Consider the following 57119-nt stretch of genomic DNA (forward strand, 5'->3'; position numbering starts at 1 on the left):
ACACCCGCCCCCCGCCCAGGCCCCCGCGCGCCCGCGCCCCCCGGGGGCCGCGCCCCCCCCCCCCCGCCCCTCTGCGCCTCCGGCGGCCCCGCGTGCAGCAAGGACCCGCAAGAACGCGGCGGCCACCGGGATCACCGTGGATCTGCGCGCGTGGTTCGGGTACACCGCTGCCGGCGGATCCACCGACGACGGGCGCTTTCGCCTGCTCACCGTCCACCTGCCCGCCGCCTACGCCCAGCAGCTGCTCGACGCCCAAGGCCAGGGCGCGGGCGAGGCCGCGCTGCGCGGCATCGTCGCCGAGGGACTGCAAGAGGTGTACTTCAAGGACGGCGGCCACCGCGCCCACGGCCTGGAGGTCGATCTGACACCTGTCCCTCCATCCGGGTGCAACGGCCCTTACCGGGCTGCGGGCACTGATGTCCAGGTCTTCCGTCGATCGAGAGCAAATTCCCTGCTTCTGCGAATGATGATCACCCGATGGGGCAATATCCTCGAACATCCCTGCCTGACCCGGCGCCCGTGACCAGCTCGCGGTCCGTTCGGTGGGCAGGGGGATCACAGGCGTGGCTGCCATGTCTGGCGAGAGCCGCCGCTCCCCGCTCCGGCCAGAGAAGGAGGGGGCGGCGGCCGATCCCCCCGACGGGAAGTGATCTCGGCTACACCCACAGTGCGCAGTCCGTTGCCCGACGTCACTCATTCGAGTCCGTGCGGCCGCAGCCGGTGTTGACGTTCCGTCGCACCATCAACCGGTGATTAGCCCGTCAGTGAACCGATTTGCCCGATCTTGGACGGGGTGTCTCGGCACTATAAACGCAGACCCGAATCCTCCGGTTCCCAGGGCCAACACTGCGCAGGCACAGCGAAGTTGCCCGCGGTAGACGGGCCGTGCATTCTGACGCTCCCAGCACGGTGGCCTTCTGGCCGGAGCCCGCCGACCGCTGGGTCTGTCACTCGCCAGACACCCGTGCGGTGCCCCAGCACCGCCGGGCCAACCCCAGGAGACCATCCGTGTCGACCACCCTGCCCGCCACGCCGCCTCCCGACCCGTCCGCGCAGGACGCCGGCAACGACAGCCGCCACGCGGTCCACGTACGCGTCGGACGCCACTTCGAGCTCAAGCTCTACCTCTCCCCCACCGTTCTGGCCGCGCTGCTGGGCGGCGGCACCACCACCGCCGCCCTCGTCACCGTCCTCGCCCGGTAACCGCAAGGCACAGCGGGGGCTGAGCCGGCCAACGGCATCAGCCCCCGCTTTACGTTCGGCCCGCTCCGCTGGAGATTCCGAGTGGCCAAGGCCCGGACCAGCGGTGACGTGCTTCGCGAGTCACGTCAGAAAGACAGCCGCGAGAAAAGAGCGCAGGTCCTGTCTACGGTCGACAACATGAGGCCGAGGGCGACCCGATCACGATGCTCGGTGTTGCCCGCGCAGCTGGCGTCTCGAACTGGCTCGTCTATCAGCCAGAGATCAAGGAGTACATCGAGAATGCCCGCAAGGGCCAGACCCGTAAGGCTGCCCAGGGCGAGATCGGCAGACCACGGGCGAGCGCAGCCGGCCTGGCCGTCGACCTTGAACTCGCCCGCGGTGAGATCCGCACGCTCCGAGAGGAGCGCGACCACCTCAAAGGAGTCGTGCGGCGAAACCTCGGACAGCAGCTCGACCAGGCCGGCACAGGCGATCTGATCAAGCGGGTGAACGAACTCCTGGCTGCCAACCAGCGGCTCGAGGACCAGCCCGCCACAGTGACCGCCGTGCGGGACGAGCTGGGGCAGAGCCTCGAAGCTGCCATGGAGGAAGTGGCCACCGTTCGGATGGCCATGACGCAGATCATGCGAGACGCCAACCGCTGACAGCATCGTCGGGGGCCCTGGCCGACGAGGCGGCGGCCAGGGCCGGCGCATGCGTCAGAACGTGCGGTCGCTGCGCCAGGTGGACTGGCTGGACGGGTTGTTCAGGTCGACGGTGAGGCCGGAGAGCCGGCCGTCCGCGCCGCGCGTGCCGGTGTATCGGCCCCTGGGTCCATGGTTCCACTGGACGACGAAGTAGATGTCGTTCCCGGTGACGGCGCCCTCCTGCAGGGTCCCCACGGTGTTTCCGGACGATGTGGATCCGAAGAGGTTCCCGGCGGCGTCCTGCCTCAGATCCACCCGCACGGTGGCGTTGGTCTGGAAGATGGTCCAGACCCCACTGGCGTTGAACGCCGCCGCCCGGGCCTCCCGCACCGCACTCGGCGAGCTGGCGGGTGCGGCGTTCGCGGGGGCGGTGAGCGCCCCCGCGACGGAAAGGATCAGGGCGGCGGCGGACGTGGTGAGGAGCTTGCGCGTACGGCGTGACATGGACATCTGCCCTCCAGGGGCGGCCAGGACGATCGATTCCGTTGCGTGATGCACGGAACCTCGCGCCTGGACTACCCATGATCAACTGGGCCGAGTCCTTGATTCACTCGAACGAGAATCAGGCCGCGGCCAGGAGCGTTACGCCGCGCGACGTCGCGTCGTAGCGGCGCAGGAGCAGGCGGGCTGGCTCGGGCGCCGCGCCGAGGACGCCGGACACCAGATCCGCCCCGGCCGCTTCGGCGCCCGCGGCGATGCGGTCCGGGAGACGTCCGGGGACGATGACGTACGGGGCCATCACCACGCGCCCTCCGGCACCAGCCGCTCAACGACCCCCGCGCCCTGGTCGCGGTCTCCGCGGCTTCCAACCGGTCCAAGTCCGACCAGGACCCCTGCACCTGGCTGCCGCCGTACGCCGGCAACGGTGACCAGGCTGGTCGAACCGAACCGCCTGCCGACGTCCTCTCCAGCCGCGGTCGAAAGCCGCGCGCCGGATGGGGTAGCTGTCTAGGCTGACAACGTCTGTGATCTTTACCGGGGGGATGTGGTGGCATGGCGCGGGACCTGCGGATGGCTTTCGGCGCGGGGGACCGCACGGCGGAGGCCCAGGAGGCCTTCACGAACCGCCAGGTCCAGTGGCAGGTCGTCGTCGCGGCGCTCGCCGACCACCTCCAGCGGGTCGCCGCCCCCTCGTTCGACGTCGAGGACGTGACCAGCCCCCGTAACAACGTCATGGCGGCCCACGGCGTCGGCGGCATCGGCAAGTCGACGCTGTCGAGGAAGATCGAGGCCTCGCTCGCCCAGCCCGCGCTCCGTCCCGCCCAGTGGGGCGCGCCCGCATGGCCGACCGACCGGCTGCTGCCCGTGCGGATCGACCTCGCCCGCTCCGCCGGCACGGACTTCGAGCGGGTGGTGCTGTCGATCCGCCTGGCCGTCGCCTCTCTCGGCCAGCCGATGCCCGCCTTTGACCTGGCGCTGCGCCGGCACTGGGACCGCAACCACCCCGGGGAGCCGCTGGAGGAGTATCTGCGCCGCGGCGGCCTGCTCTCCCGGTTCAGCAACGCGGTCAACCTGCCCGGCCAGATGCAGTCCGCGCTCGCGGACGCCTCCCAGGCCCTCGCTCTGCCCGGCACCGTCGGCGGCGCCGTCGCCCAGGTCACCACCGCCCTCGTCGGTGCGCTGCGCGAACGCCGCCAGACCGTGCGCGCGCTGGCCGGCTGCGCCCGCCTGGCCGACGTCCTGGACGCCGAACCCGACCTGGACACGCTGTCCTTCGCCACTCACCTCCTCGCCTGGGACCTCCAGCAGGTTCCCGCCCAGCGCCGACTCACCCCGGTGATCCTCTTCGACAGCTTCGAGGAGGTCGGCGACCGCACCCACCGCGACTTCGAGCGGCTGCTCCAGCGCATCGTCTGGCTGATGCCCAACGCGTTCTTCGTGATCACCGGCCGCAACCGGCTCCAGTGGGCCGAGGAAGGCCTGAGCGGACAGCTCGACTGGACCGGACCGACCGCATGGCCCGGCCTCGCCGGCCACCTCCCCGGCGCCCGCGGCCACGGAGGGCCAGCCGCGCGGCAGATCCTGATCGGCGACCTGGCCCCGGAGGACTGCGACGACCACCTCGCCCGCCGTCTCGCCCAGAGCGGGCAGCCCCTCATCGGCGAGGACCTGCGCCGCGCCATCACCGCCCGCTCCCACGGCCTGCCCCTCTACCTGGACCTGGCCGTCCTGCGCTTCCTGGAGATCCGCCGCACCGGCCGCGCACCGGCCGCCGAAGACTTCGGTGACTTCCCCGCCCTCGTCTCCCGCACCCTCAGCGACCTCACCAGCGACGAACGCCACGTCCTGCGCTCCGTCTCCCTGCTGGACGCTTTCTCCGTCCCGCTGGCCACCGAGGCCGCCGGCCAGCCCACCGACGCCGCCGCCCTGCGCCTGTCCGAGCGGCCCTTCGTCCTCGAGGACCCGACCGGGCTGTGGCCCTTCCACCTCCACCAGGTCGTCCGCTCCGCGATCCGCAACGCGGACGACCACACCGACGACCGCTGGTCCGACCAGGACTGGCAGCGCGCCGCACACCGCGCCCTCGCCGCCCTCGGGCGGCAGTGGACCGGCGGCACCCGCCGCGACCGGACCATGCTCGTCGGAGTCCTGCGCCAGGGCCTGCGCCTGGCCCGCGACGCCGACGTCCACGACCTTGGCTGGCTCACCGACGCCACCTTCGCCTACATCGGCGACTCCATCTGGGAACCCCTCGCCCCGCCCGCCGCCGACCACACCGCCGCGGCGCCGCTGTCGACGCCCGCCGACGCGCTGGTGGAGACCCTCAGCGCCATCGTCCGCCGCCAGCACGAACACCGCGCCCGCACCGTCCAGCGGCTCACCGCCGTCATCGACTCACGGCTGCTGCCCACCGAGCTGCACGACCTGGCCGTCTACTACCGGGCCAAAGCCCAGCGCGACATCGACGCCTTCGACGCATCACGCCGCGGCTACCAGCACGTCGCCGACAACGGAGGCCGCCTTGCCCCGGCCGCCCGCCGGGGCCTCGCCCAGGCCGCCCGGCTCGCCGGCGACTTCCCCACCGCGCTCGCCGCCGCCCATCAGCTCGGCTGGGAAGGCCGCCAGCAGCGCGTCCTCGGGGACATCCACTGGCTCCAAGGCGAAGCCCAGCGCGCCGCCGGCCTCTACCTCGCCGGCCGCCTGGAAGCCGAAGAGCACGCCAAGGCAGGCGAGGCGGTGCACAATCAGTCCCTGCGCACTCTCGCCGTCGCCCTCACCGACCCCCGCCAGGCCGACGACGAAATCGACCTCTCCCGCCGGCTCCTAGCCGGCCTCGACCTGCGGGCCACCGCCGCCAAGACCGCCATCGCCACCCTCATCCGCGACGCCGGCGCCCCGGACGTCGACGACCGCGGCCGCACCCTGCGCACCGAACTTGAGACCGCAGGCCTCACCTCCACCATCCCCACCCTCGAACTCGCCGTCGCCTTCCACCAGGCCGTCCTCGACGACCAGGAAGCCCTGCGGGCCACCATCGACCGGCTCCGGGCACAAGTGCAGAGCGGCGGATACGCGTACTGCGTCGACATCGCCTGCTTCATGGCCGGCCTCCCCCTCCCCACTGGCCACACCCCACCGGCCTGGCTTGATGACGCAGAATCCACCCGCGGCCGCTGGCGGAACTTCGTCGTCATCCGCCGTCGGCTTTTGCACAGGCGCGGGTGACCGACAGGGCGTAGTGCCAGATCAAAGGCCCTCCTGACGTCGTAAAACCCGGCAGGGAAGCGGAGATTCGGGGCTAGCCTTGGTTCATGTCGACAGCCGACGAGACTTCCGCCCACGTGTGTGCACCGTGGAGCAGCCTCCTGATCCGCCAGGAGATGGAGGCGCTCGAAGCGGCGGAAGACCCTTGGCATGCTCCCTCGGATCGTCCGTCCGGACCGCGACAGCTGGACTTCCCCCCGATCCGCAACGGAATCGACTACCTCGCCAGCGTCGTCGAGCACCTGAACGAGACCGAGTCGGCAGTTGAGCCCCGGGATCTCAAGTACGCGGTGCTACACCTGCAGGCAGCCGCCGAGGTGCTGCTGAAGGCCCGTCTGCTCCGGGAGCACTGGAACCTCGTCTTCAAGGATCCCGGGAAGGCGACACGGAAGGCGTTCGAGAGCGGGGACTTCGAAAGCTGCGGGACTGACGCAACGGTGGAACGTCTGCGTGACATCGCGGGAGTCACCATCGACCGCAAGGACGTCGAGGCACTGAAGGACCTCGCGCGGGACCGCAACGCGCTGCAGCATTACGGTCTGACGCACAACGCTCATGCTGTCGAAGCCCGCGCCGGCCGGGTTCTCGACTTCCTCATGCGGTTCTTGGACACCCAACTCCTGCCGCTGCTGGAAGGAGACGAGCGCGAGAGAGCCAAGCACGACATGGGCCCGGTGGCTGTCGGAGTGAGGCACATCAGCTCCTACGTCAAACGGCGACTCGACCGGCTCCGCGGCGAGCTCGCCGGCTTGGAAGACCAGACCATCATGTGCCCCTACTGCGAGCAGATGACCCTCATCGTCGCCTCGGGCAGCGGAGACTGCCGCTTCTGCGGCGGATCCTGGGATTCGGCGGAGTTGCTCGCGTTCGACTATCTGGGCTGCCCTGACGGTAGGTTGGCTTTGACATTCATATGTCCGCAATGTGACTCCCCCGCCTTCGTAGAGGGGGCCCGTTTCGCGGACGGCAACCGGCGCTCCGACACGCTGCACTGCTTCGGCTGCGGCGCCCGCCATCAAGCGCGGAATCTCGCAACATGCGCCGGATGCAGTCGCCTGTGGCCGGCCGATGCCGACGCCGACCGCTTGGGCCACACGCTCTGCCCGGACTGTCGGGACCATACCGCGCGCGACGCCGCCTGACGGGGGGCCAGCTCGGTACCTCCGGTGTTGTCAGTGGCAGGAGGTACCGTCAGTCAGTTGGGCGCCCGGCAGCGTGGCAGGGCGCCGGCCGGAGGCGGATCTCGTCTCCAGTAAGGCTGGAGGTTGCATGGCCCTGGACAGACGCCGGGTGCAGAGCGCAGTGATCGGCCACGCCGATTCCGAGCTCCCTGTGGTCCTCCCGATGGAAGCCATAGGGCTCGATGACTTCCGGGCCCACCATGCCGGCCAGACCTACTGGTGCGGTGTCTGGCTGGGCGGGTGCGGGCACCAGCTCTTCACCAAGCTGTACACCGACCGCGCCTGCCACTTCGCTCACGGGCCGGATCCCGAGCACACCTCCACCTGCGCCCGGAAAGCGGCCGGGGTTTCCAGCGCGGACCACCTGTACATCAAGCAGGGGCTGCTGGCCTGGATGGCGGAGCAGGACGTCACCGCCACCGCCACCATCCCGCGCGAGGCCGACGGATCGATCGGCCGGGAGGTGCTCTTCACCCCCGCCGGTCACACCGGCCTGCGGGTCCTGCTCTCCGAGTCCGCCGGCTCACCCACACCGCTGGGAGAGGACTCCGCCCAGCTGGTGCTCGGGCCCGAGTTGGCGTCCGACCCGGACGTGCTGCTGCGGCAGGGATACGTCAACCGCATCCAGCTCATCCCGGACGGGACCCGCCGCCGGATCCAGGTCGGAACCGAACGCCATGGCGGCACCACCGAGTGGTTCGACCTGCACGAGGTGGAGTTCACCGACGCGGGACTGACCACCCCTGCGGTCGAAGAAGTCCGGCGGCTGCGGACCATGCGGCGGCCCATCGGCATGCAGGTGCCCAAGGCCCCGCCGCAGCAGCCCCGGCCGAACGTACGGGCGACCCGCGACGAGACGCACGACTTCCCCTCGCCGGACCGTGCGGACGTCATGGCGGCCCTCGAGCAGGCAGTCGGTGACGGGCGCAGCCGCACGGAGATCCGCCGCTGGCTGAACCGGGCGGAGGAGGTGACCCGCGGCGGGGCCACCGCCGAAGAGAACGGCCTGATCAGGGCAGCAGTAGACGCGCTGCTGAGGCTGGAACGAGCAGTCGGCCTGCCCACACCGCGCGAACCGACCTTTCAGGAGCGCAAGGCCCTGCAGAGAGTCCAGCGGCTGCTGGGCAACCTCGCGGAAGGGAAACGCCTCGGGTTTCCGATCATCACACCTCCCCAGCGCCGCCAGCTCGCCCAGGCCGCGGAACAGGCTTCCGCATGGCTCACCGACGCCCAGCGCGCCCAGGTCCAGGCATGGCAGACCGCTTCGGCGCAGTCGGCACCCGCACCGCGTGCGCCGCAGCCGCCGGTGCGGCCCCGGGCGCCGCGCATTCCTCCTGCGGCTGCCCGACCCTCGCGCTTTGACGGGGCCGGCCTTGCCGACGCGGTCCGGGACGTCCTGGAGCACGCGGCCCGGCTGGGGAAGACCGTGGCCTTCGCCGATCTGTGTGCCCAGGTCAAGGACCTGGGGGAGCTGTCGGAGTCTGATCAGGTGCAGGTGCTTCGTCGGGTCACGCCCACCGCTCGCCCCCGCAGTCCCAAACCCCAGCGCCCTGCTCTGCTCACCGCCCTGATCACCACCGAGGCGGGAACCATGCACCCGATCTACCGGCAGCTGGCCAACCATGCCGGCCACCACCTGCCCCAGCAGGCCGACTGCGCGTGGACCGACACCGTCAAGATCCTTCACGACCGCTACGACAACCCATAGCGGCACTGCCCGCAATGGACACCTGCTTCTTGTGCCGGTCCCACCCGGCGTGTCCCGACACGAAGGGCTACTGGCCCAGGTGGACGGCCCGGACGCCGGTGCCTTCATACGGGCCCGGACGGTGCATGACGGCATAGTCACGGCCGAACCGGTTGGCCTCCAAGGCGGATCCGGTCAGCCGGTGCAGCCAGAACCCGTACACCACCGACTCCATCTGCGCCCGCGTCAGACACAACCGCCACCGGCCCGCGCCCGGGTCGTACACCGCTGTACGGACCTGGTCGGCGAGCCCCGCCGCCGGAGGTGTCCTCAACTGCCCGGCCAGAGCGACAAACACCCTGAGCGCCGCCATCTGCGACGGCAGCAACTCCACCAGCCGCTCCCGCGGCCCGGGCCCGGACGGATCTGGCACCGGGCGCATCACCGCTGATCGAACTGTCGGCGTGGGAGGGGCGTGCGGTGCGCTGGGCGGTGCAGCCTCTCACCGCCCGTCCTCGCCTGGGCTAAAGTGGACGATCAGCCGGGCAGGCTCACTGGGGGCCGTCAAACCACTCGCCAACGAGGTCCCCTTCTGCCCGCCTGAGTGAAGGACTCAGGTCGGCGGGATGGTGCGACGAGCCAGGGGCAGGGCCGACCGTTTCGCAGCCCGTGAATGGCGCTCGGCCTATCGAGTTGGTTGATGAAACCCGCTGGAGACGGGACAGCGGGATCACGAGGTTTCCCCTTGAGCGTGGCGCAGCGCGCGCATCGAGTGGTGCAGGTCCGTCTCTTCGGTGATCTCGTCCAGGATGAGGGTCGAGACTCCGAGCGCCAGGTAGCGCGCAAGCAGTTTGCCGACCTGCTCGTAGGTGCCGACAAGGTATGGGCAGAAGGTCTTGTAGGCGCGGAACGGATAAAGCCAGTAGGTGTCCTTAGGCGAGGGTGACTGGAATGCGTCCCTGGAGAGGCTGAGGTGCCACTGCGATTCGACGGTCTCGGCGGCGATCTCGTGCACCTCCTCGCCCAGCGGGTCGGAGGGGAACCGCGCGTGGGCGACGGCCCAGGCCTCTTCGGCCGTGTCGCGGGCGATGATGCCGAGGCGGAAGCCGCCGTCGACGAGCGGCGTTCCGTCTCCGTACTCGCCGATCTCACGGGGGTAGGCCAACCGGGTGGCACCGAACCGCCGTTGGGCTGTGCGACAGGCGTCGGAGGTGCCGGAGACGAACACGCGGGGCTTCAGACCGGGTTTGAGCGGCGGAGTGACGGTTGCGTGATCCAGCCGGTAGAACTGGCCGTCGTAGGAGACCGGGCGGTCGCCGTCTAGGAGCTGTCGGACGATCTCCGCATACTCCGTGAGCCGGTCGTAGCGCCGGTCGTGGTCGAGTCCGCAGCCGAGCTCCCGCAGGTGCCGGGGGAACCCGCCGATGACGTAGTTCAGGTCGACCCGACGCTCCTGGAGGAAGCCGATGCTGCTGATCATCCGGGCCACGCTGAACGGGTGCATGTACGCCGGGTTGACGGCCACGAGCGGGACGAACCGCACGGTGTTCTCGATGAGGAGCTGCGCGGCGGCCCACGGGTCGAGAAGGGTGTTGTCGCTATAGACGAGCATGCCGCGGATGCCAGCCGCCTCGGCCCATTTGGCCTCCTGGATCAGGCGCTCTCTAAATTCCCACGAGGTGCGACCAGCCGCCGACGGGAAGGTCGTGTACAGGGTGACCACTGTTTCTGACTACCTCTTCTCCAAAGCACGGAATGACAGTCCGACTCGCATCAGATCGCACCGAGCCGGCGCAATTCCTTTGCCAGGGTGCGCGGCGTCGGGAAGTCGAACATCGCTGCGATGCTCAGGTCGATACCGAATTCGGCCCGCAGGTGCGACATCAGTTCCACGGCCGTGAGCGAGTTTCCGCCGAGCTCGAAGAAGTCGTCGTCCAAAGCGACGTTTCCGATGCCGAGCATGGCCGACCACACGGCGGCCACCCGGTCGTCGACGCTCGCTGTGCGAGCAGCGGTCGTGGTCGCGGAAGGAGCCACGGCAAGACCGGAGTCCGGGGCGGGCGCGGGAGTCTCGCCCCCGTTCGCCGTCGCCGCCGCGACCTGCTCGGCCACCGGCTCCGCAATCGCGTCCCCGAGGGGCAGAGGCTCCTCCTGCCGGAACGGCCGCACGGCCACCTGCCGCGGGGTGTGTCCACCCAGCAGTTCGAAGAGCAGGTCGAGGCCCGTCCGCGGGGGGATGCCCTCCGGGCGCAGACCGGCCGGTGCCGCCGCTCCCGCCGTGTCGGCGCCGCCCAGTACGTCCCCGGTGATCCTGCGCATCATGAACCCGGTGATCTCGGCCACGACCCGGCCGTCCGGCGCGATCAGTTCGATGTCCGCCGCGATAGTGTCCCGCGCCGAGTCCTTGCGGCGCACCTTGCTGAACAGCTTCGGCGGCAGCGCCTCGTGGACGGTCAGCTCGCGGTAGAGGAAGGGCAGGTGCGGGTCCTCGCGCTCGATGTCGCGGGCATAGGCGGTAGCGGCGTCCAGCAGCGTCGGGTGCACGGCGTGCTGCCCCGCCTCGGCCGCGAACTCCTCGGGCAAGGCCAGCGCGACCACGCGCAGCTCCCGGTCGGCGGAGGTGGTGCGGACCTCCTCGACGGTGTGCCAGCGGGGCCCCAGAGCGAAGGCCAGCCTCCCAGACTTCAACGCGGACGGACTGCTGTCCGGTACGGAGGCCAGCAGCGCCTCCAGGTCCACCCGACGCCGTTCGGCGGTGGCCGAGCCGATCCACCCGGTCACGTGCGTCAGCACCGTGCCCGGCCCTCCCACCGGCGTGGAGGTGATGGTGAAAGTGTGCCCGCCCACCGGGTCTGGCACGAACGCGATCTCCAGGCGGCGGGCGGCCGGGACGGCGAGCGGGCGGCGGAAGACGGCGTCCGAGACACGTACGGATCCCTCGGCGACGCCCAGCACATCGGAGCGGTACGCCCCGATGGCCAGGTCCAGGTACGCCGTGCCCGGCATGACGGGGGTGCCGTCCATCCGGTGCTCGTCCAGGACGGGGAAGGCCTCGGCGCTGACGTCGACCGACCAGTGGAAGCCCCCCTTCTCCGCGAGTCGGCGGCGCTCGTCGTCGGCCAGGCCCCCGACGGCCATGCCCACGTCGGTCCACGACGGCCAGTTGATGCTCAGCAGCCGGTCGGCGTTGATCCGGGCAGAGCGGATCCAGGCGTCGAGGAAGGCGTTGCCCGCTGCGTAGTCGCCGCTGCCCACGAGTCCGTCGAGTGCGGCGCGGCTGGAGAAACCGACGAAGAAGTCGAGAGTGCGACGGGCCTCGAAAACCTCGCACAGCGCGAGGGCGCCGGCCACCTTCGGCGCCAGCGTGCGCTGTGCGCGGGCCCGGTCGGAGAACTGGACCATGGCGTCACCGGCGATCCCGGCCAGGTGGAAGACGCCGTGCACCGGGCCGTGTTCCGCGGTGACCTCGTCCACCACGGTCGTCAGCGCGGCGGTGTCGGTGACGTCACAGGACCGTGCCCGGACCACGGCTCCGAAATGCTCCAATTCCTCCCGGTCGGCCTGGGCGAGCACACCGCCCCGGCCGAGCAGCACCAGGCGCGGGCGCAGCCCGCTGCGCGCCAGCCCCTTGGCGACGGACAGGCCGAGGCCGCCGAGCCCGCCGGTGATCAGGTAGACACCGCCTCGGCGAAGCGGATTCGCCTCCAGGGGGTCGGGTCGGTAGCCGGTCTCCACCGGAAGCCAGCGGCGGTCCCCCCGCAGGGCGATCAGTCCGCTGTCGCGCCAGCGTCGCAGCTCCTGGACGGTCTCGTCCTCTCCCACCCCGGTGCCGAGGTCGATCAGGCGCGCGGCCGCTCTCGGGTTCTCCTTGGCCAGGGTGCGCACCAGGCCCGTCAGCATGGCGTGCGCGGCCTCGACGGGCTCGTCGCCGGAGACGTCCACAGACCGCTCGGTGACGACCATGAGTGCGGGCTGGGCGGAACCGCCCAGCGCGCGACCGGCCTGCCGGACGAGCTCGGTGACGGTGTGGAAACCGAGTTCGAGGGTCTGCTCCACGTCGGCGGCCGAGTCGGCGGCGCCCAGCATCCAGCCGTGCACGATCAGTTCCGGCACGGTCTGCCGATCGGCCAGCGTGTCGAGCAGGGACCGCAGATCCTCGGCGTGTGCTGGGCGAACGGTGAACCCGCCGGCCACCTCGCCGAAGCCCTCCCCGGCCCAGACCGGGACGATGCGCAGCCCTGCCTGGCTCAGACGGGCGAGCAGGTTGACCGAGGCGGTGCGGTCGGCGGGGAGCAGGGCGACGGCGTGGATGGCCTCGCGGGGCCCCCGCGCCGGTTCCGGGCGGGCGGCGGGCGGCGGCTCCTCGGTCCACCGCGCGATCGAGAAGGGGCTGACGGCCTGCGGCTCGGCGGGCCCGGCCGGGAGGGCGGCCGTCGCGCTCGTTATAGCGGCCGGCCCGGTGGCGCTCGGCCGGTCGACGGACGGCTCCGCCCAATAACGCTCGCGCTGGTACGGGTACCCGGGCACCTCGGTGCGCAGCCACGGCGCTCCGCCGCTCACCGCGTCCCAGGCGACGTCGTGTCCGTCGGTCCACACGGCGGCCAGTGCGTTCAGGACCGACCGGCGGTCGCCCGGGGACTGCATGCGTCGATGCGGCAGGGTGGCGGCAAGGACGTGGCCGCCGTCCTGCACCGCGGGGTGGCGCCTGACGAGGGCGGTGAGCGTGCGGCCGGGGCCCACTTCGAGCAGCAGCCGGTCCTGCTCGGCGAGCAGGGTGTCGAGGGCGGCGCCGAAGTGGACGGGAGCGGTGAGCTGGCCGGACCAGAAGGCGGGGTCGGTGGCCTGGGCGTCCGTCATCAGGGCGCCGGTGGCGGCGGAGTAGACCGGAATGCTCGGCGGCCGCAGCTCCATCCCCGCCACGGCGCGGTGGTAGGCGTCGGCGGCCCCGGCCATGCCGGGGCTGTGAAAGGCGTGTGAGGTGTTGATCCGGCGGGAGACCAGGCCGGCCTCGCGCGCGGCCGCCGCGAAGGCGTTCAGGTCCTCCGTGCCGCCGGCCACCACGACCTGCTCGGGGCCGTTGACGACGGCGATCGTGACGCCGTCGGTCATCAGCGGCCGCACCCGGTCGGCGGAAGCGGCCACCGCGAGCATGGCGCCCGGGGGCTGCGCCTCCATGGCACGGGCCCGGACGGCCACCGCGCGGACGGCGTCGGGCAGGGACAGCACCTCGGCGACCGCCGCGGCGGTCACTTCACCGATGCTGTGGCCGAGCAGGGCCGTGGGGCGCACGCCGCAGGACATCCACATCCGGGCGAGGGCGTACTCGACGGCGAACAGCAGCGGCTGGGCCTTGAGGGTGCTCTGCAGGTCGCCGTCCCGGGCCGCCTTGCGCCACCACTGCCGCAGGGGCAGGTCCTCGGCATGGAAGCAGTTCAGCACCTCGTCGAACGGGGCGGCGAAGGCCGGCTCGTGGTCGTAGAGGTCGTGGGCCATGCCCGCATGCTGACTGCCCTGGCCGGGGAAGAGGAAGGTGATCCCGCCCGGCCGGTCGCGGGAGGTGCCGACGATCGCGGCGGACCGGGGGTCGGTGAGGACGGCCACCGCCTCGGCGGCGCCGGCGGCCACCGTGGCGCCGCGGACCGGGTGGGCCGTGCGGCCGCGCTGGAGGGTGTCGACGCCAGCTGCGAACGCGCCCTCGCCGACGGCCGCGAAGTGGCCCGCCAGGCGTTCCCGGTAGGTGTCGGCCGCCTGCGGGGTGCGGGCCGACCACACCACCAGGCGGGGGCTGTCGTCGTGCCGCGGCAGCAGGCGCGGCGGCGCCTCCTCCAGCACGGCGTGGACGTTGGTGCCGCCGATGCCGAGCGAGCTGACGCCGGCGAAGCGCGGCTTCCCGGGCGTGCTCGGCCAGTCCTTGGCCTCGACGGGGAGCTGGAAGGGGGAGCCGTCCAGCTCCAGCTTGGGATTGGGCCGGTCGAGGTTGACGTTGCCCGGGATGCGCTCGTTGACCAGCGAGAGCACCACCTTGATTAGGGAGGTGACGCCGGCAGCGTGACCGAGATGTCCCACGTTGCCCTTGACGGAGGTCAAGGCGCAGCTGCCCGGCTCCAGTTCGTCGGAGAACATCCGGAACGCCTTGTTGAGGGCGGCGACTTCGATCGGGTCGCCCAGTACGGTGCCGGTGCCGTGGCTCTCGACCAGGGAGATGTCGCCCGCGTCGATGCCAGCCATGCTGATCGCCTCGGCCACGACGGCGACCTGCCCCGTCACGCTGGGCGCGGTGTAGCCGACCTTCTCGGCGCCGTCGTTGTTGACGGCGGTGGAGCGCAGTACCGCCAGGACGCGGTCGCCGTCGGCCAGCGCGTCGGAGAGCCGGCGCAGGACGACCACTCCGGCGCCGCTGCCGAAGACGGTCCCGGAGGCCTCGGCATCGAACGGACGGCAGCGGCCGTCCTTGGTGAGCGGCCCGCCCTCGGCCCAGTAGTGGCCGTGGCCGAGGGGGAGTTCCACGTCCGCGCCGCCGGCCAGGGCGAGTTCGCACTCGCCCGCGCGCAGGGACTGGGCGGCGAGGTGCACGGCGACGAGGGAGCTGGAGCAGGCCGTCTGCACGGTCATGCTCGGACCGTGCAGGCCGAGCTTGTACGAGACGAGGGTGGCGGCGGAGTCGGCGTTGTTGAGGGCGCCGCGGGACATGCCCGTGGTGCTGCGCGCCCGCCCGCCGTCTGTGTCCGCCAGTCGTCCCTGGTAGGTGTTGGTTCCGACCGAGCCGAAGACGCCCACGTCGGGCAGCGAGCCGGGAACGTGTCCGGCGTTCTCCAGGGCCGCGTGCGCCGTCTCCAGGAAAAGCCTGATCTGGGGGTCAGAGATCTCGGCATCCCGCGGGGTGAAGCCGAAGAGCCCGGCGTCGAAACGGTCGAGGTCGGGGGCCTGGGCGACCGCCTTGACGTAGTCCGGGTCGGACAGCGCGTCCTCGGGCACGCCGTTGGCGCGCAGCGCGTCGTCGTCGAGCAGTTCGACGGAGTCGCTCCCCGCCATGAGGTTGCGCCAGAACTCGTCGGCGCTCCGCGCTCCGGGGAACCGGCCAGCGAGGCCGATGATGGCTATGGGGTCGGGCAGTTCGTTCATGAGTTTTCCCCAGTGTCCTGGTAAAGGTGTCGTCGGATGTCGAGTCGGCGCCGGGCGGCGGACCCGGCCCCGGGCGGGGCTGTCGCGGAGCGGGCCGGGCCCGGGGCGCGGGCGGCGCCCCCGGAACGGCTGTGGGCGGGGGCATCGAGGACCGCGGCGAGACGGCCCAGAGTGGGACGGGCGAACAGCTCGGTCACCGGTACGTCGAGGCCCAGCCGCTCCCGCAGCAGCCCGTGCAGCCGCACGAGCCCGATCGAGGTCAGCCCGGCGTCGAAGAAGTTCTCGTCGGGGCCCAGGTCCTGGCCGAGCACCTCGCGGGCGAGCGCCGCGAGGCGCCCGCCGCCGCCCTGCCTGGCGGCGGTGGTGGTGGCGGGCAGGACGGTGCTGTCGGCGGCGGAGACCTTGTGGTTGTGGTCCATGCCGAGCCGGTCCACCACGCGCACGATGGTCGGGACGGCGTGGCCGGGCAGCAGGCGGCGCAGGTGGGCGCGTAGCCGGCCGGGGTCCGGGAGGGCGGCGCCGTCCGGCACCACGTGGAGGGTCAGCGCACCGCCGACGGCGTTGGCCTCGAAGGTGGCCAGCGCACGGGCGACGGAGCCGTGGCTCAGGGCGGCGGCCTCGATCTCCTCCGGGGCCACCCGGAAGCCGTCGACGAGGAACTGCCGGTCCGCGCGGCCTTCGACGTGGACCCGGCCCGCTGGGTCGCGCCGTCCCAGGTCACCGGTGCGGAACCGGCGGACGCCGGGCCCCGCCCCGGCCGTGAACGCGTCGCCGCGCCCGCCGTCGTCCACGTACCCCAGGGCCACCCCCGGCCCCTCGACCACGACGCTGCCCCGGCGTCCCGGTTCCACCGGGCGGCCCGTCCCGTCGAGGACGAGGAGCCGGTTTCCGCCGAATCCGTCGCCCACGGGGAAGACGGCGGTGTCGGGCAGGGCCGGGTCGGGGTCCCGGCCGGATTCGGCGACGGTGGCGCAGGAAGCGATCTGCGGGGTCTCCGTGGCGCCGTAGGCGTTGACGATCCGGGCGCCGGTGAGACGGCGGAGCCGACGTACGAGACCCGCCGTCAGGGGGGCGCCGCCACAGACCACCAGCCGCAGCGCGTCGAGCCGGGCCGCCGGGTCGCCGGCCGCGGTGACGAGTTCGAGGAGGGCCGGGGTGGCGTGCAGGATGGTGATCAGGCTCTCGTCCAGGAAGCGGACGAGCTGGTCGGGCGATCGGAACGCGCCGTCGGGCGGCACCACGAGCGTGCCGCCCGCGCGCAGCGGTACGAACAGGTCCCGCAGCAGGGGGTCGTGGCCCGGCCCGGCCAGCAGGGCGACCCGGTCGCCGGGTCCCGGCGCGAACTCCTCCGCGTACCGGTCGAGGGAGGCTTCGAGGACTCCGCGGCCGGCCACCACGGCAGCCGGTCGCCCGCTGGTGCCCGAGGTGAACAGGATGTGGCTCGCGTCGGGCAGCCACCGCCCCGGCGCCGGGCCGTCCACCGTGCGGGGGGCCTCGGCCGTGGCGCTGTCCAGGAACAGGCGGGGCCGGACCGCGCCCCGCTGTTCGTCCAGCCGGGCGGCGGGCAGGGCGGCGTCCGACAGGGCGGGTACGGCGCCCGACGCCCAGACCGCCAGCAGGGCGACGGGCAGCCGGGGCGTGCGGCGCGAGGCGACGTCCACCACGGCGCCGCCAGCGGCTCCGGCCGACATCAGCCGGGCGGCGAGGGCGTCGACCCGGTCGACGAGTTCCCGGTAGGTCATGACCGGCACACCGTCCTGCTCCACGGCCACCGCGTCGGGCGTGTCGGCCGCCCTGGCCCGGACGCTCTCTACCAGCGGCCGTGCGGCCGGGTACGCGGGGAGGGCGGGGGCCGGGTCCGGGGCGGGTCCGAGCAGTTCGGGGGCCGTGTCCGGTTCCTCCAGCAGCCGGGTCAGCACGTGTCCGACCTGGTCGAGGATCTCGCGGGCGACGTCCCCCGCCACCCGGTCGGTGGCGTGGACCAGCTCCAGGCGGTAGCCGTCCTGTCGGCGCAGGTAGAAGTTCAGGTCGAACAGGGCGGCGTGGCCGGGCGGCTGATGGTGCGTGGCCTCCAGGTCCCCGAAGCGCGGGGGCGGCGGGGTGCGGGTGACGTCGTTGACCCAGACGTGGAAGAGGGGGTTGCGCGTGGGGCCGCCGGTCAGGCCCAGGGCGTCCACCAAGACGTCGAAGGGCGGCGCCCCGTGTTCGTAGGCCTCCAGGTAGCGCTCCGCCGCGTGCCGCAGCAGACCAGCGGCGTCGGTCTGGGCGCCCACGTCGAGCCGTACGGGCAGCGTGGTGAGCAGGAACCCGAAGAGGTCCTCGTCCCGGTGGCCGCGGCGCACCGAGGCCGGCATGCCTAGGACGACGCTCTCACGGGAGGTCCAGACCGACAGGACCAGGCCCACACAGGCCAGCAGGAGGGTGGCCGGGGTGGCGCGGTGCGTGCGGAGCAGGGCGTCGACCCGCTCGGAGGCCCGGGCGTCGAAGTGGAGGCTGGCGCCGGAGCCGGTGGAGTCGGGGACGGCGGAGGGCCGGGGGGCGAAGGGAAGCCCGCTCCGCGTGGGCACCCCGTCCAGGCGGCGGCGCCAGAACTCCAGGTCCTTCGGCCAGCCGCGGACGGCGTCGGGGTCGGCGACCGCGCGGCGCGCGTGGTCGGCGAAGCGGGAGGCATCGTCCGGTGGGGCGGTGCCGGTGTAGGCGGCTGCCAGGCCGGCGAACATCAGGTCGAGGCTGTGCTGGTCGCAGACCATGTGGTGGACGGAGAGCACCAGGTAGGCGGCGTCGCTGTCGGTGCACTCCAGCAGCCCGGCCCGGAAGAGCGGCGCCCGGTCCAGGGGGATGGTCTGACGGGCGATCCCGCGTACGAACGCGTCAGCGTCGGCCTCGGGGCCGGTCGCGGTCTGCCACACGGGGGTGACCGGCCGCCCGTACACCAGGCGGGCCTCGCCGTCGGCCGGGCCGGCGACCTCGGCGCGCAGCAGGTCATGGCGCCGGACCACCGTGGCGAGGGCGGCGTCCAGCCGGGCACGGTGGGGCCGCCCGGCCAGGCGCAGGGATCCGACCACGTTGTAGGCGGCGGGGTCCGGCATCACGTGGCTGAGCAGGTGCAGCCGCTGCTGCGCCGGGGTCAGGGGGCCGGTGTTGGGGCAGGGTGCGTGGTTCCCGTCCGGGCCGGGCACGGGGTACGGATCCGGCGCCGGTTCCGGTTCCGCGGGGCGGGCGGTGCGGGGGGCGTCGGCCACGTACGTCTCCAGCTGTTCGAGGGAGACGTTCTCGACCAGCAGCAGCCGGAGCGGGACGTCGACGCCCAGCTCCTCGGCGATCCTGGCGCGCAGGCGTACGGCGAGCAGCGAGTGCCCGCCGAGGGTCAGGAAGCCGTGCCCGCTGTCCGGCCGGTCGGTGTCACGGCCGAGTTCGCCCCACCACACCCCGGCGAGCGGGGTGTCCGCGGACCGGGTCGGCGGACCGTCCGGGGCGCGCCGCCACCACGCGGCGAGCGAACGGACGAGTTCCCCCTGGTCGACTCCCTCCGGTGACTCTGGCAGTTCGGGCAGCCAGCGGAATCCCCGGGGGTGCTCCGCCGCGGGCAGGTGGTCGGCCAGGTGGTCGCGCAGCTCGGCGAGCGGCACGGCCGGGCCGGTCGCCACGAGCGCGGCGACGGCTTCCGGCGCACCGCCGGAACGGCCCGGGACGGTGACCACGGCGGCACGGTCGACGCCCGGGTGGGCGGCGAGCACAGCCTCGAGCCGCGAGGTGTTCTGCACGCTTCCTCCGTAGGAAGTCTCGGGTGGACAAGCCGGGACGAGGGGGCGGGTGGGGCGGCCGGGGTACGACCGGGCCGGTCGGGCCGTCAGGCCGTCAGGCCCTCAGGCGAAGTCGTCGCCGCCGCCCGCTCGGGCCCGGCGCACCTGCCAGACGACGATCAGCCAGGCCAGCAGCAGCCAGCCGACTCCGACCGCCGCCTCGGCGAGCAGGTGACCGGCCCAGGGCTCCCCGGCCATGCCGCTCCGGACGGCGAGCAGCCCGTTGCGCACGGGCAGGACGGCGCCGAGGGCATCGACCCAGGGCAGGCGGCCGGACGGGAGCAGCACCCCGCTGGCGAGGAGCACGAGGTAGGCCAGCAGGTTGCCCGCGAGACCGTCGGCGCGCCGTCCGACGGCCAGGGCGGCGCCGGCCAGCCCGGCCGCGCTGGTCGTCCACGCCATCAGGAGGTAGACCGGCAGCCAGGGCAGCAGCGCGGGCAGGATGGCGGTGAGCCCGGTCAGGGGCGTCACGACGATCATGGCAACGACGCAGTAGAGCAGTCCGAGCCCGGTGTAGGGCAGCGAGCGCACGAGGAAGACGGGGAAGGCCGGGATCCGTCCGCCGCGGATCCGGTAGAAGGTGCCGCACCACTTGTCGAGCATGGGGACGTCCATCACCGCCACCGCCCCCGACAGGGTCAGGATGACGGCGAGGGAGCCGGTGAACGCGAAGGCCGGATCGGCGAGGCCGATGACCCTGCCCAGGACGGTGAAGAACAGGCACTGCAGGACGGCGCGCGGGAGCAGGGCCGTCAGCACGATGACGGGCGGGTTCTCGACGCGGAACTCCCACCAGCCGAAGCGCGCCACCACGGAGTACCGCCACAGCGTCTCAGACCAGTTCAAGGGTCCCCTCCTTGCGTGCGCGGTCCACGACCCGGACGAACGAGGCGATCGCCAGGGCGAAGTAGCCGGCGGTCAGCGCGGCGAGCGTGCCGAGCGCACCGAGGTCGACGTGTCCGGCGGCCGTGTCGGCCAGGAACTCCTGCGCCCAGCGCAAGCTGATCAGCGTGGAGATCCAGTTGACGGAGGCGGGGAGCAGGTCGGAGGGGACGAGGAGGCCGCCCAGCAGGAACACCGGGTACATGAGGGCCGCGGACACCTGGAGGCCGTAGTGGGTGAGCAGCAGCACGCAGGCCAGCAGCATGCCGAGCGCCGCCCCGGAGACGATGGTGACGGCACTGCCGAGAAGCAGCCACCCGGGATGGGCGAGGGAGACCCGCACACCGGTGAGGAGGAGGGTCACGGTCACGGACGCGGCGATGACGGCGACCCCCCGCAGGGTGGCGCCGAGGCATTTTCCGAGGAGGACCAGGAAGCCGGGGCGCACACTGGTGACGCTGGCGGCGAGCGTGCCGTAGTGGAGTTCGAGGCGGAGGATGCCCCCCGCCACCCAGACGGTGCTGGCCCACAGCGAGGTGAGGAGCACACCGATCGTCCACCGGGTCACGGTCTCGGCCGGCTGGGCGGACCGTGAGCCGACGGTGACCAGGATGAGCACGACGGGCTGGACGACGCCGATGACGAGACCGAGGTGGTTCCCGCTCATCTCCCGGATCTGCATCCGGGCACAGGTCCACAGGACCCAGGCGGTGCCCGCGATACGGCTAGCCATGGCGCGTCCCCCCGAGTTCGAACCGGGCGTAGGCGTCCTCCAGGCGCAGCGGTGCCACGTCCATGCCGAGGATCTCGCTGCTGTCGACTAGGCCGCTGAGCCGGCCGAGCGCCTCGGCGCCCCAGTCGCGGACCCTGAGCCGGGCGGTCCAGACAGACCCCTCGGTGGTGACCTCGTCGACGACGAGGCAGTCCTCGTCGCCGGCGGTCGCGTCGCGGGCGGGCGCGGGGCCCCGGCCGCGCACCGTGACGGTGGCGGTGTATCCGGCGGTCTTCGCGAACTCGGGGACGGTCATGGAGTCGATGACCTGGCCGCCGTCGAGGAGGACCACCCGTCCGGCGAGCCGTTCGATGTCGAGCAGGTAGTGGCTGGTGAGGAGGACGGACACGCCCTCGTCGCGCAGTCCGGCGACGACGGTGCGGACCCGCTCGGCCTCGACCGGGTCGAGGCCGACCGTGGGTTCGTCGAGCAACAGCAGCCGGGGCCGTGCCACGAGGCCGATGGCCAGGTGCAGGCGCTGCTTCATGCCCTTGGAGTACGTCTGCACGGGCCGGTCGGCGGCTTCGGCCAGGCCCGCCTCGGCCAGCGCCCCGTCCACCCGTGCGGCGAGTCCGCGACGGCCGTGGCCGCCGAGCATGGTGAAGAAGACGAGGTTCTCCCGCCCGGTGAGCCGCCGGTACAGGCCCCGGTCGCCGCCGAAGACCGCGACAGTGCTGCGCCGGACGGCGTTCACGTCCCGGACGACGTCGTGACCGAAGACCCGGACGGTGCCGCTGGTGGGCAGCAGGAGGGTGCTGATGATCTGGGTGAGGGTGGTCTTGCCGGCGCCGTTGCCGCCGAGCAGGCCGACCACCTCGCCCTCGTCGATGTGGAAGGAGACCTTGCTCAGCGCGGTGACCTCTTTGCCCTTGTCGCGGAACACTCTGCCGAGGTTCTCGATCTCCACGGTGGGTCGGGACATGTCGGTGCCTCCCTGTGCTCAGTGCCCGGCCGGACGGCCGTCGGTGCGCCAGGCGCAGACGACGGAGGGGCGCGGCACCCCGCTGTCCGGCCATGTGGAGGCGGGCCTGTCGTAGCTGGAGCCGTCGACCTCGCCGGGGTGCTGGATGGCGGCGAAGACGGTGCGGCCGTCGGGCGTGATGTACGGGCCGCACACCTCGGCGCCCACCGGGGCGCTGAGGAACCGGCGCACGCGTCCTGCCTCGGGGCCCGACAGCGCGGTGGCGTACAGGCCGTCGTTGGCATCCAGAGCGTAGGCCGAGTCGGTGGCGATCCAGAGGTTGCCGGACCGGTCGAAGGTGAGGTTGTCCGGCGAGGAGATCGACGAGACGCCGTTCTTGTCCCCGCCCATGAAGTACGTGGTGGGGTCGGCGGGGTCACCGCAGACGATCGGCAGGGTCCAGCCGAAGGTCTCGGTGCTATGGTCCCCGCCGTCCTCGGTGATCTCCAGGATGTGGCCGTGCTTGTTGACGGTCCGGGGGTTGGCCTCGTCCGCGCCGGCGTACCCGGCGGCTCCGCGGCGGGTGTTGTTGGTCAGCGAGGCGTACACCTTGCCGGTGACCGGGCTGGTCTCGACGTCCTCGGGGCGGTCCATCTTGGTCGCCCCGGCGCGGTCGGCGGCTTCCCGGGTGTAGATCAGCACCTCTTCGAGGGTCATGCCGGGGACCATGGAGCGGCCGTTCTTCACCAGCGGGATCCAGCGGCCCCGGCCGTCGAAGGAGCCGTCGGAGGGCAGGGTCCCGCTGCCGTCGATCTCGCCGGGGCTGCTCGCCGAGAGTTCGGCGGCGTACAGGGAACCCGACTCCAGGAGCGTCCTGTTGTGCGCGCGGGCGCGGGCCGAGAGGCCGGGGTCGTAGGTGCGGTCGGAGACGAACTTGTAGAGGTACTCGAACCGGTCGTCGTCGCCCATGTAGGCGACGACGCGGCCGTCGGGGGCGATGGTGACGGTGGCGCCCTCGTGCTTGATGCGGCCCAGCGCGGTGTGCTTGCGCGGCGTGGCCGTGGGGTCGTACGGATCGAGCTCGACGACCCAGCCGAAGCGGTGCACTTCGTTCGGGTGCCTGGCGAGGTCGAGGCGCTCATCCACTCGGGACCAGCCGCGGGTGGTCATGGGCGACTTCACGTCGACGCCGTAGCGGGCCAGTCTGGGCTTGAGCTCCTCGGGGGCCTGGGCGCCGTTGCTGAAGCAGTAGTTGAAGTTCTCCTCGCCCGATAGGACGGTGCCCCACGGGGTGACGCCGCCAGCGCAGTTGGCGAGGGTTCCCCACACGGTGCGTCCGCGGGGGTCCTCGGCGGTGCGCAGCAGCGGGTGCCCGGCGGCCGGACCGGTGACGGTGAAGCGCGTGGTGAAGCGGGTGACCCGGCGGTTGTGGCGGCGGGCGCCCTCGCGGACCAGGCGCCAGCGGCCGGACCCGCAATCCCGCCGGATCTCCACAACAGACATGCCGGAGGCCTCGACGGTCGCCCGGACCTCCTCCTCGGACAGCGCGTCCAGACTGGTGAAGCCGGAGAACATCAGTTCGGGATTGGTGTACTCGTGGTTGCACACCAGCAGGGCGCGGTCGCCGCGATCGTCGCCGGGCAGCGGAAGCACGGCGACGTAGTCGTTGTTGTAGCCGAAGGTCCGGGCCTGCGCGGCGGCGGTGAGCCGGGCCGGGTCGAGCGGCCGACTGCCGGGGGTGACGGGGTCGCCCCAGGATACGACGACGGCGTGCTCGTACCCTTCCGGGACCTTGACCGTGTCCTCACGGGTGGGGGCCACCGGCGGGAACGACGGAGCGCGGGTCCCCGTGCCGGGGGCGCCCGCGACCTCCGTGCCCGTGCCCGCCGTACCGGCCCCGCTGCTGGCCGCGGCGGGACCGGCCGCGAGGCCGCCCGCGGTGACTCCGAGGACCAGGGCGCCCGCGCCGCGCAGGGCGCCGCGGCGGCTCACCCCCTCGGCCACCACGTCACCGAAGTACGGGTTGCCCGACGTGTTGGGCGCGGGGTGGGCGCAGGCGTTGCCGCACCGGTACAGGCAGGTCATCGCGGAACGCCCGCGGTGCTCCCCCAGGAGCGGCAGGAAACGTGGTTCTGCCATGGCCAAGGCAGCTCTCCCTCACGAGGCACGAAGCTGGGTGTCATCGGCGGACTGCGAGAAGGGCAGTGCCGGAGTCCCCATGGAAGGCCAGGTCACAGGGCTGGTCAACGAGGGCGGCAACTTGTGGCCACGGTCGTGGGGGGCTCCGGGCCCGGACCCACGATGGGCCAGATCACCCGTCCGCACGAAGAAGGAGGGTCCCGTGCCGGAAGCAGATCTGCGCGCTTATCTCGAACAGCATCTTCCGCACTACATGGTGCCTGCAGTGATCGTCGAACTCGACGAAATGCCCCTGACGCCCAACAAGAAGGTCGACACCAAGGCGCTCCCCGAGCCGCTGACGAGCGAGGCCGCGTCCAGCCCGGTGGTCGCGCCGCGCGACGAGGTCGAGCGCTCCGTGATCGCGATCTGGAGCGAGGTGCTGGGCCAGGAGAACATCGGGGCCAAGGACCACTTCTTCCGGCTGGGCGGCAACTCGTTCCACCTGGTGCGCGTGGTCGCCCGGCTGCGCGACGTCCACGGCGTGGCCCTGTCGTCACGCGCCTTCTTCGAGCGGCCCACCGTCGAGGCGCTGGCCGCCCAGGTACGGGAGGCGCTGCATGCGGGGGAGGCCTCCCAATGACGCCGTCACGCCGCGGCCGCGACGGGCGGCACGGGCCGGTGGCACCGTCGGTCACGGAGCACGGACCGGTGCGCCGCCCCTGCGCACGCGCCGTCCGGCTCGAGCGGGAAGGCGGGACCGTCCGATGAGCACACGGCGCTGGCTGTCCCTCGGGCAGGAACGGATCTGGCTGATGGAACAGCTAAATCCGGGCACGAACGTGGACCACATCGTGGTCGCGTACGAGACGCACGGCCCGCTGGACGAGAAGGCCTTCGGGAACGCGCTCGCCGCCCTGGCCGACCGCCACGCACCCCTGCGCAGCGCGGTGCGCGGCGTGGAAGGGGTGCCGCACGCGGTGGTGCACGACGGATACGTCCCGGAGCTGACCTTCCTGCCGGTCGCCTCGGCGCAGGAGGCGCTGGAACACGCCGCGCGGGACGTGCGCCGGCCCTTCGACCTCGGGGAGCCGGGACTGCTGCGTTCCACCCTGTACGAGGTGTCTCCCGAACACCACCTGATCGTGATGACGCTGCACCACATCGTCGGCGACGGCTGGTCGGTGGGGGTGCTCACCCGGGAGCTGGGCGAGGCGTACGCGGCTCTCGCCGAGGGCCGCGACTGGACCCCGGAGCCGCTTCCGACCGACTACGGCGCCTGGGTGGAGGACGAGGCCGCCACCGACTGGGAGCCCTCGCTGGCCTACTGGCGCAAGGAGCTCCAGGACGCCCCGCCGGTGCTCGGCATGCCCCTCGACCGGGCTCGCCCGTCCCGCCTGTCCTACCGCGCCCACCAGGCGGACGGCACGCTGAGCGCCGACGACAGGGCCGCGCTGTCGGCCTTCGCGCGGCAGCACCGGGTTTCTCCCACGATGGTGCTGCTGTCCGCGTGGGCGGCGGCCCTCTACCGGCACAGCGGGCAGAGGGACCTTGTGGTGGGCATGCCGGTGTCGGGCCGGGACGCCCCGGAACTGACTGGCCTGATCGGCCTGTTCATGAACGCCCTGCCGATCCGGGTACGGCTGGAGCCAGGAATTTCCTTCGCCGATGTGCTGCGCCGGGTGCGCGGCACCGTCACCGAAGGCCTGCAGCATCGAAAGCTGCCGTTCGCCAAGCTCGTCGCCGCTCTGCAGCCCGAGCGGAACCCGACGTACGCCCCCGTCTTTCAGACCGTCTTCAACCACGGCTCCTCCGGTGACGGGCTGGTGCTGCCCGGCGTGCGCGTGGCACCGGTCCAGGTCGGCGCGGTGACCTCGGCCGTCGACCTCGAACTGATTGTGGTCGACAGCGCCGACGGCGAGACCACCCGGCTCACGGTCGTCTGCGCGGCCGACGTCTTCGCGCCGGAGACGGCCGACCTGCTGCTGCGCCACGTCCGCGAGCTGCTCCGGCACGCCCTCCGGGCCCCGGGGACCGCCGTGGACCGGCTGGAGCTGGCCGGGGACGAGGAGATGGAGCGGACGTCCGCCCTCTGCGCGCCCCCCGCCGTTGAGGTCCCCGCTGTCGACGGGGTGCTCGAACTGTTCGAGCGACGGGTCGCCGAGCGCCCGGACGCCGTGGCCGTGATATCGGTGGGCCGCGACCTGACCTACACCGAGCTCGACCGGGCGGCCGCCCGGATGGCGACGGCCATGGCCGATGAGGGAGTGGGCCGGGGCGACGTGGTGGCCCTGTACCTGGACCGCTCGGTGGACATGCTGTTGTCGATGCTCGCTGCCTGGAAGATCGGCGCCGCCTACCTGCCGGTGGATCCCGGCTACCCCCGCAAGCGCGCCGAGTTCGTCCTCGCCGACTCGGGGGCCTCCCTGGTGGTCGCCACGGAACGGGGTGCGGCGGACCTGCCGGACACGGACCTGCCGGTGGTGGTCGTCGAGGAGGCGCTGGCCGGACCGGACGCACCCGCCGCGGCACAGACGACGAGCGGGGAGGACCCCGCGTACGTGATCTACACCTCGGGTTCGACGGGCCTGCCGAAGGGCGTGCTCGTGCCGCACCGGGCCGTGGTCAACTTCCTCGCCTCGATGGCCGTCGAACCGGGCCTGACCGGCGACGACGTCATGCTGGCGCTCACCAGTCCGTCGTTCGACATCGCGGTCCTGGAGCTCTTCCTGCCGCTGACGGTGGGGGCCCGGGTGGTGATCGCAAGCCCCGGGGATGCCCGCGACCCCGAGGCGCTGGCGGCCCTGATCTGCGGCCAGGGGGTCACTACCGTTCAGGCGACGCCCATCACCTGGCGGCACCTGGTGCCCGAACTGGCCGGCGGCCCCCGCGTCCGCCGGGCCCTGTGCGGCGGCGAGGCTGTGAGCCGGGACCTGGCCGACAGCCTGTGCGAGGTGGCCGACACCGTGTGGAACATGTATGGCCCCACAGAGACGACCGTGTGGTCCCTCTGCGCACAGATCGCCCCCGGCGCACCGGGCGAGTCCGTCCCGATCGGCCGGCCCATCGCCAACACCACGGCCTTCGTGATGGACGACGAGCTGCGCGCCCAGCCGGCCGGAGTCGTCGGCGAACTGTGCATCGGCGGTCACGGCGTGGCCCTGGGCTACCTGGGCCGTGCCGAGCTGACCGCCGAACGGTTCCCCGGCGGGCGGCTGTACCGGACCGGTGACCTGGTCCGGATGCGGCCGGACGGCACCTTCGAGTTCCTAGGCCGCGCCGACGGCCAGGTCAAGGTGCGCGGTCACCGGATCGAACTGGAGGAGATCGGAGCGGTCCTGCGGCGCCATCCGCGGGTGAAGGACGCGGTCGTGGTGACCCGCGCCGACCCCACGGGCGGCCGGCAGCTGGTGGCCTATGTAATCGAGAGGAAGTAGCAGCGGTATGACGTCAACGTTCCGGCCCCGCAGCGGTGTCGAGGCCGAACTGGGTGAGATCTGGAGCGAGCTGCTCGGACACTCCGACTTCGGCGTGCACGACAGCTTCCTCCGCGTCGGCGGGACCTCCTTCGCCGCCGTCCGGCTCCTGGCGCGCCTCAACAGCGCCTTCGGGTACGACATCCCGCTAGCCGAACTGGTCCGCAGCCCCACAGTGGCGGACCTGGCCATGCTGCTGCGGGGCAGCGCGACCCCCGGACCGGCCGTGCTCGTCCCGATCGACGCCGCAGGCGACCGGCCGCCCCTGTTCTGCCTGCACCCGATCGGCGGGAACGTGTCCCGCTACGTCGCCCTGGCCCAGGCCCTGGGCGACGAGCAGCCGGTGTACGGACTGCAGTCGATCGGGCTCAGCGACGGTTCGTCGGCCGTGGCGGACATCGAGGAGATGGCCGCTTCCTACGTCGAGGAGATCGTCCGGCTCCGGCCCAAGGGGCCGCACCAGCTGCTGGGCTACTCGATGGGCGGCATCCTCGCCCACACGTGCGCCCGCCTGCTGTTCGAACGGACCGGGGAGCAGCCCTTCCTCGCGGTCGTCGACACCGACGTGCGGAACCCCGCCCCCCTCGACCCGTGGGACGAGGTGGTCCGGATCGTGCTGAAGGCGGACCGCTCCGACGTGGACGGTTCGGTGCTGCGCGGCGCGGACCGGGACACGGCAGTGCGCACCCTGCACCGGCTGTGCGTGGAGAGGGACGTCCTCAGCGCTGGCTTCCCCGTGGAGCGCCTCGGCGACATCTTCGACACGGTCTGGGCGAACCTCGAAGCCGTACGGTCCTTCTCGCCCGTGCCGTACCCGGGCGAGATGGTGCTCTTCTGCTGCGGGGAGGAATCGGACCTGGGCTGGGGCCCGTACGCGGGCGGGATCCGGACCCATGTCCTGGAAAGCGGCCACTTCGGGGTGATGGAACTCGAGGGGGCCACCGCGCTCGCCGCCGCCCTGCGCGAACTGCTGGCCGGCCGGGAGTGAGGACGCGGTGCTGAACCGGTCCTACGCGGGCCTTGAGGTCCTGCCCCGCCACGTGCACCGGGTGACGGAGGCCGAGCTGGTCGCGTTCGCCGACGCGGTCGGTGAACGGCATCCCGCCTGCCGGTGCGCGGCGGCCGCGGCCCGGCTCGGCCATCCCGCGGTGCTCGCCGTGCCGACGTACACCGGTGCGTTGGCGCTCCGGGCGGAACGGGTCCTCTTCGACGACCCGGCCTTCGGCGCGGACCCCGCGTCGCTGCGCCACCGCGAGTCGCGCATCACCGCGCACCGGCCGGTGTACGCGGGGGACCTGCTCACCTGTGCGGTCCGGGTGTCCTCGATCGAACGGGTCGGGACGAGCGAACTGCTGGTCACGGAGGTGACGGTGCGGGCCGGGACGGAACCGGTGGCCCTGGTGCGCAACACCGTCGTGACGACCGGCTCCTGACTGCCCGGCGCCGCACGCGAGGAGGTCGCGTGCGGCGCGGGACGGTCTCAGTCGATCTCGTCAAGGGCGACCCGTCGGCCCTCGCGCAGCGAGACCTGTACGGCGGCCACCGCGCGCATCGCGTCCAGCGCGGCCTCGGGCGGGCAGGGGTTCTCGCCGGTCCCCCGACACAGGCGGAGGAAGTCGGTCATCTCCGCCGCGTAAGCGGGCGCGAAGCGGTCCAGGAACCCCCAGTGGCCGTCCGCTGGGGCCGGTGCCCGCCGCGCGCCGTCCAGCAGGGCCAGCGGAGTGCGGTCCGTCAGCCCGGCGGCGGCGGAGCCCTTCGTACCGAGCAGCTCGACGCGGTGGTCGTAGCCGTGCGGGTCGGTCCGGCTCGCGGTCAGCACTCCGCGGGTCCCGCCCTCCAGCGTGAGCAGCACGGTCAGCACGTCGTGGTCGCCCAGCTCCGCGTAGGGCCCCTCGGTGAGCACGGCTCCGTCCGCGTACACCTCGGTGATCCGCTGGCCGGCGAGCCAGGGCACGGCGTCCAGGTCGTGCACCACGCAGTCGGCGGCCATCCCGCCCGAGACGGCGAGGTAGGAGGCGGGCGGCGGCTCCGCGTCGAAGGCGGTGGCCCGCACCATCAGGACGTCGCCGAGGTCGCCCGCGGCGACGGCTGCGCGCATCCGGACGTAGCCGGGGTCGCGCCGCCGCTGAAAGCCGATCTGCACACGGGCGCCGGTCCGCCGTACCAGTGCCGTCACCCGGTGGGCCTCGGCGAGCGTGGTGGCGACCGGCTTCTCGCAGAAGACCGCGAGGCCGTGCTCGACCCCCTCGGCGATCAGGCCGGGGTGGGTGTGCGAGGGGGTGGCGACCACCAGGCCGTCGCGGACCGCGAGCGCGTCCGCGACGCCGTGCGCCACCCGGGCCCCGATCCGGGCGGCGAGGGCCTCGGCGGCGGCCGTGTCGGAATCGTGGACGACCAGGTCGAGGCCCGGCTCGGCGTCCAGGAGGTTGGCGGCGTGCAGGGAGCCGATGCGCCCCGCTCCCAGTACTGCGATCTGTGTCATCCCCAAAGCGTGCGAGGCCGCCCCGACGGCCCACCGCGCCCTGGCAGCTAACTGCCAGCCCGCTCGGCCGCCGCGTGACCAGGCCGAAGCTGTTGCTCCATTCAGCCAACGGCCGGGACAGATCTCGCAGGAGTATGGACATGATCGTCAGCGGAAAAGAGCGCAGACTGCGTAGGCTGTTCTCTCCGTTCTCCGGGCGCAGCGTCATGCTGCCCATCGACCAGCCCGTGTCCCTCGGACCGATCCGGGGGATCACCGACCTTCACAAGGCGCTTCCGACGCTCCTGGCCGGTGAGCCGGACGCCGTCATCGCCCATCGGGGCGTCCTCCAGCGCATACCGGCCGAGCTGGCAGACAGCACGAGCCTGGTCATGCACCTCTCCGCTGGCACCGACCTGTCCGGCCGCGGCTACGACAAGACCCTGACCGGCACGGTCGCCGAGGCGGTCCGGCTCGGTGCCGACGCCGTCTCCGTCCAGGTCACCTTCGGCACGGTCGAGGAGAAGGCGATGCTCACCGACCTGGCCGCGATCGCCGGCCAGTGCGCTCGGTGGGACGTCCCCCTGCTGACGATGGTGTACGTGCGCGGCGCGGACCCGGTGGCCGAGCCGGGCAAGGTCGCGCACGGCGCCCGGGTCGCCGCCGAACTTGGCGCCGACGTCGTCAAGGTGCAGTACACCGGGAGCGAAGAGTCCTTCGCGTCCGTCGTCGACGGCTGCTTCGTGCCCGTGGTCGTCGCCGGTGGCGAGCGCACCGGCGACAAGGACTCCCTGCACGCCACCGTCGCCGACGCTCTCCGGGCCGGTGCCGCGGGCGTCTGCGTCGGCCGCAAGGTCTTCCAGCACGACGACCCGCAGCGCGTACTCACCGAGCTGCGGGCGGCCGTCCACTCCGATTCCACCCCGCTCCCCTACTCCGAGGATGTTCCGACCCATGTCTAACGCAGACGGCCCCATTCCGATCTGGTGCGACCTCTCCCACCTCGGCGAGTCCACGCCCGACCGTCTCACCCACGTCCTCCAGACGCCCGCCGAGGGCGTGCTCCTGAGCCCCGGCCAGGTCCCGTCGACCATGCTGCCGGAACGGGTGTGCACCGCGGTGCTCGTCCAGGAACCGGCCGAGCTGGAGGGGTTGGACGCCCAGCGTCCGCTGACCGTCATCTCCAAGGACCTCGGCACGCTGGGCCGGCTGCCCGCGGCCTGGCGGCGCGGCCTGTGGATCGAGGTCGAGGACGCCGACAGCATGAACGCGGCGGTCGCCGCGCTGGGCCTGGTGGACGTGCTCGTCGTCAGCTTCTCCGACGAGACCAACATCCCGCTCGAACTGATCATCGCCGAGGCGCAGCACCACGAGACCACGGTCATCAAGCGGGTGCGGTCCCTGAACGACGCCCTGGTGACCCGCGGCGTCCTCCAGCACGGTCCGGAGGCCATGCTGCTCCGCGTCGACTCCCCGGGGGACGTGGCCGCGCTCGGAAACGCCTTCGCCGCGTTCCACACGGAGCAGCTGGACCTGGTGGCCGCCGAGGTCACCGACGTGCGCTCCATCGGCATGGGGGTGCGGGGCTGCGTGGACACGGCGGACCTCTTCGAGCCGGACGAGGGCATGCTCGTCGGCTCGACCTCCTCGGGCGGCCTGCTGGTCTGTGCCGAGGTGCACTACCTGCCGTACATGAACCTGCGTCCCTTCCGGGTCAACGCGGGCGCCTCGCACTCCTACCTGTGGACGCCGGGCGGCCGCACCGCCTACATCACGGACCTGCGCGCCGGCGAGCCGGTGCTCGCGGTCAATACCTCCGGCCGGGCCCGCCCGGTCGTGGTCGGCCGGGTCAAGAGCGAGGTCCGCCCGCTGCGTCTGATCGAGTGCCGGATCGGCGACTCCACGATCAACACCATCGTGCAGGACGACTGGCACGTGCGGCTCTTCGACGCCGAGGGCAAGGTCCGCAACTGCACCACGATCATGCCGGGCGACCGGATGATGGCGGTCGCCGCCAAGCCGGGCCGCCACGTGGGCATCTCCGTTTCCGAAACGATCGTGGAGGTCTGACGCCCCATGAGCGCTACCATCCTCGACCGGGTCATCGAACTGCTGGAGCAGCGCGACTCCGTCACCGAGACGGTCACCCCGGAGATCGGCCTGGCCGACCTGGGAGTGGACTCCATCGACCTCGTCTACCTTTTGACCAGCTTCGAGCGGAGCGACGACGCCGACTTCGAGGACACGGACTTCGACCTCGGCCGGTATGGGACCGTGAGCGACCTGGCAGGCACCATCGCGACCCGGATCAATGGCTGACCGGGTTCAGGCCGCCCCGGTCCGGCCGGTCTTCGACCCGGAGCTGTCGCTGGGCTGGCGCACCGGCCCGCTGGACGGCCTCAGCTGCCTGCTGCGATGCGCCGAATCGGTCCTGCGGGCTCAGGGCTTCGGCCCGCTGGACGTGGCCCGCGCACTGGCCCAGCCGCTCGACCTGAGCGGCGGCCGGCGCGAGTCGGGCCGGTTCCGGTCCGGCCGCCTGCGGTGGCGCAACGCCGTCGATGGACGCGAGCACTGGGCGGAGCTGGAGCGCCTGGTCGCGGACGGGACCCCGGTCATCCTGATGCCCGACCGCTTCTACTGGCCCGGGGACGAGTTCGAGGGCAAGCGGCATTTCCTGGACCACATGGTGCTGGTCGTCGGGTGCGCCGGATCGCGGCTCGTGGCCCTCGACACCGACGCACCGGCCGAGGACGGCTACGTCCGGCACATCAAGATCACGCCGGAGGTGAAGCGCGGCGCCTGCCGGTTCGCCACCGTCCACTTCGACGCCCCGAACGACACCGCCGAGTTGCTGCGAACCACGCTCCTGGAGCCGATGGCCCGCTGGACCGCCGACGACCTGGCGGCCCTGGGCGGCTTCGCCGCGCGGTGGGAGCGCGAAGGCCTGAGCGGACCGACGGCCCGCGCGCTGCACGTCCTGGTCCTGGGCGAGCTGCAGCCCGCGCTGTTCCTGACCTCCCTGTCGGTCCAGGACACGGCGCCGGCCGTCGCGGACGCCTCGAAGGCGGCGGCCGCCGCGGCCCAGCGCCTGGGCATGGCGCTGCTGGGCGCCCACCGGTTCGCCGGCGAGCGGGCGGAGGACTCCTCGGTCTACGGGCCGGTGCTGCCCGCCTTCGACTCCGTCCGGACCGCCCTTGCCCGCCTCGTGACCACCACCCACACCGAACTGGGGCTGACCCCCACCCCGCCGGGCCGGCCCGACGACCGGCTGTGGCACCGCGTCGAGCGGATGCGCGACTGGTGCTTCGCCGATGCAGTGGCCCCGCCCACCACCGCGACCTCCGAGGGAGACAACCGATGAGCGACACCGCCCCTCCGCTCGCGCTGAGCGGATCGAAGGACCTGCTGGCGCGGGCCGCCCGGGTCGACGCAACGCTGGCGTACTCCGGCTACGTCCTGCAGCGCGACCGGCTCGTGGACGGCGAGTACCCCGTCTTCGCCGAGCGCGCCTCCGGCGCGTACGTGTGGGACGTCGACGGCAACAAGTACCTCGACTTCATCCTCGCCTACGGCACGATCATCCTCGGCCACGCCGATCCGGTGGTCTCCGAGGCCGTCGGCAAGGAGATCCGGGAGGGGTTCGCCGTCACCCTGCGCAAGCGGGTGCAGGTCGAGCTCGCCGAGCTGCTCACCTCCGTCGTACCGGGCGCCGAGCGGGTGTTCCTGCTCAAGAGCGGATCGGACGCGACCAGCGCGGCGGTCCGGGTCAGCCGGGCGCACACCGGCCGGCAGCGGGTGATCCGCTGGGGCTACAACGGCTGGCACGACTGGTGCGCCAACCGTCCGGGCGGGGTCCCGGAAGAGGCGCAGCAGGTGGTCGGCACCTTCACCTACAACGATCTGGACAGCCTGCGGGCGGAGTTCGAGGCCCACCCGGGCGAGATCGCCTGCCTCCTGATGATGCCGTTCGAGGTGGAACCGCCAGCCGAGGGCTTCCTGCAGACCGCCGCCGACCTCGCGCACGAGCACGGGGCGCTGTTCGTCCTGGACGAGATGCGCTCCGGCTTCCGGATGAGCCTGGGCGGCGCCCAGGAGAAGTACGGCGTCGCGGCCGACCTCGTCACCTTCAGCAAGGCCATAGCAAACGGCTACCCGATCTCCGCCCTGGTCGGCACCGAGCGGGTCATGCGCACCGTTGGCGAGGTCCACATCGGCTCCACCTTCCACGTCAACGGCGCCGAGATGGCCGCGGCCGTCGCCACCATCACCCAACTGCGCGACACGCCCGTCCTCAAGCACGTGGAGGTCCTCGGCGAACAGTTCCAGGAGGGGCTGCGCGCCCAGGTCGCTGCCTCCGTGCTCGACGCTGAGGTGGTGGGCGTGCCGCAGATGCCGTTCCTGCGCTTCACCCACCCCGACGAGGACCTGCGCGCCCGCGTCCAGGACGCCTTCTACACGGAGACCGTGCGCCGCGGCGTACTGCTCCACCCCAACCACCACTGGTACGTGTGCGGGGCCATGACCGAGGAGGACATCAGGAAGGCCCTCGACGCCACGGCGGCCGGGTTCCGGGCGGCGGAGGCCGCCGTGCGCCGTGGCTGACACCACGGCACTGGTCCGGGCCGCGCTGGCCGCCCGGACCGTGCCCGCGGACGTGGACGGGCTCACCGACGAGGAGCCGCTGAAGAGCCTGGGACTGGACTCGGTGGCGCTGATCGCGCTCACCGCCGAACTCCAGCAGAAGACCGGCGTGGTGATCGATGACGAGGTGCTCTTTGCCCCGGACGTCTCCGTCGCTGCGCTCGCGCTGGCCGTCGCCGAAGCGGTCGGCCCGGCCGCCGGAGAGGAGGAACCCGCCGCGCACGACCCGGTCCCGGACGGGACGGCGACCGTCGAGGTCGTCGGCCTCGGCGTCGTCGGGCCCACGGGCCACGGTGCCAGCGAGCTGTGGCAGTCGCTGCTGGCGGGCCGCGCACACCGGGTGCCGGTGCCCTACGGGACGGCGAGCAGCCACCGGGTCGGGGTGGTCCCCGGTTCGCGGGACGAGGAGATCACCTCGCCCGACCGACTGTTCAGCCTGCTGTACGCCGTCGCCGAGGAAGCCCTCGGTGACGCCCAGGTCCAGGACCGCACCCGGGTCCACCTGGTGGTCGGCACCACCGACACCGGGGGCAACGCTCTGGCCAAGGCCCTGGAGGCGGGGCCGCCGCCCACGGGTTCGGCCTTCGTGGGCACCCTGGCCCGCCGGGCCGCGGCCGCCCTCGGCCTCGGCGGTACGGCCACCGTCATCGGCAGCGCATCGGCCTCCGGCGCGGTGGCGCTGGGACACGCCTGGGACCTGCTGCGCGCCGGCGAGGCCGACGAGGTGCTGGTGATCGGAGCCGACACCGTCTCCGAGTCGGGCTTCCACGGTCTGGCATCCCTGCGCACGCTCAGCCCGCAGGGCTGCCGCCCCTTCAGCTCCGAACGGCGCGGCATCGCCGTCTCGGAAGCTGCCGCCGCCCTGCTGCTGCGCCGGGCGGGCACGGGCGCGGGCCACCCGGCGCACGGCCGGCTGGTGGGTTACGGCGCGTCGAGCCTGACCACGCACCTGGCCGCCCCCGAGGCGCGCGGCATCGAGGTGGCCGTCCTCCGGGCGATCGCCGACGCCGGGATCGACGCCGCACAGGTGTCGTTCGTCAACATGCACGGCCCCGGCACCAAACGCGGTGACGTGGCCGAGGTCGAGGCCCTGCGCGCCGTCTTCGGGGACCGGCTGTCCCGGCTGCCGCTGAACAGCTCCAAGGGCGTGCTGTGGCACTGCCAGGGGGCTGCCGGGATTATCGAGTCGCAGGTGTGCCTGCTGTCGCTGGCCCACGGCACGCTCACCCCGACGACCGGCGCGGAGCCCGCCGACGAGCTGTTCGCCGACCTCGACATCGTCCGCGAACCGCGCGAGTTCCCGGCCCGGTACGCGCTGTCCGTCTCCTGCGGTCTGGGTGGCGTCAACACTGCACTCGTATGGGAGCGAGCATGACCGTCATCAGCCCGGTGCGCGCCGCCCGCATCGCCGGGAGCGCCACCGCCGAATTCGACCTCGCCCCGCACTGGCGCGAGCGTGGCCGGGGCCGGGCGGGATGGGAGCACGCCCCGGCCCTGACCAGAGAGCTGTCCGGTGCGTTCACCGCCGCGATCGCGCGCGCGGTGGAGCACGCCGGCGGCCTCGAAGACCCCGCCGAGACCGAGATCGCGGCGGCCACCTGGTACGGCACCTCGCACGTGGCCGAGGTGATGCACGAGCAACTGCGCGAGGCGGGCCCCAAGTGGCTCGACCCCGAGCAGTTCCTCTTCTACTCGCCGCACTCGCTGGTGTCGGCCGCCGCGCTGGCGCTGGGGCTCGGCGGGGCGGGGTCCACCCTCATGGGCCCGGACGCGGAACTCCAGGCGCTGACCCACGCGATGCGGCGGATCCGCACCGGCCGGGCCGCGGAGGTGATCGTCGCGGAGTACGAGGCACTGACCCCGTTCGCCGCTGTGACGTGCGCCGACGGTCCGGAGCTGCCGGACGGCGAGACCCTGCCGAAGGGCCGGGCCACGGCGCTGGTGCTCCGCCCGGACGGCCCGGCCCCCGGCCGGGCGGAGACCGGGGGCCGGGCGCGTGCGTTCGGCGACGTCCACCGCGGCGTGGACGCGGCTGAGGTGAAACAGCTGGCCGACCGGCACGCCGCCGACGTCCTGCACGCGGCACCGGGACTGCTGCGGGCCCTCGCCGGGGCGGACGGGCCGACCCTCGTGGTCTCCCGCCCCGGCGAGGACGGACGCCGCGACGCGATGGTGGTGCTGTGAACCCCGCCGCCGAGCTGAGCGCACGGATCGAGGGCCTGGCCGCTGCTGCCCCCGACTGCCCGGCAGTGGTGTCGGCGGAGGCCTCCGTCACGTACGCCGAACTGGCCCGGCGCGCCCGGCGACAGGCGGAGCGGTGGCGGACGGAAGGCGGCTCCGGCCGTCAGGACCTGGTGGCCGACGACCCGGTGACGGTGGCCGTGGCCCTCGTGGCCGCCGCCACCCGCGGTGCGGGTCTGCTACTGCTCGATGCGGAGGGCCGCCCCGCGGAGCACGAGCGGGCCCGCGCCCTCTTCCGGGGCGCACCGCCAACCGCCACGCCGGGCCTCGGGCTGACCACGTCCGGGGTGGACGGGCCGCCCAAGTGCGTCGAGCGTCCCTGGGCTGCGGTGGCGGCCAACTCCGCCGCCTTCGCCGCCGCCCTGGGCCTGCGCGAGGGCGAGACCGTTCTGTGCACCACGCCGCCGCACCACAGCTACGCCGTGTGCGGCGGCATCGTCACGGCCTTGACGGCCGGGGCCACCTACGTGGGCGTGCCCCGGCGCACCGGCCCCCGGGCGCTCGCGGCAGCCGTGGACGCGCACCGGGTGGACGTCCTGCTCTCCGTACCGCTGCTCTACCAGTGGTACGCGGCCGGGCTGCCGACGCGCCACGCCCCGCGCCTGTGCGTGTCGGCGGGGTCCCCGCTCACACCCGGCCACCGGTCGGCATGGGAGCGCGGCGTCGGCTGGCGGCTCGTCGAGCACTTCGGGACGTCCGAGTACGGGATGCTCACCGTCGACACCACGGGCCGCCCAGACTCGGTCGGACCGGCGGTGGACGGCGTCCGCGTCTCCGTGGAGCCGGTCGGACACCGTCACGGCGACGAGGTCGTCGTGACGGTGTCCGGCGCCCCCGCCCGGCTCCTCCACGCCGACGGGCGGGCCGAGCTCCTGGACGGCCCGCGCCGCACCGGCGACCTGGGCACCGTGGACCCGGCCGGGCACCTGTCCCTGCTCGGGCGAGTGGGCGGCGTCATCAACGTCGCCGGGAACAAGGTCTCCGCCACCGAGGTGGAGGCCGTGGTAAGCGCTCATCCCTCTGTCCGCGAGTGCGCCCTGGTTGGTGACTCCTCGGTGCCGGGCGCCACGCGCCTGTGCCTGTTCGTGGAGGTCGACGGGGTGCTCGACCGCCAGGCGCTGCACCGGCACCTGGCGGCCACGCTGGCGCCGTACAAGGTCCCGCAGGCGGTGTACGAGGTGGAGGCGCTGCCGCGTAGCGCGGCCGGCAAGGTGCTCCGCTCGGAACTGCTGCGCCTGGTGCTCTGACGGCGGGGCGGGCGGCGGTACGCGCACGAGAGCGGGTGACCCGGTCGGGTCACCCGCTCTCGTCGTCGCCCCCGTGGGGGCGGGACGTCAGCGCAGGACGGAGGCGAAGATCTCCGACAGGTCGCCGGCAGCCCGGTCCCGGGCCAGGGCCTCCCGGGCATACCCGGCCCGCTCGGCGAATCCGCCGTCACCCAGCACCTCGTCCACGGTGCGGGCGATCTCCGCGGCCGGGACGACCGGGTCGGAGGTGCGACCTCCGTGCCGGTTGACGTAGGTGAGGGTGCCGTCCGCGGGGTCGACCTCCGTGGTGCGGGCCACCAGTCCGGCGCCATGCTGCTCGACGAAGTACCGGCCGTTCGCCTCCTGCTCGGACATGAACGGCAGCACGACCTGCGGCTTGCCCTGTTCGAGGGAGGCCAGGACGGTGGAGTAGCCGCCGTGGCTGAGGACGAGGTCGGCCCAGCCGATCGGCCCGGTGATCCCGGTGAACCCGCCAACCTGGACGTTGCGGTGCTCCCGCACCCAGTCGGCGGCCGCGAAGCCCGCCGACAGGAAGACGGTGAGGTCCGGCCGGTCCAGGGCCGCCAGCACCTCGCGCAGCGCCCGCTCGGTGACCATGCCACCGCTGCCGATGGTGACGTAGACGTGGCGGGTTCCCGCCCTGCGCTCGGGCTGGAACGGCGGGCCCGGCGGGTCCCAGTAGAGCGGCCCCACGAAGACGGCCTCGTTCCGCCCGTCGGGCGCGACGGGCGCCGGCTCCACCTCCGGCGAGCTCGGCACGATCGTCCGGTCGCCCCACAACAGGTCCCGCACGTGGCGGACGGGGGCGAGGCCGTGTTCGGAAGCAAGCTCGCCGATGGCCCCGATCGCGTCCGGGTGCGGCAGCAGCTTCTTCGGGTCGGCGGTGTTCCACGGCATCCAGGGGTGCGGGGTGTCGTGGAGGAAGTCCGTGTCGGCAAGCGAGACGACCGGCAGGCCGCGGAGGCGGGCAGCGAGGACCGCGGTGGGCTGCATGTCGGTGACGACGATGTGCGGACGGTAGGCGTCGATGGCGGCGAGGTCGCGGGCCAGGTGATCGGCCAGGACGCTCTTGCGGTAGTAACGGGCGGTGGCCGCGAAGACGCGCTCGACGTCGGTGAACGGCAGGAAGGCCGGAACCTTCTGCGGCGGGCCGCCGGGCGACGGCGTGCCCACCACGGAATAGCCGGCCTCGGCCACCATCCGAGTCACCGCCGAGGGCCCGAAGGCACAGGAGAAGCGCTCGTCGAGACGGTTGGCGGCGGCCAGTCCGCGGCCGGTGTACCCGGCGCCGCCGCCGGCGGACCAGGGAAAGAACAGCGTACGGATCGTCATGTCAGCAGGGCCTCCGGCCCTCGGGTCTTGTCGTTGGCGAGGACCTCGCCGTCGGGCAGGTCGCGGCGCAGTACCTTGCCGAGGGTCCGGCCGGGGCCGACGTCGAGCAGACGACGCACTCCTGCTGCGCGCAGCGCGTGGACGCCGTCCCACCACAGGACCGGCCGGGTCATGTGGACGAGCAGGTCCGACCTGAGCTCGGCGGGGTCGCGGGTCAGGGTGCCCGTGGTGTTCAGCGCCACGGGCACGGTGGGTTCGGCCAGGTGCAGTCGGCCGATTTCCTGCGCGAACTCCTCTTCGGCTTCGGCCATCAGAGCGGAGTGGGCGGCGATTCCGATGGCCAGCGGCACCACCCGTTCCGCGCCCGCGCGCCCGGCCTCCTCCAGCGTCCACGCCAGCGCGTCCCGCTCACCGGAGACGACGATCTGGTCGGGTCCGTTGACGGCGGCGACGGCGACCGCGCCCTTGGGACAGTCCGCGACGATCTGCCGGACCCGGTCGAGGCCGAGTCCGATCACGGAGGCCATCGCGCCCGGGCACCGGTGGGCGGCTGTGGACATGATCTCGCCGCGCCGGTGGACCAGGTCGACGGCGGTGTCGGCGTCGATCACGTCCGCCGCGACCAGGGCGGTGAAGTGGCCCAGGCTGTGCCCGGCCACGGCCGCCGGAGCGAGGTCGGCGCCTCGTTCGGCGAGGAACGCACGCAGCGCGAACAGGCCCGCCAGCGACGCGGTCAGCACACAGGGCTGGGTCCAGTCGGTGCGGGCCTGGTCCTCACGGGAGGTTCCGAAGCACAGGGTGGGCAGCGGCAGCCCCGTGCGTTCGCTGGCCCGGTCGAACAGGTCCCGGACCTCCTCGTGCTTCTCGTACCACCGCTGAGCCATGCCGGGGAACTGTGCCCCCTGGCCCGGGAACAGCAACGCGTACGTCACAGGCTCATCCCTCCGTCGACGGCCAGGACCTGGCCGGTCAGGTACGAGGCTTGGTCGGAGCAGAGGAAGGCGACCGCCGCCGCCACCTCCTGCGGCGTACCGGCCCGCCGCATCGGGGTCCGGGCGAGGATCGCCTCTCGCGCCCGGTCGCCGCCCGTCGCACTCATCTCGGACGGGACGTAGCCCGGGGCCACCGCGTTGGCGGTGACTCCGAAGCGCGCGGTCTCGCGTGCGATGGTCTTGGTCAGTCCGAGCAGGCCCGCCTTGGACGAGGCGTACGCCGCCTGGAACGGCCAGCCGGTGAGCCCGGCGACGGAGGTGGTGAACACGATCCGCCCCCAGCCGCGCCGCGTCATCTCCGGCAGCGTGCCGCGTGCCAGCAGCATCGCGGCGGTCAGGTTCACCGCGAGCGTGCGTTCCCAGTCCTCCAGGCGGATGCGGTGCGCGGCACCGGTCCGCAGCACGGCCGCGTTGCTGACTAAGACGTCCGGCAGGCCGGTGGTCCCCTCGAGGGTGTCCAGGAGGGCGGTGACGGCCTCGGGGTCGCCCAGGTCGGCGCGGACCTTCTCGACCCGGGCGGCGCCGGGCCGCAGTTCGCGCGCCAGTGCCTCGGCCGCCTCCCGGTCGCGGTTGCTGTGCAGCACGAGCGTGGTATCGGGGCCGCTCAGCGCGGCGGCGACGGCGCGGCCGATCGCGCCGGTGGCCCCGGTCACCAGTACGGTTCGCGCGGTCGTCACGGCGTGAGGTCGGCCGAGCGGTCCAGGACGGTCAGCCACTGGCGCATCAGATGGGCCATCTGGTGCACGAATCCGCGCAGCTCCTGGTTCCACACGGGACCGGTCATGGTCTCCACCGCGTCCTGCAGCTGGTGCGAGAGCGAGCGGTAGGCCTCGTGGTAGGTGGTGCCGTCGAGCTTGGCGTCCTGCAGCCAGGCCAGTACGTCGTCCAGGACGGCGATGGCCGGGAGCTCCTGCTGGAGATCGCGCAGCAGGTTGTGGTCGTTGCGCTCGTGCACGGCCAGCGGGGTGCCGAAGCGGACGGCGTGGCCGAGGTGCTTGGCGCAGGCCTGCACGAAGTACCCGCTGAAGATGTCCGCGTAGCGGTCGATCACCTGGCCGGTGGCGCGGTAGCCCATCCGCGGGAAGTAGTACGCGGGGACGGCGTCGCGGTGGACGGCGGTGTTCTGCGAGTTGACGGGAGCCCAGGTGCCGGGGGCGAGGACCGCCTCCGGTCCGGTGAGCGCGCGGACCTCGGGGGCCACCGCGATCCGGGTGATCGCGTCGACGTCGGGGTCGCCGAGCCACAGGCCGGCGTTGACGCGTACGTCGGCGAGGCCGGTGGTCACGGTGGCCCGGGCCGGGACGCGGTGCCGGTAGGGGTAGCCGCGGGGGTAGACCTGCATCGGGGTCACGTCGAGCAGCTCGCAGGGGTTCCACCAGCCGGATTCCCCCTCGACCGTGCGGTATGAGCGCTCGCCGGCGACCACCTTCAGATGCTCGGCGAAGAAGTCGTCGCCGTGGGGGAAGTTGTCGTCGTCCACGGAGATCAGCAGGTCCGCTCCCGCCGCCCAGGACAGCAGGTAGCCGATGTTGCGGCGGTTGTCGGAGTCGTACGGGACCAGCGTCGGCGCGCCGAGCCGGGCGAGCAGCGCGTCCTGCTCCGCCACGGTGGGGCTCAGGACGTCCAGGCCCTCTGCGCGGGCCTGCTCGCAGACGTCGAAGAAGGCCTGGGGGGTCTTGCGGTCCGGGACGACGACGATCCGGATGCGCTCGTCGCCGCCGTGCCGGGCGATCAGGCCTCGGTAGGCGTCGAAGAAGGCCGCGCTGTCACCGATCGTGGTCATCACGATGTCGATGTGGCGGGGCCGGTCAGCGGTAGTCATGTCAGGTCCTTGCGTGGGAGAAGGTGAGGGAGACCTCGGGGCGGCCGACCGCTCCGGGGCCGGCCAGGCGAATCACGCTGTCCAGCGCGCCACCGCCGTCGAGGCCCGGCAGGACGTCCTCGGCCCCGGCCGCTAGGAGTTCCCGGGCGGTGGCCGCGCCGGTGGTGACGGCCAGGCACCTGAGGCCGGCCGCGTGGGCGGCAGTGACGTCGCGGACGGTGTCCCCGACGAGTACGCCCGCCAAGGCCGGACCGGGCGGGGCCAGGCTCGCCACTCCGGCACGTGCCACGTCCTCGCGTTCGGTTGCAGTGTCGCCGAAGCCGCCGTCGTCGAGCAGACCGGCCAGGCCAGCTGCGCGCAGCTTCCACGCGGCGACCGCGCGGGCGTTGCCGGTGCTGGTGCCCAGGGCGAACCCGGCCGCGGCCAGGTCCCGGAGAAGCTCGCGGGCGCCTGGGAGCAGATCACCGGCCGAGCTGCCCGCCCCGGGCAGCGGGGTCCTTTCGAGCCGCCTGACCATGACCGCGACGACCTCGGGCAGCCGCATGGCGATCTCGTCCTCGGCGGCCCCGGCGAGCCGCAGGGCGGTCCGTATGGTTCCCGCGTCGGTGAAGCCGGCCAGATTCACGTCCCGGTAGAAGAGTTCGCCGCCGCGGTATACGAAGGCGTCTTGCCGGCCCGTCGCGTGGGTGATGGCTGCGGCCATCGCGTCCATGTGCATGCGCTGCAGGGCGGAGCCGGGGCGGATCAGGGTACCGTCCAGGTCGAACAGGGCGATCCGCCGAACCCTCCGGGCGGCCGGTGTCACGCGGCACCCCGGGCGGCGAGCTCGTCGGAGATCCACCGGTAGGTCTCCAGCAGGCCCTTCTCCAGCGTGACCGCCGGTTCCCAGCCCAGGATCCGGCGCAGCTCGGTGTTGTCGGAGTTGCGGCCGCGGACCCCCTGGGGGCCGTCGACGTGGTCGATGCCGAGGTCGTCGCGGCCGGCGGCATCGAACACCAGGCGGGCCAGCTCATCGATGGTGACGAGGCGGTCGGAGCCGATGTTCAGCGGCTCGCGGTGGTTGCTGCGCATGAGCCGGTATGTGCCCTCGACGCAGTCGTCCACGTAGCAGAAGGAGCGCGTCTGGCTGCCGTCGCCCCAGACCTCGACCGCGCCGCCAGCCGGCGCGAGCGCGACCTTGCGGCACATCGCCGCCGGGGCCTTCTCCCGGCCGCCGTCGTAAGTCCCGCTGGGCCCGTAGATGTTGTGGTAGCGGGCGACGCGGACCTCCATGCCGTACTGCTCGTGGTAGTAGCGGCACAGCAGCTCCGCCATCAGCTTCTCCCAGCCGTAGGAGTCCTGCGGGTTGGCCGGGAAGGCGTCGCACTCGCGCAGTGCCGTGACGTCCGGAGTGTCCTGGATGTGCTCGGGGTAGATGCAGGCGGAGGAGGCCAGGAAGTAGCGGCTGACCCCGGCCTGCTGAGCGGCGCGGATGGTGTTGAGGTTGATGAGCGCGTTGTTGTGCAGGATGGTTGCGGGGTCCCGGGAGATGAAGCCCATCCCGCCCATGTCGGCGGCGAGGGCATAGACCTCGTCGACGCCCTCGCTTGCGGCGGTGGCGACCGCCGGGTCACGGAGGTCGCCGACGAGGAACTCGTCGGCGTCGGTCTCGCCGAACTCGGGCCGTTTCTGGTCGACGCCGCGCACCCACCAGCCCTGTCGGCGCAGGTAGGTCACGAGGTGACTGCCGATGAAGCCGCCGGCACCCGTGACGAGAGCTCGCTGGGACATGGGGTTTTCCCTTCGTTAAGGTGTGGATCATGGGGTTGGGCAGCGGGTTCCACGTGGCGACGTACAACATCTGGGGTACCGGGCTGCCTGCTCGGTACTGGCGTGAGCGGGGTGTGCTGCGCGGTGTCGTCGAGGGGTCGCCCGTGCTCGGCCTTCTGGACGAGCAGCGGGTCTGGCAGCAGCGGCGCGAGGGTCTGTACCGCGAGCTGGCCGCCGTTTCCCCGGACCTCGTGGCACTCCAGGAGGTGGTCTCCTCGCCCGGCGCGGCCGAGAGCCGCGCCCATGAGCTGGCACGCCGACTCGGCCATCGGGAGGTCCTGCTCTCTGAGGCGGACGGGGCGATGGGCTCCCTCGCGGTCCTCAGCCGCCGGCCCGTGCTGAGCCGGGCCGAACTACCACTGCGGTCGATGACGGGCGCCTTCGGCGGCCACTCCACGATCCTGGAGGTCGTACTGGACGTAGTGCGGTTGTGGGTGGTGCACGTGCCGGTCGGGCCGGAAGAGGTGCGGGCGGCCGTGATCGGTGAGATCGGTGAACTCGCCGCCGCGGCCCCTGCGGACCGGCCGCTGCTGCTCTGCGGGGACTTCAACTGCCCGGCCGACGGGGCGCCGATGAAGGGGCTGCTGGCCGACGGCGTGCTGGCCGACTCCTGGATCGGGGCCGGTGGTGCGTCGGACGCTCTCACCATGCCGATGCCCGGTCCGACCTGGCGGCTGGACTATTTGCTGTACCGGCCGGCCGACGGGCTCGTACCCCGGCCCGGGCCCCGGTTGCTGGGCGACTCGCCGGACGTGGACGGCCTCCACCCCTCCGACCACTGCGGGGTGGCGGTGGGTTTCGTATGACGTGTCCGTCAAGTGGTGTGGGCCTTTCACTGGAGGGCAAGAGCGTCCGGCTCACCGGGGTAGCGGCACACTAGGCAGCCCCCGACCAGGCCGGACTGACGCTGGCCACTTCATGCCACACGATGGGCGGGGCGATTTCGGCAAGTTCTTGCCAGTCCCCCGGCGCCGGTCATGATCCAGCTACACCATGATGCTCTGACGCCGGAATCACCGGCATTCGATATCCGGCATTCGCGTATGAGGTGACCGATGACTTGGAGCAACTGGCGCCGTCTGGGGCCCGCGGAGGGCGGCACCACGGTGCTCGCAGTCGACTTCGGGCCGGGACGAGCAGCCGCCGGGTTCGGCGAGCTGGCGCCCCGCCTCACCGGGGACTGGACGCTGTGGGAGCCCCGCACGTTCACGACCGGGTCCGACGCCGGCATCGCCGGGAACGACGACCCGCGGAAGCTGGCGCGGGACTGGGCCTCGTACGCCACGGCACAGGGGGCGGGGGTGGCGGCCGTGGCCGGCTACTGCTCGGGGTCGGCACTGGCCTGCGCGCTGGCCGATGCCCTCCAGGAACAGGGGCTGCCGCGGCCGCTGCTGGTCGTGTTCGACCCGGACACCGCAGACGCCGGGCTGATCCACGACTACTACACGGCCGCCCTGCGTTCCTTCGAGGGCTTCCTGCCGGACGCCGGGCTGGAGCGGGCGCGCGACCTCGGCCGCCAGGCGCTCTCGGCGGCCGCAGGCGCGGGACCTGACGGACTCACTGCGCTCGCCCGCGTGCTCGGCGCCGAGTACGAGCGGGTCGCGGCGGAGGCATGCCGGGCCGCCGGCATGGGTCCGGAGTACGGACGACAACTGAGCGAGCGGCTCATCACCTTCCTCGGATACCTGGCCACTACCGGCCGGGTCGAGAACTCCGTACCGGTGCGGGCGGCCTCCCGGGGGCCCGTGGAGGTGATCGTGTCGCGGCAGCAGACGGTTCCCGCCCGGTTCGGCACCGCTACCCACGCCTTCGACGTGTCCCGCGCCTTGCTGCTGGACGACCAGGCCGTGGCCGACACGGTGACGGCCCTGCTGGAACGGGAGGCCGTGCGATGACGGGGCACGACGGCCGGAGCCCGGAGGACCACCTCGTACCGCTGGGCACGACGGGCTGGCATCTGTGGCGTGACGTCGTCCTACGAAGCGCGGGGTTCCCTGCTGACCGGGTGCTCGCGCTGACCGATCCCGCGCTCGCCGCCGCGGCTGACCTCCGCAACGCCACCGGCGCCAAGCCCGGTGCACCCGAGCACGAGACCTACCTGGCCGCGTTCGACGAGGCTGCCGGACGGCTCTCCGCCGCCGTCCGGGCCACCGCGCGGGAGCCGCTCTTCCGAGAGGCGGTGACCTGGCAGAACCGCAAACTGGTGGCGGACTGCCTGAACAAGGCAGCGGCCGGTGAACCACGCAACGTCCGCGGTCGCAACCACGAGGCGACCATCACCAGTTACGTCCAGCGCTACTCGCTGAAGAACGACACCATCGGGTTCTTCGGTCCGGTGGGCTGGGGGGAGTGGAAGCCGTCCGCCGTGACCGGTCTGGAAGTTCACCACGGTCCCGGCCTGCTCGCCCGCCGGACGGTCTACTTCGAGTCATGGGCGATCGACTCCGTGGCGCGAACCCTGTCCGAGGACCCGCGGATGCTGCCCTGGCTGGCGCCGCGCACGGTGCCCTCCGACCGGCTTGGTGGCCAGCTACTGCACCGCCCCGGCAAGCCCCCGCTGGGTCTGTCCGAGGAGGAGGCCGAGGTCGTCGGCCTGTGCGACGGCGTACGCACCGCCCGGGAGATCGCCCAGGAACTGCTCTGGTCGGGCCTGCCGGGCTTGGAGTCGGAACCGGAGGTGTTCGCCGTCCTGGGCTCTCTGCGTGACCGTGGACTGCTGGTGATCGACCTGACGGGTCCGATCGAGGCGTTCCCTGAGCAGACCCTGGCCAAGAAGCTGGAGCTCGTTGGAGACCTGGACCTGCGTACCAGCGCTCTGGCGACCTTGAAGCGGCTCGTAGACGCGCGCGACACGATCGCAAATGCTGCCGGGGACTGCGAGGCGCTTGCCGCCGCGATGGACGGGCTCAACGCCGCCTTCGAGGAGATCACCGGTGGTTCCTCCGTCCGCCGCGCCGGTGCCACGTACGCAGGACGGACCCTGGTGTACGAGGACACCGTCCGCGACGTGCGCGCCGGTCTCGGGAAACCGCTGCTGGACGAACTCGCCCCGCCGCTGGGCCTGATGCTGGACAGCGCCCGCTGGCTGGTGAACCGGATCGCCGACGGCTACGGCGCTCTGTTCGCGGGGTTCCACGACCGCTGGTCCCAGCGCACCGGGGACCCCGCCATGCCTTTGCACAACATGGTCAGCATGGCCACGCCCCACCTGTTCTTCTCCATCCGGCAACTACCGGGGCCGGTGAAGTCCGCCATCGCGGACTTTCAGGAACGCTGGGCACGGATCCTCCGAATCCCGGACGGCGCACGCCACCATCAGGTGACCGTGGCGGAGATCGCCGACCGGGTTCGCGAGGAGTTCCCGGCCGCCCCGGTGCCCTGGGCCACGGCCGTGCACCACGCCCCCGATCTGATGATCGCCGCCGCAGACATCGATGCGGTGTCACGTGGGGAGTACCAGTGGGTCCTGGGCGAACTGCACACCGCGTTCAACTCGTTGGAGAGCCGACTCTTCGTCGAGCAGCACGACGTGCCCGCTTCGCTCCTTGCCGCCGACAGCGCCGACCACGGCTCCCGGCGCATCTACCTCGTCCCGCCGAAGGACTGGCCGGCGGTCACTTCGCGCCTGGCGCCGCCCTCGACGCTGCTCGCCCCCGCCTACACCTACTGGTCGCTGCGGGACGGCGCGGTGCGGGCGCCCGGACGGATGCTGGCGCTCGCTGACCTCTTCGTGCACCAGGAGGAGGGCCAACTGGTCGTACGCTCCCGGAGCGAGGCGTTCAGCGCCAGCCTGACGGAGATGATGGGCGAGCTTCTCTCGGCGGCTTCGGTGAACGCGTTCAAACCGTTGGCCTCCGCCCCGCACCGGCCCCGGGTCTCTGTCGGCAGGATGGTGGTCTCCCGTGAATCCTGGTCGTTCCGGGCCGCGGACCTGGCCTGGGCCAACGTGAAGTCGGAGCCCGATCGGTTCCGGGCCGCGCGGGCCTGGCGTGCCGAACAGGGCCTTCCGGAGCGCGTCTTCTACAAGTCGCCGGCAGAAGACAAGCCGGCGTTCGCCGACTTCGGGTCGATCGCGCTGGTAAACATGCTTGCCAAGATCATCCGTAAGACGGCGGAGGATCCCGAGGCCGGTATCGGCCTCACCGAGATGCTGCCCGATCTCGGGGAGACCTGGCTCCAGGACCGTACGGGAGCCTGGTTCACCGCGGAATTGCGCACCGTGGCCGTCGACACCCACGGCTACCCGTCCCGACAGGAGAACTGATTATGACCATCTCGACTGAATTGCCCGAGCCGGTCTCCACTCTCGCTCGCATCAGGGACAGGCTGGCCACGCTGCCCGGCATCACGGGCATTGCCCTCGGTGGCTCCCGGGCACGCGGTGTGGCCCGCTCGGACTCGGACATCGACGTCGGCCTCTATTACGACCCCGTTACGCGGCCCGACTTCGACCTGATCCTGGCCGCCGCCGCGGAATTGGACGACGAGGGCGAGCCGGCCGGGCACGGCTCGTACGGCGAGTGGGGGCCGTGGATCAACGGCGGCGTGTGGCTGGTCGTCGACGGGATCAAGACCGACATCCTGCTGCGCGACCAGACCCGCGTGGAAAAGGTGGTGCGGGACGCTGCTCAGGGCATCGTCACCACCGCATACCAGCCGGGGCACCCGCACGGCTTTGTGTCGACGATCTATGCAGGCGAGGTCTGCCACAACCTGCCCCTCTACGACCCGCATGGTCGGCTCGCCGACCTGCGTGCGCTCGTTTCGCCGTACCCGGACGTCCTTCTGGAAACGACGGTGAACCAGTTCGGCTGGGAGGCTGGCTTCTCCCTGTACAACGCCCATTCCCCGGCCCGTCGCGGCGACCTGGTCCAGGTCACCGGTCTGCTGTACCGGGCCGTGGTCTGCCTGAACCAGGTGGTCTTCGCCCACAACAGCCGCTTCGTCCTCAACGAGAAGGGCGCCTTGGCCGAGGCCGCAGGGATGCCCCGTACACCTCAGAACTACCAGGCCCGCGTCGAAGCGGCGCTGACCGGCCTCTCCACCGAACCGGACGTACTACAGGCGGCCATCGACGGCCTGCGCGAGATCCACGACGAGTTGGCGTCGTGGACGAAGGACGAGTGAGCAGGCCCCCGGCCGATACCGACGACGGTGGGGTTCCGCCGGTCTGGCTGGTCACCGGCATCCCTGGCGCGGGCAAGAGCACCGTGGCCCGCGCACTCGCTGAAACGGCCCCCCGCGGCGTGCACATCGAGGGCGACCAGCTGCAGCGGCTGATCGTCAGCGGGGACGTACCGCCCAGCCCGGAGCACGACGAGGAGGCGGAACGGCAGATCGAGCTGAACGTCCGGCACCAGTGTCTGCTGGCCGCCTCCTTCAGGCAGGCGGGCTTCGAGGTCGTCGTCGACTACGTGGTCACCTCGATGGCCCGGCTCGACCTGTACCGGGCGCTGCTGCCGGCCGTCCCACTGCGGCTGGTGGTGCTGGCGCCCGGCTCCGCCGTCGCCCTGCGTCGCGACGTGGCACGCGGCAAGCAGGTCCTGGGTGACTGGCTGCACCTGGAGGAGGAGATGCGAGAGGAGCTGGAGGGCGCAGGGCTGTGGCTGGACAACAGAGCACTCTCTGTGGACGAGACCGTGACCCGAATCCTCGGCCGCGCTCGCGAAGCGACCCTGGAGGAGTACCTCCTCTGACCGGACGCCGTCCCGCCGCGTACGACACGGTCATGATCGGGGCCGGGGCTGCCGCGGCAGTCCTGGCCCTTCCTGCGTGGTCGCAGGGAGGGCGACAGCATAGCGGTGAACGGCCCGATCATAGTCCTCGGTGTGATGCCGGCAGCACGACCGACGTGAGCAGGCCGTCGGCGTGCATCCAGTGCCCGTCGAACCAGGCAGGGGCCGCCCTCGGTGGAGCGGTCCCTCCGTGAAAGCCGAGCCAGCGGCGGGCGAGCGGATGCCAGTTCCTATAGACCGAGTCCTTCACGCTGAACATTAGCCGGTCCCAGTGGATCTCTGGCCTGTGGCAGGCCAGGACGCGCAGCGCCGCTTGTTCGCCCGGGAGGACGACGAGCTCGCGGACGTATGCCTCCACCGGCTGGTGGGGATCGGCGTCGATACCGAGGGAGCGACCGCCCGGCGACACCGGCGGTCAGCGCGGCCTGCCTCTCTCCAAGGACAGCAGCGAGGCGTCAGGGTGGCCGAGCTCGTGCAGCACCAGCCTGACGCAGTGTCGGCCCGTGGCGTATTCGTGGCGGCGCTTGGCGACGGCACGGGCGACGGCCGCCTCCTCGTGCGGGAAGAGGAACGCCTCCGGCTCCTCGTCGCACGTGGTGTCCGCGCAGGCCACAGACCGGGGCAGGATCCGCTCGATCACGCGGCGACGGCCCGCAGTACGCCGGTCAGGTCGGCGGTGATTTGCCGGGCCACCTCCTGGCGGCGCGGGCGCAGGTAGAAGTGGCCGCCGGGGTGGAGGTGCAGACCAGTCAGACGGGGCAGGCGGTCGGCCAGGGCGACCAGCGCATCCCAGGGCAGGAGGGCGTCCCCCTCCCCTCCGAAGAGCGACTGGGGCACGTCCTCCAGCGGCGCGTAGCAGGCCGGATCACAGCCGTCGATGAGCTGGAAGTCGTTGCGTATCGCCGGGGAGAACAGCCGCCACAGGGCAGGGCTCTCTAGGATCTCTGCAGGGGTTCCGCCCACGGCGCCGAGCAGGGAGCGCAGTTCCTCGTCGGGCAGTAGGTGACGGGCCGGGCCGCCGGGGAGCGCCTCGTCAGCAGCCCACGCGGACAGCCCGAGCCAACAGGGGCCGGTCCTGTCGGCGACCCGTAGCCGCCGTGCCAGTTCGGTCGCCACGAGTCCGCCCATGCTGTGTCCGAAGAAGGCGTACGGGGCCTGCAAGTAGGGCTCCATCTGCTGCCGGAAGTGCCGGACCAGGGCGTGGAGGTCGCCAGCGTGCGCGCTCCGGCCGCCGCCGACACCCCGGCCGGGCGCCTCCATGAGAACGACGTCCCAGTTGGCCGGGAAGAGACCGTTCCAGTCCCGGAAGAACAGGTGGGAGCCGCCTGCGTGGTGGAAGAGGAACAGCCGTACGGCCGGGTCCTCGACCGGCCACAGTCGGTTCACCGTGGTGAACGGTTGTGTGGGCGGGGTCACGCTGTGGGGATGCCCTTCTGTGTGGGGGCGGACGTGCTGCTCGTCCGGGAATCGCTCAGCGGTGGCCCTTGCCCTCGGCGAGCTTCAGGGCTTCGGCGAGCGCACGCCACACCTCGGCCGACAGTTCGACGCTGCCAGCCTCCTGCGCCTCCTTGGCGATGCGCTCCATGCCGACCACGGCGTCCGCCCGGTTGCCCTCGATGATGGCGAGCTGGTTTTCAAGGATGCGCTGCCGTACGCGTTCGCGCATGCCGAGGCCTTCGCTCCGCTCGGCGAGTCCGTCGCCGATCTCCCGTGCCTCAGCGAATCTGCCTTCATGGAAGGCGAGTTGCGCCTCAAGGATGAGCAACTCGTACTGGTGGAGTGGCAGTCCCATGACTTTCACCACCGACCCCGCCTCCTCCAGGCGTAGTCGTGCCTGAAGGGTGTCCCGCGGATCCATCTGGAGGTACATCGACGCGGCGGCGAGCCGGACCCGCATCCACAGCACCGGATCCTCGTTGCTCGGCATCCGTTCGAGCGCCTTCTGCATCGTCTCGTCGGCCGCGGAGCGGTCGCCGTGCCGCACGCGGACGGTGGAGGCCGTCCACAGCGCCTCCACCTGGAGCCGTACCGGGATCTCGTCGTTGAGCGTGTCGACCAGGCGGTCGGCACGCTCGCGCGCCTGCACGAGCTGTCCGGTCTCGGCGTCCAGTGAGATGAGGGTCATCAGAGCCTCCACCCGGTCGCGGCGCGGCAGGTCCTCCTGCTCGGCCAGTGACAGGGCCTCGCTCGCGCGGTCGCGGGCGCGCGCGAGGTCGCCCGAGTTGCGCAACATGCGGGCGAGCCTGACCCGGGACCGGGCCCGGAGGTCCGGCAGGTCGATCTCGTCGCTGAGCTCAGTCAGCTCGTGGACCTGCCGGAGCGCCTCGGCCGCCCTGCCCTGCATCTGGTAGCAGCGGGCCAGCAGCCACTGGGCCTGCCAGCGCAGGACGGCGTCGCCGTCCTGCTCCTGCTGCAGGGCGTTCTCCAGGGCTGCGGCCAGCTGAGGAGACTCGCCCACCGTGGCGACCGTGGCGAGTACCCGTGCCAACGGGCCACCCGCGGGGGCGCGGAAGGCGGAAGGCGTCACCTCCAGCCGGGTGCAGAGGTAGGACAGCACCCTTGGCGTCGGAGGCCGCGCCCCGGACTCCAGCCTTGAGAGGTAGGCGGCCGAGATCTCCGAACCGGCGAGCTCCGCTTGCGAGAGACCGCGGGCCACGCGAAGTGTTCGGAGACGATGCCCGAACATCGGCTGCTCCGGGACGCGGTCGGGGCGACTAGACATGGCGACCAGGCTGCCGGGCACGCGACACTCTTGTCAATTCGGGCCACCTTCTGTCAATTCCTGGTCACTGCGACTTGCCTAATCGCATATGCCAGGAAGGCGAAGCCGACTGGACGATACCGTCACGGCCAGTCGATCTGACCGGCGGAGGTGGTCTGCAGCACGTCGGCGGCAGTCACTGTGCCACCACCGCCGTCACTGCTGAGACCATCCTGCGCCGCATGTCCGAGCACGGCGGCGAAGGCCGCGCCGACGACAACCATCATCTTGAAAACCTGTAACTTCATGGATCTTCCTCCCCTGTTGCATAACCGACCGCCAGCTTGCGGCGCAGCATCGCGCACACCTCTCGGGTATCGCGGAGTCACCCTCTTGGCGCCCCTTCCCCCCTGGCGGCAGGCTTGACCTAACCACAGACTTTCGAACTTGCCAAAGCTTGTCAAGTAATTGACATCGCTGGCAATTGATCTTTAGGGTCCCCCTGGTAGTGGCGGCGCCGTCCGGTTTCCAGGGGGACCCCGGACCGCGCGCAGCCGAAGCGCGAGCCACACACACGGGGGCATGTGAGATGAGGATGAACTTTGCCGGGCCGTCGCAGATCCGCCGCGCCATCCAGGGTGCGCGCCAGGAGGTGCTGCTGTCGCTTCCCGGCCACGACCCGGCCTGCGAACAGCAGCTCGAACAACAGGTGGACACCGCGGCGGCACGCAGCATCACCGGTGACTCCGGTGTTGCGGTGAAGATGTACGTACCTTCGTCGGTACGTGGTACGGACCAGCTGCCGGAACGCACCCTGGCGATGCTGGCGATGGAGGGCCTGGAGATCCACTCGGCCCCGGGACGCAACCCCCGCATGGCGATCATCGACCGGTCGATTGTCGTCTTGGCCCGCAACCAGGCCGACTATGGCGACGGGGCGCTAATAGGCCACGGCCTGCCCTTTACCCCAATCCTGGTTCGCTCGCTCACCTCGTACCTGCCGGAGGACGACACCGTCCCCCCGGACGCCGACGCCCTCAACCCGATTTCCCGCGAGGTGCTTCGCCAACTGACCCTGGGCACGAAGGACGAGGCCGCGGCCCGCGAAATGGGTATGGCACTGCGCACGTACCGTCGAACGGTTGCCCGGATCATGGACTCCCTCGACGCCCGTAGCCGCTTCCAGGCCGGTTACGTGGCGGCGCAGCGCAACTTGCTCTGAGCCCCTGCGACGCATGCCAGGTGACGATAAGAAGCGTGTCACGAGCCGCAGATGAGCATCGTTCTCGCTCTGTGACGCGGCCACTCTGAGTAGGCGAGCCGCTGTCGAATCGGATGCGTTGGAAGCTTGGGTGAGATGAGTTCCAGGGCCCGGTTGTCCTGTCCGGCGGCCATGTGGTCGAGCCATCGTTCGTACCCGGCGAGAAAGTCCGGGGCTGAGGAGACGTTCGGACCCCAGAAGCCGTCTGCGTTGCCGATGAGCATGCGCCCGGTGAGAGGGCCGGTTAGGCCTACGAGGACGAGATCGCTGCAGCCGCGTTCGATGACGTGCAGGAACAGGTCACCACGGCGTGTGTGGCGGTAGGCCCGGCTGAATCCTCTCGGGTCCGTGCTGGTGTCTCGGGAGTTCGGGCCAAGGCCCCCTGATCGAGTCACCCCAGTTGAACTCCATGACGCAACTGTAGAGGCGACCAGGCACGCCGCGGCCCGGAATGCCATGGTCTCCACTTCGATCAACGGACGGGGACCCGAAGACCCTTTGCCGAGGGCTCCGGGGCGGGAGAGGATGCGTCCATGATCGACACGAATGAGAACCCCGAGGAACAGGCCGCGATCGCTGCGGCGAAGGACGGTGAACTGCGCCTGCACGACCCCGCCGTCCGTGCCTCCGCCGTCGGCGTCCGGCTGTTCGACCCCGAGTTCGTCGAGGTCGGCGCCTCCGGGCGGCGCTGGACGTACGAGGAGATGGTCGCGGCCCTGCCCACCCTGCACGGCGGAGCGGACAGCCCGCGCATCGAGGTCTCCGGCATGCGCGGGGTACTCCTCGCCCCGGACCTCGTGCACCTGACGTACGAGAGCGTCAACGCCGGCCGCCGGGCCCGCCGCAGCTCCCTGTGGCGCAAGAGCGAGAGCGACACCGGATGGCGGCTCTACTACCACCAGGGCACCCCCGTCCCCGAGGACTGAACACACCTTCGGCCTGGTGCTCGGGCACGTCCAGTCGCTCCTGCCTGAGCTGGACACGGTCGAGTCTCGTCTCGGGGCGTACGAGCGTGGGTGTTCGGCGTACGTCGGGGCTGAGACCCGGTGTCGTCTTCTGCTCCCGGCCGGCTCCCACAACATCCGACCGGCTGCGTCAGGAGATCGCGAACGGCGACTTCGTCTACTGCACCATCCGCCGGCTCGACGGCGAACACATCGTCCGCACCCGCTGGCGGACCCTCGACACCACCCGCCAGCACCGCTTTCGGCCGCCCGGCGGCCCGCCACCGGCGTGAGAGCGAAGGCCGCCGTCCCGGGCGGGGTCAGAAACTACAGCTTCCAGCCCCGCAGCATGCCGGCGACGTCCTGGACGCTGATACGGGTGTCGCGGACCTTACGGACCAGGTCGGACAGCGCGCCGTAGGGGGGATCGATGCCCTCACCGGCCTGCGCCATGTACTGCGCGGCGATGAACGCCGCGTACAGGCTGTTGCGGTGCGGGAGCGGCTCCAGGCGCACGATCGTGTGCAGGAGGGCCGCGGCACGCCAGGCCGTGTCCGGGTCTGCGGCCGCGAGGGTGGGCAGCCGGGTCTTGTGGCGGGCGACGGCGGCCACCAGCGCCGAGTAGTCCGCCACGGACAGGTCGTCATGGCCGAGTGCGTTCTCCTGGACATCCAGCAGCCAGGAGACGTCGATGTAGAGGGGCGGCATCAGGCGGCAGCAGCCCCGTCGCGCTGGGCGGGCGGCACTTCCTCGGGGAATGCCTCGTCGAACTCGCCGCGCAGCCGCTCGGCCCATTCAGCCGCGCCGGCGACGAACCGCTTGCGCTGCATCTCGCGGATTCCGAGGTCGTGCAGGTACTGCTTGAGGCTCTTGCCCTCGGCCGCGGCCGCGGCCCGGACGCCCTCAAGCTCCTCGTCGGTGAAGGACACGTTCAGGGATGGCATACCTGTGATGGTACCTAGTAGGTGCCTGCCGAGTGAAGCAAGGAGTCGGTCAGCCCCGTACGAGTGGGCCGGTGGCGACGAAGGCATTGTGCACAGCCGGATGAGACCTGCGCGCCGTCATCGCCGACCGCTCCCACGGCCTGCTCCGCTACCTCGAGCTGGGCCGTATCGGCCGTACCCCCACGGCCGCGGACTTCGACGCCAGCTTCCCCGCGCTGCTCACCCGCACGCTCGCCGACCTCACCCCCGACGAACGCCACCTCCTGCGCGCCGTCACCCTGCTGGACGCCTTCGACCTCCCCCTGGCCACCGCCGCTGCGGGACTGCCCCACCTGTCCGCGGCCGCCCGGCTCGTGGAGCGGCCCCTCGTGAGGCACGAGAACACCTCGCCTCCTGGCGGGGGGAGGCGGGGGATGCGGCCGGGGCCGCGCAGTCCTTCGCCGATCGCCACCGCCCTGGCCAGCTACGCAGAGCAGGCCCTGTACCGGCCGGACGCGCATGCGGTGCAATCCCGCTCGTCAACGGATCGCGCCCGGCGATCAAGCGGTACTCGGTACCTGATCGTACGGCGGCATCCCGTTACTGGTCTTGTGCTGCTCGGTGCGGCAGCCGCACCGAGGGTGTGCCTGGTGCCGTGCGGCCCCCTCTTGGGTGTTGCTTCAGCACGGGGACCGCACGGTTGGTGTGGCGTCGAGTGGCGCCTCGGTCTTCCATGATGGGGCATCCGGTGCGGTGTGTGGGCAGAAGTGACGTTTCACCCTCGAAGGGTTGAACCAACTGGGAGCTGGGGTGGCGTGAGCTAGCGGGGGTCTAGCGCGGAGGGCGGCATTGTTCCGTAACTGCTTGATCACGTGGCGGGGGTGCAGGCAGGCGGGTAATGCTGTCGTCGCTCACCTGACGGCGCTTCAGCACCGCTGACGGGAGAGCTGGTTGGTGTGGACCGCTCACAGAAATCCGAGTTCGATGTCGAGTAACAAGGTGGTACCCGCTGCTGTCCTGGCAGCGGGCCTCATGTCGATGGTGGCGATGACGGGCAGGGCCGTGCGGGAGACGGCCTGGGCCCTGACCGTGCACGACGGATTCCGCCCACCGTCGGGCACCGCGCCTGCCCCGGCCGGGCCTCAGGAGCCGCCCCGATGACGCCGTGCCCAGACGATGCCGAGCAGTCGCCACCACCCGATACCTTCGGCAAGCGGGGCCGTAAGCCGGCCCCGATCTCCGAGACCGCCGGCGTGTCCCACCGGGCATGGCTCGAGCCGGTCCGCAGCATCCTCTTCGCGAGCGGCCTGACGCTCAACGACCTCGTCGACCGCTCCGGCTACTCCAAGACTCGCATCAGCGAGCTGCTGCGCGGGAACGGCTACTACCCGGCCTGGGAGATCACCTTCAGCGTGATCCGTGCCCTGGGCCTGCCTGTCCAGCCGATGCGCCG

At 72.0% G+C, this 57119-nt stretch carries 49 protein-coding genes and 2 pseudogenes (1 of these 51 running past the window's edge); 27 read left to right on the top strand and 24 right to left on the bottom strand.

Annotation, left to right across the window (positions count from 1 at the left end):
- Positions 1–136: 136 nt before the first annotated feature.
- From ABZ490_RS29265 to ABZ490_RS29275, 3 genes are all read left to right on the top strand, one after another.
- Positions 137–523, top strand: a complete 387-nt coding sequence (locus tag ABZ490_RS29265; protein ID WP_358996223.1) for a hypothetical protein — start codon at positions 137–139, stop codon at positions 521–523.
- Positions 524–1008: 485 nt separating this feature from the next.
- Complete coding sequence (locus tag ABZ490_RS29270; protein WP_351678759.1) at positions 1009–1203, top strand: hypothetical protein; 195 nt, start codon at positions 1009–1011, stop codon at positions 1201–1203.
- A gap of 203 nt (positions 1204–1406) precedes the next feature.
- The gene (locus ABZ490_RS29275) at positions 1407–1847 is read left to right on the top strand and encodes a hypothetical protein (RefSeq protein WP_358996226.1); all 441 of its coding nucleotides are present in this window, start codon (positions 1407–1409) and stop codon (positions 1845–1847) included.
- Positions 1848–1901: 54 nt separating this feature from the next.
- Here the strand turns inward: ABZ490_RS29275 and ABZ490_RS29280 are convergent, their stop codons facing one another.
- Positions 1902–2339, bottom strand: coding sequence for a hypothetical protein (locus tag ABZ490_RS29280; protein WP_358996229.1), 438 nt, complete (start codon positions 2337–2339; stop codon positions 1902–1904).
- 112 nt (positions 2340–2451) lie between these two features.
- A pseudogene (locus tag ABZ490_RS29285) lies at positions 2452–2637 on the bottom strand (sirohydrochlorin chelatase); the annotation flags it as partial.
- A gap of 245 nt (positions 2638–2882) precedes the next feature.
- On the opposite strand from ABZ490_RS29285, the gene ABZ490_RS29290 reads away from it, so the two are divergent.
- The 3 genes from ABZ490_RS29290 (at position 2883) to ABZ490_RS29300 (ending at position 8483) form a co-directional block, all read left to right on the top strand.
- On the top strand, positions 2883–5555 hold the full coding sequence (locus ABZ490_RS29290; protein ID WP_358996232.1) for an ATP/GTP-binding protein: 2673 nt from the start codon (positions 2883–2885) through the stop codon (positions 5553–5555).
- Between the two features lie 86 nt (positions 5556–5641).
- A complete protein-coding gene (locus ABZ490_RS29295) occupies positions 5642–6736 on the top strand; it encodes a hypothetical protein (RefSeq protein WP_358996236.1) in 1095 nt (364 codons plus the stop codon).
- A 127-nt stretch (positions 6737–6863) separates the two neighbouring features.
- Positions 6864–8483, top strand: a complete 1620-nt coding sequence (locus ABZ490_RS29300) for a hypothetical protein (protein ID WP_358996239.1) — start codon at positions 6864–6866, stop codon at positions 8481–8483.
- A 67-nt stretch (positions 8484–8550) separates the two neighbouring features.
- On the opposite strand, the gene ABZ490_RS29305 is transcribed toward ABZ490_RS29300, so the two are convergent.
- From ABZ490_RS29305 to ABZ490_RS29340, 8 genes are all read right to left on the bottom strand, one after another.
- A complete protein-coding gene (locus tag ABZ490_RS29305) occupies positions 8551–8856 on the bottom strand; it encodes a DUF6417 family protein (RefSeq protein ID WP_358996242.1) in 306 nt (101 codons plus the stop codon).
- A 336-nt stretch (positions 8857–9192) separates the two neighbouring features.
- Positions 9193–10185: an LLM class flavin-dependent oxidoreductase gene (locus ABZ490_RS29310; RefSeq protein WP_358996245.1), complete on the bottom strand. Its 993-nt coding sequence runs from the start codon at positions 10183–10185 to the stop codon at positions 9193–9195.
- A gap of 50 nt (positions 10186–10235) precedes the next feature.
- The gene (locus tag ABZ490_RS29315; RefSeq protein WP_358996249.1) at positions 10236–15584 is read right to left on the bottom strand and encodes a type I polyketide synthase; all 5349 of its coding nucleotides are present in this window, start codon (positions 15582–15584) and stop codon (positions 10236–10238) included.
- Positions 15581–19348: an AMP-binding protein gene (locus tag ABZ490_RS29320; protein WP_358996252.1), complete on the bottom strand. Its 3768-nt coding sequence runs from the start codon at positions 19346–19348 to the stop codon at positions 15581–15583. Before ABZ490_RS29320 ends, ABZ490_RS29315 begins: the two co-directional genes overlap by 4 nt.
- Positions 19349–19450: 102 nt before the next feature.
- Entirely contained in the window at positions 19451–20233 is a 783-nt protein-coding gene (locus ABZ490_RS29325) for an ABC transporter permease (RefSeq protein WP_358996255.1), read from the bottom strand.
- The gene (locus ABZ490_RS29330) at positions 20220–21002 is read right to left on the bottom strand and encodes an ABC transporter permease (protein WP_358996258.1); all 783 of its coding nucleotides are present in this window, start codon (positions 21000–21002) and stop codon (positions 20220–20222) included. The genes ABZ490_RS29325 and ABZ490_RS29330 overlap by 14 nt, the downstream gene beginning before the upstream one ends.
- A complete protein-coding gene (locus tag ABZ490_RS29335) occupies positions 20995–21963 on the bottom strand; it encodes an ABC transporter ATP-binding protein (RefSeq protein ID WP_358996261.1) in 969 nt (322 codons plus the stop codon). The genes ABZ490_RS29330 and ABZ490_RS29335 overlap by 8 nt, the downstream gene beginning before the upstream one ends.
- An 18-nt stretch (positions 21964–21981) precedes the next feature.
- Entirely contained in the window at positions 21982–24081 is a 2100-nt protein-coding gene (locus ABZ490_RS29340) for a PhoX family phosphatase (RefSeq protein WP_358996264.1), read from the bottom strand.
- 202 nt (positions 24082–24283) lie between these two features.
- On the opposite strand from ABZ490_RS29340, the gene ABZ490_RS29345 reads away from it, so the two are divergent.
- The 4 genes from ABZ490_RS29345 to ABZ490_RS29360 all read left to right on the top strand — a co-directional run bounded on the left by ABZ490_RS29345 (position 24284) and on the right by ABZ490_RS29360 (position 28969).
- Entirely contained in the window at positions 24284–24703 is a 420-nt protein-coding gene (locus ABZ490_RS29345) for a phosphopantetheine-binding protein (RefSeq protein ID WP_358996267.1), read from the top strand.
- Between the two features lie 124 nt (positions 24704–24827).
- On the top strand, positions 24828–27497 hold the full coding sequence (locus ABZ490_RS29350) for an amino acid adenylation domain-containing protein (RefSeq protein WP_358996270.1): 2670 nt from the start codon (positions 24828–24830) through the stop codon (positions 27495–27497).
- A gap of 7 nt (positions 27498–27504) precedes the next feature.
- The gene (locus ABZ490_RS29355; protein WP_358996273.1) at positions 27505–28524 is read left to right on the top strand and encodes a thioesterase domain-containing protein; all 1020 of its coding nucleotides are present in this window, start codon (positions 27505–27507) and stop codon (positions 28522–28524) included.
- Between the two features lie 7 nt (positions 28525–28531).
- On the top strand, positions 28532–28969 hold the full coding sequence (locus ABZ490_RS29360) for a MaoC family dehydratase N-terminal domain-containing protein (RefSeq protein ID WP_358996276.1): 438 nt from the start codon (positions 28532–28534) through the stop codon (positions 28967–28969).
- Between the two features lie 47 nt (positions 28970–29016).
- Here ABZ490_RS29360 and ABZ490_RS29365 read toward each other — a convergent pair whose 3' ends face one another.
- Positions 29017–30018, bottom strand: a complete 1002-nt coding sequence (locus tag ABZ490_RS29365) for a Gfo/Idh/MocA family oxidoreductase (RefSeq protein WP_358996279.1) — start codon at positions 30016–30018, stop codon at positions 29017–29019.
- A 140-nt stretch (positions 30019–30158) separates the two neighbouring features.
- On the opposite strand from ABZ490_RS29365, the gene ABZ490_RS29370 reads away from it, so the two are divergent.
- The 8 genes from ABZ490_RS29370 to ABZ490_RS29405 are packed head-to-tail and all read left to right on the top strand — an operon-like array spanning position 30159 to position 38126.
- A complete protein-coding gene (locus tag ABZ490_RS29370) occupies positions 30159–30959 on the top strand; it encodes a 2-amino-3,7-dideoxy-D-threo-hept-6-ulosonate synthase (RefSeq protein WP_358996283.1) in 801 nt (266 codons plus the stop codon).
- Positions 30952–32067, top strand: coding sequence for a 3-dehydroquinate synthase II (locus ABZ490_RS29375; RefSeq protein ID WP_358996286.1), 1116 nt, complete (start codon positions 30952–30954; stop codon positions 32065–32067). The genes ABZ490_RS29370 and ABZ490_RS29375 overlap by 8 nt, the downstream gene beginning before the upstream one ends.
- Before the next feature lie 6 nt (positions 32068–32073).
- Entirely contained in the window at positions 32074–32316 is a 243-nt protein-coding gene (locus tag ABZ490_RS29380; RefSeq protein WP_358996288.1) for a phosphopantetheine-binding protein, read from the top strand.
- Positions 32309–33358 (top strand): hypothetical protein, encoded by a 1050-nt coding sequence (locus ABZ490_RS29385; RefSeq protein ID WP_358996291.1) that lies wholly within the window; start codon positions 32309–32311, stop codon positions 33356–33358. Before ABZ490_RS29380 ends, ABZ490_RS29385 begins: the two co-directional genes overlap by 8 nt.
- Positions 33355–34599, top strand: a complete 1245-nt coding sequence (locus ABZ490_RS29390) for an aminotransferase class III-fold pyridoxal phosphate-dependent enzyme (protein ID WP_358996294.1) — start codon at positions 33355–33357, stop codon at positions 34597–34599. The genes ABZ490_RS29385 and ABZ490_RS29390 overlap by 4 nt, the downstream gene beginning before the upstream one ends.
- Positions 34592–36013, top strand: a complete 1422-nt coding sequence (locus ABZ490_RS29395; RefSeq protein WP_358996297.1) for a beta-ketoacyl synthase N-terminal-like domain-containing protein — start codon at positions 34592–34594, stop codon at positions 36011–36013. Before ABZ490_RS29390 ends, ABZ490_RS29395 begins: the two co-directional genes overlap by 8 nt.
- Positions 36010–36822 (top strand): hypothetical protein, encoded by an 813-nt coding sequence (locus tag ABZ490_RS29400; protein ID WP_358996300.1) that lies wholly within the window; start codon positions 36010–36012, stop codon positions 36820–36822. The genes ABZ490_RS29395 and ABZ490_RS29400 overlap by 4 nt, the downstream gene beginning before the upstream one ends.
- On the top strand, positions 36819–38126 hold the full coding sequence (locus ABZ490_RS29405; RefSeq protein WP_358996303.1) for a fatty acid--CoA ligase family protein: 1308 nt from the start codon (positions 36819–36821) through the stop codon (positions 38124–38126). The genes ABZ490_RS29400 and ABZ490_RS29405 overlap by 4 nt, the downstream gene beginning before the upstream one ends.
- 87 nt (positions 38127–38213) lie before the next feature.
- On the opposite strand, the gene ABZ490_RS29410 is transcribed toward ABZ490_RS29405, so the two are convergent.
- From ABZ490_RS29410 to ABZ490_RS29435, 6 genes are read right to left on the bottom strand one after another with little or no spacing between them, the layout of a single operon-like run.
- A complete protein-coding gene (locus ABZ490_RS29410; protein WP_358996306.1) occupies positions 38214–39479 on the bottom strand; it encodes a glycosyltransferase in 1266 nt (421 codons plus the stop codon).
- Complete coding sequence (locus ABZ490_RS29415; RefSeq protein WP_358996309.1) at positions 39476–40411, bottom strand: ACP S-malonyltransferase; 936 nt, start codon at positions 40409–40411, stop codon at positions 39476–39478. The genes ABZ490_RS29410 and ABZ490_RS29415 overlap by 4 nt, the downstream gene beginning before the upstream one ends.
- Positions 40408–41148, bottom strand: a complete 741-nt coding sequence (locus tag ABZ490_RS29420; RefSeq protein ID WP_358996312.1) for an SDR family NAD(P)-dependent oxidoreductase — start codon at positions 41146–41148, stop codon at positions 40408–40410. The genes ABZ490_RS29415 and ABZ490_RS29420 overlap by 4 nt, the downstream gene beginning before the upstream one ends.
- Positions 41145–42293 (bottom strand): hypothetical protein, encoded by a 1149-nt coding sequence (locus tag ABZ490_RS29425; RefSeq protein ID WP_358996315.1) that lies wholly within the window; start codon positions 42291–42293, stop codon positions 41145–41147. The genes ABZ490_RS29420 and ABZ490_RS29425 overlap by 4 nt, the downstream gene beginning before the upstream one ends.
- 1 nt (position 42294) lies before the next feature.
- Positions 42295–43098: an HAD family hydrolase gene (locus ABZ490_RS29430; RefSeq protein ID WP_358996317.1), complete on the bottom strand. Its 804-nt coding sequence runs from the start codon at positions 43096–43098 to the stop codon at positions 42295–42297.
- On the bottom strand, positions 43095–44063 hold the full coding sequence (locus ABZ490_RS29435; protein ID WP_358996319.1) for an NAD-dependent epimerase/dehydratase family protein: 969 nt from the start codon (positions 44061–44063) through the stop codon (positions 43095–43097). Before ABZ490_RS29435 ends, ABZ490_RS29430 begins: the two co-directional genes overlap by 4 nt.
- Before the next feature lie 29 nt (positions 44064–44092).
- Here ABZ490_RS29435 and ABZ490_RS29440 point away from each other — a divergent pair, with 29 nt between their 5' ends.
- From ABZ490_RS29440 to ABZ490_RS29460, 5 genes are all read left to right on the top strand, one after another.
- The gene (locus ABZ490_RS29440) at positions 44093–44908 is read left to right on the top strand and encodes an endonuclease/exonuclease/phosphatase family protein (protein ID WP_358996323.1); all 816 of its coding nucleotides are present in this window, start codon (positions 44093–44095) and stop codon (positions 44906–44908) included.
- Between the two features lie 249 nt (positions 44909–45157).
- Positions 45158–45997: a hypothetical protein gene (locus tag ABZ490_RS29445; protein WP_358996327.1), complete on the top strand. Its 840-nt coding sequence runs from the start codon at positions 45158–45160 to the stop codon at positions 45995–45997.
- Positions 45994–48366, top strand: coding sequence for a lantibiotic dehydratase (locus ABZ490_RS29450; protein ID WP_358996330.1), 2373 nt, complete (start codon positions 45994–45996; stop codon positions 48364–48366). The genes ABZ490_RS29445 and ABZ490_RS29450 overlap by 4 nt, the downstream gene beginning before the upstream one ends.
- A gap of 2 nt (positions 48367–48368) precedes the next feature.
- Positions 48369–49229 (top strand): nucleotidyltransferase domain-containing protein, encoded by an 861-nt coding sequence (locus tag ABZ490_RS29455; RefSeq protein ID WP_358996333.1) that lies wholly within the window; start codon positions 48369–48371, stop codon positions 49227–49229.
- Positions 49226–49798, top strand: a complete 573-nt coding sequence (locus ABZ490_RS29460; protein WP_358996335.1) for an AAA family ATPase — start codon at positions 49226–49228, stop codon at positions 49796–49798. Before ABZ490_RS29455 ends, ABZ490_RS29460 begins: the two co-directional genes overlap by 4 nt.
- A gap of 454 nt (positions 49799–50252) precedes the next feature.
- Here the strand turns inward: ABZ490_RS29460 and ABZ490_RS29465 are convergent, their stop codons facing one another.
- From ABZ490_RS29465 to ABZ490_RS29480, 4 genes are all read right to left on the bottom strand, one after another.
- The gene (locus ABZ490_RS29465; RefSeq protein WP_358996338.1) at positions 50253–50477 is read right to left on the bottom strand and encodes a hypothetical protein; all 225 of its coding nucleotides are present in this window, start codon (positions 50475–50477) and stop codon (positions 50253–50255) included.
- On the bottom strand, positions 50474–51223 hold the full coding sequence (locus ABZ490_RS29470; protein ID WP_358996341.1) for an alpha/beta fold hydrolase: 750 nt from the start codon (positions 51221–51223) through the stop codon (positions 50474–50476). The genes ABZ490_RS29465 and ABZ490_RS29470 overlap by 4 nt, the downstream gene beginning before the upstream one ends.
- Before the next feature lie 85 nt (positions 51224–51308).
- A complete protein-coding gene (locus tag ABZ490_RS29475) occupies positions 51309–52559 on the bottom strand; it encodes a helix-turn-helix domain-containing protein (RefSeq protein WP_358996344.1) in 1251 nt (416 codons plus the stop codon).
- Between the two features lie 122 nt (positions 52560–52681).
- Entirely contained in the window at positions 52682–52846 is a 165-nt protein-coding gene (locus ABZ490_RS29480) for a hypothetical protein (RefSeq protein ID WP_358996347.1), read from the bottom strand.
- A 281-nt stretch (positions 52847–53127) separates the two neighbouring features.
- Here ABZ490_RS29480 and ABZ490_RS29485 point away from each other — a divergent pair, with 281 nt between their 5' ends.
- Positions 53128–53760: a hypothetical protein gene (locus tag ABZ490_RS29485; protein WP_358996349.1), complete on the top strand. Its 633-nt coding sequence runs from the start codon at positions 53128–53130 to the stop codon at positions 53758–53760.
- Between the two features lie 38 nt (positions 53761–53798).
- On the opposite strand, the pseudogene ABZ490_RS29490 reads toward ABZ490_RS29485, so the two are convergent.
- Positions 53799–54101: pseudogene (locus tag ABZ490_RS29490) on the bottom strand (SMI1/KNR4 family protein); the annotation flags it as partial.
- Between the two features lie 231 nt (positions 54102–54332).
- Here ABZ490_RS29490 and ABZ490_RS29495 point away from each other — a divergent pair.
- Positions 54333–54725 carry a DUF4440 domain-containing protein gene (locus ABZ490_RS29495; RefSeq protein ID WP_358996352.1) on the top strand — a complete coding sequence of 131 codons (393 nt, stop codon included), beginning with the start codon at positions 54333–54335 and terminating at the stop codon, positions 54723–54725.
- Positions 54726–54811: 86 nt separating this feature from the next.
- Entirely contained in the window at positions 54812–55036 is a 225-nt protein-coding gene (locus ABZ490_RS29500; protein ID WP_358996355.1) for a hypothetical protein, read from the top strand.
- 34 nt (positions 55037–55070) lie between these two features.
- Here ABZ490_RS29500 and ABZ490_RS29505 read toward each other — a convergent pair whose 3' ends face one another.
- Both ABZ490_RS29505 and ABZ490_RS29510 read right to left on the bottom strand, forming a co-directional pair.
- Positions 55071–55451: a toxin Doc gene (locus ABZ490_RS29505; protein WP_358996358.1), complete on the bottom strand. Its 381-nt coding sequence runs from the start codon at positions 55449–55451 to the stop codon at positions 55071–55073.
- The gene (locus tag ABZ490_RS29510) at positions 55451–55687 is read right to left on the bottom strand and encodes a hypothetical protein (protein ID WP_358996361.1); all 237 of its coding nucleotides are present in this window, start codon (positions 55685–55687) and stop codon (positions 55451–55453) included. The genes ABZ490_RS29505 and ABZ490_RS29510 overlap by 1 nt, the downstream gene beginning before the upstream one ends.
- A 1136-nt stretch (positions 55688–56823) precedes the next feature.
- On the opposite strand from ABZ490_RS29510, the gene ABZ490_RS29515 reads away from it, so the two are divergent.
- Positions 56824–57119 carry the beginning of a sigma-70 family RNA polymerase sigma factor gene (locus tag ABZ490_RS29515; protein ID WP_358996364.1) on the top strand. 595 nt of this gene lie beyond the right edge of the window, so only the first 296 of its 891 coding nucleotides appear in the window; its start codon is at positions 56824–56826; the stop codon falls past the right edge of the window.

The sequence above is a fragment of the Streptomyces sp. NPDC005811 genome (assembly GCF_040630405.1).
Classification (GTDB): Bacteria; Actinomycetota; Actinomycetes; order Streptomycetales; family Streptomycetaceae; genus Streptomyces.

Bases quoted from the DNA above. Each gene is read 5' to 3' on its own strand.
- ABZ490_RS29400 (WP_358996300.1), top strand. From the start codon at position 36,010: ATGACCGTCATCAGCCCGGTGCGCGCCGCCCGCATCGCCGGGAGCGCC.
- ABZ490_RS29475 (WP_358996344.1), bottom strand. From the start codon at position 52,559: ATGTCTAGTCGCCCCGACCGCGTCCCGGAGCAGCCGATGTTCGGGCAT.
- ABZ490_RS29275 (WP_358996226.1), top strand. From the start codon at position 1,407: ATGCTCGGTGTTGCCCGCGCAGCTGGCGTCTCGAACTGGCTCGTCTAT.
- ABZ490_RS29385 (WP_358996291.1), top strand. From the start codon at position 32,309: ATGGCTGACCGGGTTCAGGCCGCCCCGGTCCGGCCGGTCTTCGACCCG.
- ABZ490_RS29495 (WP_358996352.1), top strand. From the start codon at position 54,333: ATGATCGACACGAATGAGAACCCCGAGGAACAGGCCGCGATCGCTGCG.
- ABZ490_RS29440 (WP_358996323.1), top strand. From the start codon at position 44,093: ATGGGGTTGGGCAGCGGGTTCCACGTGGCGACGTACAACATCTGGGGT.
- ABZ490_RS29295 (WP_358996236.1), top strand. From the start codon at position 5,642: ATGTCGACAGCCGACGAGACTTCCGCCCACGTGTGTGCACCGTGGAGC.
- ABZ490_RS29330 (WP_358996258.1), bottom strand. From the start codon at position 21,002: ATGGCTAGCCGTATCGCGGGCACCGCCTGGGTCCTGTGGACCTGTGCC.
- ABZ490_RS29350 (WP_358996270.1), top strand. From the start codon at position 24,828: ATGAGCACACGGCGCTGGCTGTCCCTCGGGCAGGAACGGATCTGGCTG.
- ABZ490_RS29435 (WP_358996319.1), bottom strand. From the start codon at position 44,063: ATGTCCCAGCGAGCTCTCGTCACGGGTGCCGGCGGCTTCATCGGCAGT.
- ABZ490_RS29365 (WP_358996279.1), bottom strand. From the start codon at position 30,018: ATGACACAGATCGCAGTACTGGGAGCGGGGCGCATCGGCTCCCTGCAC.
- ABZ490_RS29370 (WP_358996283.1), top strand. From the start codon at position 30,159: ATGATCGTCAGCGGAAAAGAGCGCAGACTGCGTAGGCTGTTCTCTCCG.
- ABZ490_RS29375 (WP_358996286.1), top strand. From the start codon at position 30,952: ATGTCTAACGCAGACGGCCCCATTCCGATCTGGTGCGACCTCTCCCAC.
- ABZ490_RS29445 (WP_358996327.1), top strand. From the start codon at position 45,158: ATGACTTGGAGCAACTGGCGCCGTCTGGGGCCCGCGGAGGGCGGCACC.
- ABZ490_RS29290 (WP_358996232.1), top strand. From the start codon at position 2,883: ATGGCGCGGGACCTGCGGATGGCTTTCGGCGCGGGGGACCGCACGGCG.
- ABZ490_RS29485 (WP_358996349.1), top strand. From the start codon at position 53,128: ATGAGGATGAACTTTGCCGGGCCGTCGCAGATCCGCCGCGCCATCCAG.
- ABZ490_RS29505 (WP_358996358.1), bottom strand. From the start codon at position 55,451: ATGCCGCCCCTCTACATCGACGTCTCCTGGCTGCTGGATGTCCAGGAG.
- ABZ490_RS29390 (WP_358996294.1), top strand. From the start codon at position 33,355: ATGAGCGACACCGCCCCTCCGCTCGCGCTGAGCGGATCGAAGGACCTG.
- ABZ490_RS29300 (WP_358996239.1), top strand. From the start codon at position 6,864: ATGGCCCTGGACAGACGCCGGGTGCAGAGCGCAGTGATCGGCCACGCC.
- ABZ490_RS29425 (WP_358996315.1), bottom strand. From the start codon at position 42,293: ATGACTACCGCTGACCGGCCCCGCCACATCGACATCGTGATGACCACG.
- ABZ490_RS29510 (WP_358996361.1), bottom strand. From the start codon at position 55,687: ATGCCATCCCTGAACGTGTCCTTCACCGACGAGGAGCTTGAGGGCGTC.
- ABZ490_RS29315 (WP_358996249.1), bottom strand. From the start codon at position 15,584: ATGAACGAACTGCCCGACCCCATAGCCATCATCGGCCTCGCTGGCCGG.
- ABZ490_RS29335 (WP_358996261.1), bottom strand. From the start codon at position 21,963: ATGTCCCGACCCACCGTGGAGATCGAGAACCTCGGCAGAGTGTTCCGC.
- ABZ490_RS29340 (WP_358996264.1), bottom strand. From the start codon at position 24,081: ATGGCAGAACCACGTTTCCTGCCGCTCCTGGGGGAGCACCGCGGGCGT.
- ABZ490_RS29410 (WP_358996306.1), bottom strand. From the start codon at position 39,479: ATGACGATCCGTACGCTGTTCTTTCCCTGGTCCGCCGGCGGCGGCGCC.
- ABZ490_RS29380 (WP_358996288.1), top strand. From the start codon at position 32,074: ATGAGCGCTACCATCCTCGACCGGGTCATCGAACTGCTGGAGCAGCGC.
- ABZ490_RS29480 (WP_358996347.1), bottom strand. From the start codon at position 52,846: ATGAAGTTACAGGTTTTCAAGATGATGGTTGTCGTCGGCGCGGCCTTC.
- ABZ490_RS29355 (WP_358996273.1), top strand. From the start codon at position 27,505: ATGACGTCAACGTTCCGGCCCCGCAGCGGTGTCGAGGCCGAACTGGGT.
- ABZ490_RS29455 (WP_358996333.1), top strand. From the start codon at position 48,369: ATGACCATCTCGACTGAATTGCCCGAGCCGGTCTCCACTCTCGCTCGC.
- ABZ490_RS29450 (WP_358996330.1), top strand. From the start codon at position 45,994: ATGACGGGGCACGACGGCCGGAGCCCGGAGGACCACCTCGTACCGCTG.
- ABZ490_RS29280 (WP_358996229.1), bottom strand. From the start codon at position 2,339: ATGTCCATGTCACGCCGTACGCGCAAGCTCCTCACCACGTCCGCCGCC.